We start from the raw sequence: 57671 nt of genomic DNA on the forward strand, positions 1-57671 counted from the left end.
GATTTGTATAGCTTGTAAAGGTGATAACAATCTTGATGAAATAAAATAAACAATAAGACATGATAAAATTAAAATCACAATAGATGTTATAATTTGATCAAATACATCTTCAATAACTAATTTATCTAAATCATCTTGTTTTTGAATTGCACACGCTACATAGTTAACATGAGCATTTGAATTATTAATATTTGCACAAACTCCAAATCTTTTTTCTCTACTATTTATCCCAGTATATTCAAAAGTCTTATAATCACCTACTACTTTATGGTGATTTTTAATCTCATCGATGTTTGGGTATGATTTTAATATTAAAGACTTATCGTTAGATGCAAAAGGTATTGAACTAGTATTGTCAAAAACAAATACACTTCCTGGTAATTTTTCAAATGTTTTTTGTAGAGATGTTAAAAGTAAATCAACACCCAAAACAGCTATAAGTTTTCCATTTTTTTCAATAGGTACAGAATAAGTAAAACTAGGGAATTTTGTTACTGAATCTTCGTACACATCACTTACAAAAACACCTTTATTTTTTAATGCTCCCTTGTACCAATCTCGCGTAGTTGCATTATATTGAGGATCATCATAATAACTTATACCACCACCTCTTTTTCTAAAAGGTATTCCTTTTTTATCTGATTCTGCATCACTAACAAGCATGGTTCCATCAGGAAAACCAAGATATACTGCTAAAGTATTTGAACCATCTTTAAATACTTTCAAATCCTTAGCAAAATATTCCCCTAATTTATCAAAATTTTCCGTCTGGTGTTTTGGTAATGAATCTATATATTTTTTTATAGATAATAGAATTTCAACATAACTTTCAATATAAGTTTCCACTTGAGCAGTAGTTACTAATAAATAATCTTTATTTGCATTTTTACTATTTATAATAAGATTTTCCCTACTTGAATAAAAAGCCATTGCCGTTACTATAAACAAAGCTAAAGCAACTATAATCCCTGTAGTATAAGAAAGTTTATTCTTTACACTAATAAAACTATTTTTAAAAAGCATTTATTTTCCTTGAATTTTATTATCATTATATTAATAATTTTATCAAAAAATTATAATAATAATTTTAAAAATTCATAAAAAACAAAATATTTTTAAAAATGTAAAATAAAGTGATAAATATAGAAGTTTTTTAGAAAAATAGCAGTGAAGTCTCACTTCACTGCTATAAAATTATAGTTTACTTTCGTTTTTGCTTAAATAATCAGCAACACCTTTAGGGTCAGCTTTCATACCTTCATCACCTTTGTTCCAGCCAGCTGGGCAAACTTCACCATGTTCATTAGTAAATAACATAGTATCAACCATTCTAATCATCTCATCAATGTTTCTTCCAAGTGGTAAGTCATTAATCACTGCATGACGAATTGTTCCATCAGCATCAAGTAAGAAAGAGCCTCTTAAAGCAACTGCCTCTTCAAATAAAACATCAAAATTTCTAGCAATTTGTTTAGTTAAGTCAGCTACTAAAGGAAATTTAACTTGACCTATACCACCTTGATTTACTAGCATATTTTTCCATGCAAAGTGAGAGAACTCATTATCACAAGATACGCCGATTACTTCAATACCTCTATCTTTAAAATCTTGATATCTTTTATCAAAAGCAATAATTTCAGATGGGCAAACAAAAGTAAAGTCTTTTGGATAGAAAAATACTACCGCGCCTTTTGGTCCTATATTTTTATAAAGATTAAAATCTTCAACTATTTGGTTATTTCCTAATACAGCTGGTGCTGTAAAGTCAATAGCTTTTTTAGTAACTATCATTTTTTATCTCCTAATTAATAAATTTTATTTGTAACAAAATAATATCATTTGTAAATTTAAAAATTTATTAATTGTGTAAAATTATCCATAATTTAATTTTATTATCAAAATTAATAGATTTTAAGAATAAAATTAACACAATTTTGATAATCTTGCATTTAACATTTAATATTAAGGAGTAAAAAATGGCAGTTAAAATTACTGATATCTGTATAGCATGTGGTTCTTGTATAGATGAATGCCCAGTAAGTGCGATCGTAGATGATGCAAATAATCCTGAGGGCGAAGACAGATATTATGTTTATGCAGATAAATGTGTTGAATGTGTAGGACACAATGATCAACCAGCCTGTGCAAGTGCTTGCCCAACTGATGGTTGTATTGTATGGAGTGATGTAGTAGGTGGTCAACCAAGTCGTGATAACATCGGTAGTGATTTAAGAGACGGTTCAACTCCAGTATTTGCTTAATAAATTTAATGTAAGTATCTTGATTTCAAGTTACTTACAAACCCTTCTATAAACTCTAAACTTTTATATAAATTTAAAGCATTTTTTGATATAATTAGCTCTTTTATAAATATAAAACTTATTTAAATTAAGGGGACGATTTTGGAAAAAACACTTTCTATTATTAAACCTGATGCAGTAAAAAAAGGTGTTATTGGTCAAATTTTAACACGCTTTGAAAACAATGGTCTAAGAATAGCAGCAACAAAAAAAATACAGCTTTCAGAAAAAGAAGCGCAAGAATTTTATGCTGTACACAAAGACAGACCTTTTTTTAAAGATTTAGTTGAATTTATGATCAGTGGTCCGGTTGTGGTTTCTGTTTTAGAAGGCGAAAATGCAGTGTTAAAAAACAGAGAATTAATGGGTGCTACAAATCCAAAAGAAGCAGCTCCTGGTACTATTAGAGCAGATTTTGCAGATAGTATTGATGCAAATGCGGTTCATGGAAGTGATAGCTTAGAAAATGCAAAAATTGAAATAGAATTTTTCTTTTCAAAAACTGAAATTTTATAATGAAAATTGCCTTTGCAAAACTTAGCTCTGTGGCTTATCCTTTTAAGCTAGATCTTGATAATATAGTTTTTGAAGGAACTATTACAAAAGTTAATCCAAAATTAGCAAAAATAAAAGCTAATTTCAAAGGATTTACTTATAGAAACTGTGATCGATGTGGCGATGAAATGGAGCTTGAAATCGATCAAAATATAGAGCTTTTTGCAAGCGATGGAATTTTTAAAGATGAAAATAATACTTTAAGTGATACTATGGAGTTTTTTGACTCTCATATAGATTTAATAGAACTTGCCACAAGTGAGTTACAATCTTATTTAAGTGATTATTTTTATTGTAATAAATGTTTAAATCAATAAAGGAGTAAAAAATGGCAGTACCTAAGAGAAGAGTGAGTAAAACTCGTGCAGCAAAACGCAGAACTCATTATAAAGTTACCTTACCTATGCCTATAAAAGACAAAGATGGTAGCTATAAAATGCCTCACCGTGTAAATCCAGTAACTAAGGAATATTAATAACGATGACAAGCATTGCTATTGATGCAATGGGTGGTGATTTTGGGGAAAAACCTATCATAGAAGGTGTGATTCAAGCTCTAAAAGAGCGTGAATTTAAAGCTATCTTGGTAGGGGATCCTCAAAAACTAAAAACCTTGATTCCTCAAGAATTAAACTCATACATAGAATACGAAGAAGCTTTTGATGTGTTTGCTATGGATGAAAATTCCACAGATGCACTAAAAAGAAAAGATAGTACTATTTACAAAGCCATTGATTTAGTAAGAAATCAAAAAGCAAAAGCTGTTGTTTCTGCTGGGCATAGTGGAGCTACTATGAGTTTAGCTACACTAAGGCTTGGAAGATTAGCAAATATTGCTAGACCTGCAATTGCTACTTTAATGCCAAATATCCATTCAAGAACACTTGTACTAGATGTTGGAGCAAATGTTGATTGTAAAAGTGAGCATTTATTTCAATTTGCTATTATGGGCGAAGCCTATGCTAAAGAGATTTTAAAAATTGCTAAACCTAGAGTTGCTTTACTATCAAATGGCGAAGAAGAATGTAAGGGAAATGAGCTTACCAAAGAAACTCATCAACTCTTAAAACAACTTCCAAATTTTGTCGGAAATGCCGAAGGTAGAGATATCTTTAATGGTACTATAGATGTATTAGTATGTGATGGATTTAATGGGAATATTTTGCTTAAAACAGGAGAAGGTGTAGCAAGTGTTATCACAAAGCTTCTAAAACAAGAAATTCAAAAATCTTTTTTAGCAAAACTAGGCTATCTTTTAGCAAAACCAGCTTTTAATGAACTAAAAACTCATATTGACTATGAAGAATACGGTGGAGCTCCGCTTTTGGGTGTAAAAGAATGTGTCATTATAAGTCATGGAAAAAGTGGTCCAAAAGCTATAAAAAATGCTATTTTTCAAGCATTAAATTTTACACAATCAAATATAAATCAAACTATAGAAAAAGAACTTTCTAATTATGAAATCAACTAAAGCTTCCTTAAAAAGTATAGCTTCTTATATCCCTACAAAAACTCTGAGTAATTTTGACTTAGAAAAAATGGTTCAAACTAGTAATGAATGGATATTAAGAAGAACTGGTATAGAACAAAGACACATAGCAAATGATGATGAGAATACAAGCGATCTTGGTACTAAAGCAGCTATTAAAGCCATACAAAGAGCTAATTTAAATCCTCAAGATATAGATGCGATCATCGTAGCTACTTTAAGCCCTGATTATTTTACCATGCCATCAACTGCATGTAAAATCGCTCATAATTTGGGCTTAAAAAATATCACCGCTTTTGATATTTCTGCCGCATGCTCAGGATTTATTTATCTTTTAGAGCTTGCAAAATCTATGGTTGAAAGTGGTACTAAAAAAAATGTATTAATCATAGGAGCTGAAAAAATTAGTTCTATTATGGATTATACTGATAGAAGTATTTGCGTGCTATTTGGTGATGGAGCTGGGGCTGGGGTTGTGTCATTAGATGATAATTTTCCTATTATAGATACTCATACTGCAAGTGATGGGGAATTTGGAGATTTATTAATGACTCAAAGAGCTCAAAAAAGTAGTATCTGCTCTCCACTTTCCATGCAAATGAAAGGAAATGAAGTATTTAAAATCGCTGTGAATACTCTAAGTAATGATGTTGTTGAAATTCTTACCAAAAATGATATAAAAAGCGAAGAAATTGATCTTTTTATACCTCATCAAGCTAATTTAAGAATTATCAAGGCCGTACAAGAAAAATTAAACTTCAAAGACGAACAATGCGTAGTTACTGTCCAAAAATATGGCAATACCTCAGCTGCTTCAATTCCTATGGCAATGAATGATGCTTATGAACAAGGTCGTTTAAAACAAGGCTCACTAATATTGCTTGATGCTTTTGGCGGAGGCTTTACTTGGGGTTCAGCATTGCTTCGTTTTGGTGGAGAAAATAACAAATAAGTAAAAACTTATTTGTTATTAAAAGCTCCAATTTGATCTAATACTGACTTTCTAGTTTGATTATCTGAAGAATCTACGCGGATATAAAATTCAACTCTATTGTTTATTTCATCTTCTTTGTTTGCACTCAAAGGATAATTTTCACCAAAACTAACCACTATAAGTTGAGCTGGATTAATTCCTCTAGCAATCAAATAATCAGCCACAACTTGAGCTCTTTTACTTGCTAAATCAAAATTTCTTTTAGGATCTTTATCACTTGCATCAGTATAACCTCTAAGTTCTATTTGAGCTTGTTTTGGCATTCTTTTTAAAACTTCGCTAATACGTTTTAGAAAATCTTGCACATCAGCTGAATCAATTTGTGTACTACCCCTAGCAAATTCAACCCTTGCAGGCAAATTTAAAACTATATTATTTTCTCTTTGATCTAATGCTGCTTTTAATTTTTCTATATTTTCTTGTTGGGTGATACTTAATTTTTTAAGCTTTTCAAGCTCTTCAACATTTGCATTAGATGGTGCACTGTATTTATTATGCACTTCACTTTCTTTTTCTAAAGGATTTGAAGCAGTAAATTCAAAAATTTTAACAAATTCAGTTTTTAAAGCCTCAGTTTTAGCGGGGTTACTTTCAGAAATCGCCCAAAGAGCAATAAAAAGCGCCAAAAGCAAACTTAAAAAGTCTGCATAAGGCACAGCCCATTTTTCACCTGCTGGACATTCTGGACATTTATGTTTTTTTCCCATTTTTTAACTCTTACTTATCAAATTGAGAAATTCTAGGCTCACCTTGTCCAAGGTAATTAAACAATTTAGCCTCTAAATCTCTAGGGTTAGCTCCCTCTGCAATACTTACTATAGCATGTGAGATCACTATCCTTTCTTTAATGAGCTCATGAGCATTAGCTTTGATTTTATGACCCCAAGGTCCAAATAAAGCATAAGCACCAAAAATTCCAGTTACCGTTGCAGTAAATGCTCCTGCAATACCTGCTGCCATAGCTTGAGGATCATCTAAAAGTTGTAAAGCAAGCATAAGTCCCATAACTGCACCAACAAGTCCCATAGTAGGGCAAGTCTCACCAAAACGGATCCAGTATTCTGCCGTTTCTTTGTAATATTCTTCCATTTCCTCTATTTGGATTTCCATACTTTCTTTAATCTCTTCTACGCTCTTACCATCAACCATCATCATCATGGTTTCTTTTAAAAACTCATTATCAATTTCATTAGTTTTTGACTCTAAAGCCAAAAGCCCATCTCTTCTTGCTATGATAGAGTATTCTACAAGTTCAGCTATCCTTTGACTTAAATTTACCCCTGCACCTTTAAAGGCAAGTTTTAATTCTTTATAAGCTGCTTTAACAAATTTTTTATGAGTTGCTGTCATCGCACAAAAAGCCGCAGTTGGAACCACGATCAAAAATGAACTTAAATGCAAAACATGTAAAGGGTTACCACCCTCTAAAATATCCCCCACAGAAATACTAACAACAGCTAATACCATCCCAAGTATGGTTGAAAGATCCATTAATTATTCTCCTTATTTTAATGCGCCCCAATTTTTGGCAATACTTGATGAAGTTTTTAATTTAACTTTTAATTTTACAATATTTTCCATAATATTACTAGCATTTTTTGCAAATTCCTCACAAAGTTCATCTTTTACTTCAAAAATAAGCTCATCATGAATTTGTAAAATCAAGCGTTTGTTCTCATCTAAATCTTTTGCAATTTCTATCATTGCAAGTTTTATTATATCGGCAGCAGAGCCTTGAAGTGTAGAGTTAATGCTCTCTCTTTCATACATTGCCACATACATAGGCTTTGCATTTTCAAAGTCAAAATAACGCTTACGACCTAGCAAAGTCTTTATAAAACCATTTTGCTTAGCTTCATTTTTTACCTTTTCAAAATAAGTTTTAATGCTAGTAAAATTCTCAAAATATTTTTCAATATATTCTTTAGCTAACTTTGCTTCTATTTTTAAGTTTTGACTCAAAGTCTTATAACCCATACCATAAATAAGACCAAAATTTATACTTTTAGCAATACTTCTTGTCTCATAATCACTACGATTAAAAATCATAATAGCAGTTTTTGCATGAATATCCTCATCGTTTGAAAATGCTTCTAATAATTTCTCATCTTCACTAAAATGCGCTAGCATTCTAAGCTCAATTTGTGAATAATCAAGCGAGATAAAACTAAATCCTTCTTTTGCTACAAAACAAGATTTATAATCTTTAGCATATTGACCATGTGCAGGGATATTTTGCAAATTTGGATCTTTTGATGAAAGACGTCCCGTGGCTGTTCCTGTTTGTAAAAAGCTTGAATAAATTCTTGAGTTTTCATCTTTTTTAGCTAATTTCAACAAAGGTTCACAATAAGTAGAAACTAATTTAGCAAGCTCTCTATAAGCTAAAATTTCTCTCACAATCGGATGTTCATCTAAAATAGCATTTAAAACCTTTTCATCGGTAGAATACCCTGTTTTGCTTTTTTTACCACTTGGTAGCTTTAGTTTTTCAAATAAAATATCCCCTACTTGTTTAGGAGAATTAATATTAAATTTTTCACCTGCTAAATCATATATTTTTTCACTAAGTATTTTTATATCTTGATTAAAACTTTGCATTAAGCTTTCAAGCTTTTGAATATCAAGTTTAATGCCATTATTTTCCATCATAATAAGCACTTTGATAAATTCAAACTCACTTTTTTGCGCAAGCTCAAACAAAGGCTTTTCTAAATTTTTTAAAAAATACAAATAAAATCTTAAAGTAACATAAGCATCCTCGGCTGCATATTTACAAGCTTTTTCTACATCCACTCCTGCAAAGCTTTCTCCTTTTTTTACCAAGTCTTCAAAATGCAAAGTCTCATAATCAAACAATCTTTTTGCTAAATCATCCATATTTACACGCAAACTTGGCTCTTTAAGCCATGCAAGTATCATAGTATCAGCATAATTTTTTGGAGGAAGTAAATTAAAATTGTTTTTTATAATCTCAAAATCATATTTAAGATTATGACCTATAACCGTGCTTTGATAGATTTTTTCTATACCCTTTTTAGCCACTTGCATAGAAATTTGCTTACAAACACCTAAATAATCATGTGCAAGTGGTACATAAAAGGCTTCACTTTCATGAAAACAAAAACTAAACCCTACTATCTTAGCTTCTTTAGTATCTAAGCCCGTAGTTTCGGTGTCAAAAGCAACAATGCTTTGATCATCAATTTTTTCTAAAATGTCAAATAATTCTTTCTCATCTAAGATTAATCTTGCATTAAATCCTAAATTTTTATCTTTATTAGTAGGATTAGTGCGTAGTTTTTTTAATAAAGCATTTAATTCATAATACTCTAAAATATCCATAATCTTAAGCAAGGGCTCATCTTTTGGATACTCACAATTCAAAAGCATATCTTTTACATCTAAATTTTCATACAAAGAAGCAAGTTTTTTACTCAAAAAGGCATTTTCTTTGCCCTCAAGCAACAAATTACGACTTCTTTCATTACGCACTAGTGTTAAGTTTTCATAAATTCCCTCAATACTTTCAAACTCATCAAGTAAATTCTTAGCTCCCTTAGCACCAATTCCTTTTACACCTGGGATATTATCTGAGCTATCTCCACATAGAGCTAAAAAATCTCTTATTTGGCTAGGTTTTACCCCATATTTTTCTAAACACCCTGCTTCATTATAATCATTTTTTGAAATAGGACTATAAATACTAACTTTATCATCTTTTATAAGTTGATACAAATCTTTATCTTGAGTAATAATTCTTATAAAAATATCCTTATTTTCACACTCTTTAACCAAAGATGCGATGATATCATCAGCCTCATATCCTTCGCAAGAAAAACTTGAAAAACCCATTTTTTCTATCATTTGAATGCAAATTGGAATTTGAGCTAATAAATCAGGTGGAGGTGGAGTGCGGTTGATTTTATAATTTGGATCAATTTCACTTCTAAAAGTTTTTCCTTTACTATCAAGAGCAAAAATAATCATATCACTAGGATGATCATTTTTCAAACTATAAATAAAATTAGCAAAACCGCTTATCATATTACTAGCTTCGCCTTTTGAATTTTTCAAACCCTTTAAAGCATAAAAAAGCCTAAAGAAAAAGCCAAAAGTATCAATTATGGTTAAAGTTTTCATTTTTTTCCTATATTAAAAAATAATAATAATTATCGCCCAAAATTATTTAAAAGTCGGTAAAAAGTATTAAATTTCCATTTTAAGCATTTTAGATAAAATTATCATTTTGAAATTTCAAATAAAGGTTTAATCTTGCAAACAAAATCAATCGCGGATGAAAATTTTCAAACTCCACAAGGAAAAAAGGCTTTTAAAAAGGCTGTGTTTTCATGTTGGCTAGGAACTGCCATGGAATATGCAGATTTTGCACTTTATGGCTTAGCTGCAGCTACTGTTTTTTCAGAAGTTTTCTTTCCTGAGCAAACTCCTGTTATAGCATTATTGCTTAGTTTTGTTACTTATGGTATAGGTTTTATTGCTAGACCTATTGGAGCTTTATTTTTTGGATATTTAGGAGATAAATACGGAAGAAAAAATGTATTGATGAGTACCATTGCATTAATGGGCATTTCAACTACTTTAATTGGTTTTATACCAAGTTATGCAGTAATTGGAATTTGGGCTCCTATATGTTTGGTTATTTTGCGTTTTATGCAAGGCTTTGGCGCAGGCGCTGAGCTTTCAGGTGGAACTGTCATGCTTGGAGAATATGCTCCTAGTAAACATAGAGGTTTAATCTCTTCTATCATCGCTCTTGGATCAAATAGTGGAACCTTACTTGCAGCTTTTGTGTGGCTTTTAGTTACAAGCATGGATGATGCTAGTTTTAAAGAATGGGGATGGAGAATTCCTTTTATAGGAAGTATCTTCATAGCACTTTTTGCTGTTTATATGCGTTTAAATGTAAAAGAAACTCCTGTTTTTGAAAAGCAAAAAGAATTAATGCTAAAAATTCGTCATGAAAATGAAGCACATATGAAAAAAGATGAAAGAACTTTTTGGCAAAAAAGTCGTGCATTTTGGACTATGGTGGGCATAAGGATAGGAGAAAATGGACCATCTTATCTTGCACAAGGCTTTATAGTAGGTTATGTAACTAAAATTTTACTTCTTGATAAATCAGTAGCCACAACTGCTGTTGTTATAGCTTCTTTGGTGGGATTTTTGGTTATACCTTTAGCAGGATATTTAAGTGATAAATTTGGAAGACGCATTGCCTATAGAACCTTTTGCTTGCTTTTAATGCTTTATGCCTTCCCTGCTTTTATGTTGCTTGATAGTAAAAATGAAATTATTGTAATTTTAACTATCATCGTAGGTATGTCTTTAGCTTCTTTAGGGATTTTTGGTGTGCAAGCTGCGTGGGGTGTGGAGCTTTTTGGGGCAAAAAATCGCTATACCAAAATGGCACTAGCAAAAGAATTTGGCTCTATACTTTCAGGAGGAACCGCTCCTATGATAGCTTCAGCTTTGCTTGCTTATTATGGCACTTGGTGGCCAATAGCCTTGTATTTTGTTATCACCGCAGGAATTGGTTTTATCACAACTTTCTTTGCGCCAGAAACTAGAGGCAGAGATTTAAATTTAATAGAAGATGCGATATGATACGCCTTATTTTAGACACTGATATAGGCAATGGAATAGCAGGGGCTAATACCGATGATGGTTTAGCCCTTGGGCTTATTTTAGCCTCTAAAGAAATCAAACTTGAAATGATTAGCACTTTAAGTGGTAATGTACAAGCTTTAACCGCTTATAGCGTTGCTAAAGATTTATTAAATAAGCTTAATCTAGATATACCTTTGTATCTAGGTGCTCATGAAGCTTTATGTGAAGATAGTCATTTTTGGAGACAAAGACTAGATAAAAGCATAGAAGAGTTTAAGCTTACTCATCTTTGGGATCATATAAAACCTATAAAAATCTTAGAAAACATAAGCCCAAATGCTTGTATGAAAATGGGTGAGCTTGTTATGCAAAACCCAGGTGAAATTTCAATTTGCGCTATAGGACCTTTAACAAATATAGCCATAGCTATGAAACTTTTTAAAGACTTTGATAAAAATGTAAAAGAAATTTTTATCATGGGTGGAAGTTTTGATATGCCTTATCATATCAAAGATACAAATTTTGGTTTTGATCCTGAAGCTGCTAGTATAGTTTTAAACTCAAGAGCTAAAATCACACTTGTTCCTTACAATGCAACAATGCAAACTATGCTCACACATGAAGATTTAAATACTTTAGAAAATCAAAATCCACTTTGTGATTTTTTAATACAGACTTTAAGAGTTTGGATTGATTATGCAAGCAAAACAAGAGGTACAAATGGCACATGGATACATGATGCATTAACTATTGCTTATATGCTTGATCCTAATTTAGCAAATTTTGATGAGTATTTAGTAGATGTCATTTGTGATAGTACTTTTGCTAGAGGAAGTACGATAAGGTGTTTTAAAGATGCTAAAATGCCTATGAAAGATCATGAATTAAAAAATACCATAAAAGTTTTAAAAGATATTGATAATGCTAGACTTTTAAATCTTTTAAAATCAAGATTTTTAAATGGAATTTGCTATGAAAATTACAAAAGCATAACGGCTTAATTTACCCAAGGCTATAAAAATACTTGCTTTTAAAAAAGAATACTTAGCAAATCCAAGCCCTAGCGCAAAAAGATCTCCCACTATGGGTAAAAAAGTAAAAAAAGCATACAAAGAGCCAAATTTTTTAAAATTTGCATTGATTTTTTCTAATTTACGTAAAGAGTTTTTAAAATATTTTTCTAAAATTTGACTCTCTCCAAAATAAGCTAACGCATAAGTACTTAAACTACCCAAAGTATTCCCCAAACTTGCTACAAATAAAACCATATAAGCATTAAAATCTAATTTTACAAAAGCAAGCACAAAAGCTTCACTTGCCATAGGCAAAAGCGTGCTAGAGAGAAAACATACTACAAAAAGTCCTATATAGCTTATGTCATTATATAAAAAATCAAACATTACAAATTTTCTTAGTATTTATTTTCCAAATTATCATTTTAAAGAATTTTTAATAATAATTATCTTAGAATGTAAAATCATTTGGCAATTTTTTAAAAGGAAAAACTATGGAAAGGAAAAAATTTTCTAAACTAATTTTAGAATACTCATTTAACAAAGCTTCTTTTTCTTGGCGTTAAGCCTACTACTACATTTTCAATCATTTTTTATTTTACATTTTTAGTTTTAGTTGATCATTTTTGATTTTATATTATTAATCATTTTAAGGAAATACTATGAAAAAATATTATGGAAAATTTGGTGGGCAATTTGTACCAAATGAAGTAAAAATAGCATTAGATGAAGTAGAAAAAGCTTTTTTAAAACTCAAAAAAGATAAAGATTTTAACACAGAATTAAAAGAACTCTTAGTTAATTATGTAGGAAGACCTACACCTTTATACCATGCTAAAAATTTAAGCAAGCTTTATAATCATGAAATTTATTTAAAAAGAGAAGACTTAACTCACACAGGAGCTCATAAGATCAACAATGCCATAGCTCAAGCCTTAATGGCAAAGAAAATGAATAAGAAAAAAATTATTGCAGAAACCGGAGCAGGACAACACGGGCTTGCAACCGCTACTGCAGCAGCACTTTTAGGACTTGAATGTGAGATATTTATGGGAGCTATTGATGTAAAAAGACAAGCCTTAAATGTCTATAAAATGGAGCTTTTAGGAGCAAAAGTTCACGCAGTAGAAAGTGGAAGTAAAACTTTAAGTGATGCGGTAGATGAGGCTTTAAATTTTTGGGTTAAAAATACTAAAGAAGTATTTTATGTAGTAGGAAGTGCAGTGGGGCCTTATCCTTATCCGCAAATTGTTACGCATTTTCAAAGTATTATAGGTAAAGAATGCAAAATGCAACTTAGAAAATTAAATAAAAAAGTAGATTACATCATAGCAGCAGCTGGAGGTGGTAGCAATGCTGCTGGAATTTTTCATGCATTTTTAAAAGATGAAAAAGTTAAGCTCATAGGTGTTGAAGCAGCAGGTTTAGGAAAAGATACACCTTATCATGCAGCTACACTTACTAAAGGTAAAGAGGGTATTATCCATGGTATGAAAACTAAGGTTTTACAAGATGATAAAGGCAATATTGCTCATACTTTTAGCATCTCTGCTGGGCTTGATTACCCTGGCATAGGTCCTTTGCACGCATATTTACAAGAAAGTAAAAGAGCAAGTTATCATGCTATTAGTGATGATGAGTGCATTAATGCTTTAAAATTATTATGCAAAGAAGAAGGTATTATACCTGCTATTGAAAGCTCACATGCATTAGCTTATCTAGAAAAACTTTGCCCTACTTTAAAGAAAAAAAGTGTGATAGTTGTAAATCTTTCAGGAAGAGGCGATAAAGATATGCAAAGTATTTATGGGTATAAAAAAGGTGAAATTTATGGTTGAAGGATAACTTCAGCCAATTTATTTTTTTGTGCTTTTTAGCTCTAAATTTAGATAATACCCCGTATAAGAACCACTTTTTTCATGATTCTTAGCAAGCTCTTCAACGCTACCTTTAGCTATAACCTTACCACCTTTAACTCCACCTTCAGGTCCCATATCGATGATATAATCAGCATTTTTAATCACATCTAAATTATGTTCTATCACAAACACACTATTTCCAAGATCGACTAAATGTTGCAAAACCAAAATAAGCTTATTAACATCTTCAAAATGAAGTCCCGTTGTAGGCTCATCTAAAATATAAAGAGTTTTTCCTGTATCACTTCTGCTTAATTCTTTGGCTAGCTTAATACGCTGAGCCTCCCCACCACTTAAAGTAGTTGCATTTTGTCCCAAGGTAAGATAATCAAGCCCAACTTTTACCAAAGTATCAAGCTTTTGTTTTATCTTTGGCACAGAAGTAAAAAACTCACTTGCTTCAATAATACTCATATTTAAAACATCAGCTATGCTTTTACCTTTATATTTGATCTCTAAAGTTGCATCATTGTATCTTTTGCCATTACAAACATCACAAGTTACCGTCACATCGGGCAAAAAGTGCATTTCTATTTTAATTTCACCATCTCCACTACACTTTTCACATCTTCCACCTTTAACATTAAAAGAAAAACGTCCTGCTTTATAACCTCGTATTTTAGCTTCTTTAGTAGCTGCAAAAAGATTACGAATTTCATCCATAGCGCCTGTATAAGTAGCAGGATTTGAACGCGGGGTACGACCTATAGGACTTTGATCAAGATAAATCACCTTATCAAGTTTTTCTAAACCTTCTATTTTAGCCCCGCTTAGTTTTTTAACTTTTTTAGCACGGTTAAGCTCTTCTTTTGCAAATGGAAGCAAAGTTTGTAAAATTAATGAGCTTTTACCACTTCCTGAAACGCCTGTAATTGCCACAAGGTTACGTAATGGAAAATCTACACTTAAATTTTGAATATTATTAATACTCACATCTTTTAAACTAATAAAATCTTTTTGTTCTCTATTTTTTTGATGAGCAATTTGCTTTTTGCCACTCATATAAAGGGCGGTTTGGCTTTTGCTTTTTAACAATTCTTTATAAGTTCCACTAAATACAACCTCACCACCAAATTTACCAGCATTTGGACCAATATCTACGATAAAATCTGCTTCTTCTATAGTCATTTTATCATGCTCAACTACGATTAAAGTATTACCCTTTTGCTGAAGATTTCTTAAAGTTTTAATGAGTTTTGCTGTATCTCGTTCATGTAAACCAATACTAGGCTCGTCTAAAACATACATCACTCCACTTAAACCACTACCAATTTGAGATGCTATACGAATTCTTTGAGCCTCACCCCCGCTAATGGTTCTTGCATCACGCCCTAAAGATAAATACCCAAGTCCTACATCATAAAGAAAAAACAATCTTTCATTAATTTCTTTAAAAATAGGTTTAGCTATCAATCTTTCTTGCTCACTTAAATACGCAAAATTAGCTTCTTTTGAAAAAAATGCAGTGGTATTTTCTATACTCATATCTAAAATTTCACCCAAATTTTTCTCAGCTACTTTTACAGCTAAACTCTCAGCTCTTAAACGATGACCATTGCAATCTTTGCAAGTTTTTTCGCTCATATACTCGCTTAAATCTTTTTCATCTTTTAGCATTTCATAGGCATATTTAACCGCACCTTCAAATTTGCGATTTAAGCGATGTCTTTTCCATAAAAAGTTAATTTCCTTAACATTACCATAAAGCACTAGGCGCTTTTCTTCTTCACTTAACTCATTATATGGAATTTTTACCCTTATAGCATTTTGCTCGCAAAAGGCCATTAAAAACTTATAGTAATAACTTTTATTAAACCCATATAATAGCTTTATAGCTCCTGCTTCTAAGCTTAATTCTTCATTGATAAGCTTTTTCATATCTAGCGTATATCTTATACCAAGACCATCGCAACTTGGACAAGTGCCTTTTGGAGAATTAAAAGAAAAACTCAAAGGTTCAAGCAAAGGAAAAGAAATTTTACAATCAAAACAAGCATTATGCTCACTATAATGAAAATGCCTAGGTATATTTAATTCTTCATTATTTAAAACTTCAATTTCCACTTCACCAAAGCTCTCACTAAGACCTTTTTCTATATCGCTTGCAAGTCTTGCTAGCATATCATCTTGCACTTGGAGTCTATCTATTACAAGTTTTATTGTATGTTTTTTGGTTTTAGCAAGCTCAATATCCTCATCAAGACGCGTTAAAACCCCATCAATTTGTGCTCTAACATAGCCTTTTGCGACTAAATTTTCCAAAAGATCTGCAAAAGTTCCTTTTTTTTCTTTAATCAACGGCGCATAAATGATGATTTTAGCTCCTTTTGGAAGCTTTAAGATTTCACCTACAATATCTGCTGCACTCATAGATGAGATTTTTTGGCCACATTGATGACAATGTTGTGAGCCAATCCTTGCATATAAAAGTCTTAAATAATCATAAATTTCAGTAATAGTTCCAACGGTTGATCGAGGATTTTTAGAAGTTGTTTTTTGATCAATAGCAATAGCAGGAGTTAAACCTTCTATTTTATCAACATTTGGTTTACCCACTTTATCTAAAAACTGCCTTGCATAAGCACTTAAACTTTCAATATAGCGACGTTGTCCTTCTGCATAAAGCGTGCCAAAAGCTAAAGTTGATTTACCGCTTCCACTAAGTCCTGTAAAAACTATGAGTTTATTTTTAGGAATTTCTAGGTTGATATTTTTAAGATTATTCTCTTTAGCACCTATGATACTTATTTTGTCATTATTCATAAAAATCCTCTTTTTACCTAATCAAGCATGTTTTTTAGCAAAATTTTTCATAAATTCACTTAATTTTTGAACCTTTTCAATGTTGATAGAATTATAAATACTAGCGCGAATTCCACCTAAAATTTTATGCCCTTTAAGACCTATCATACCATTTTCTTCAGCTTCTTTTACAAAAACTGGCTCTAAGTTTTTATCACAAGCTATGTTAAAACTAACATTCATTAGCGATCTATCTTCTTTTTTGGCATGACCTTTATAAAAACCATTACTCTCATCAATCACATCGTATAAAATTTTAGCCTTTTGTATGTTTTGCTCATTGATTTTATCTAAGCCGCCTTGATTTAAAAGCCATTTCATTTCAAGATTAAACATATATATAGCAAAGGTTGCAGGTGTATTAAATAAAGAACTATTTTCAGCATAAACACTGTATTTTAGCATACTAGGTATATTTTTGTTTTTACTACGCTCTATCATATCTTTGCGGATAAATGCACAAGCAAGTCCTGAAATTCCTGCATTTTTTTGCACTCCACCAAAAAGCATAGCAACATTAGAAAAATCTATCTTTTTAGAGAAAAAATCACTAGAAGCATCAATTATCAAAGGGCTTTTAGTTTTTGGATAGTTTTTATATTGGGTTCCATAAATGGTATTATTAGAGCATATATAAGCATAATCTGCATTATCACTAAATTCAAATTGTGGGATATGATCAAACTCACTTTCTTGGCTACTTGCTACTATTTTTGTATTTACTCCTAAAATTTCAGCCTCTTTAATAGCCTTTTTAGTCCAAACTCCCGTATTAGCAAATTCACAAACTCCACCCATATATAAATTCATAGGTATCATAGCAAATTGCAAACTAGCTCCACCTTGCATTAAAAGCACTTCATAATCATCATTTACACCATAAAGCTCTTTTGCTATTTTAATAGCTTCAAAATGCACTTCTTCAAAAACCTTTCCACGATGAGAAACTTCCATAATAGAAAAGCCTTTACCATGATAATCAAACAAATGCTCCTGTGCCTCTTTTAAAACCTCATCAGGCAGATTTGAAGGACCTGCGCTAAAATTCATTACTCTCATTTTGTCTCCTTTTTATAGTATTTGAGCTTCTTTACTCTCATTTATTGAGCAAAGTTTTATAATATCTCCTTTTTTTAGTTTTTCAAGAGAGATATTTTTGCCATCTTTTTGTAAATTTATCAAATTTTTACTTTTATCAAAGAAATTTTTATGCTGAGTTAAAAGCTCTTCAAAATTATTAAGTTTGTTTTCATAGTTTAATAATTTTAAATTTAAAACGCTCTTTAGTTGACTTTGTAAAAAATCAAGCTTTTGTTTTCTAAGAAAAAAAGCATTTTCTAAAGATTTCGCTTTGGCTAAATTTTGTAAATGATCGATTTTATTTTGATAAAACTTAAGATGGTTTAGCATTTGATTTTTAAAACGTATAGCAAGCTCATCAAGTCCTTGTTCTAAGCTGAGTTTATTTGGAAAAATCATATCAATAGCCGCACTTGGAGTTGGTGCTCTTAAATCTGCTACAAAATCACTAATAACATAATCAATCTCATGTCCAATAGCAGAAACAATAGGCGTTTTTAAAGAAAAAATACATCTTGCAAGTTCTTCATCATTAAAACAAAACAAATCTTCTCTACTTCCGCCACCTCTTGCTAAAATAATCGCATCTAAATTAAACTCATCAGCTTTTTTTAAAGCATTTATCAAAGAATTTGGAGCGCTTTGTCCTTGAGTGAGTGCATTAAAAATAGTTATTTTACAAAGATTGTATTCCTTTTGTGAAATTAACTTTAGCATATCTTGCAAGGCAGCTGAAGTAAAAGAAGTGATTATACCTATTTTTTTAGGAAATTTAACAATGCTTTTTTTAGCATTTGTATCAAACAAACCTTCTTTTTCAAGCTTTTCTTTTAGGGCTAAAAATTTAGCTTCTAAATTCCCAAGGCTTGTTTTTTGCATACTTTTAGCGATAAATTGATACCTACCACTTGCTTCATATAAACTCACATAACCTCTAAGATCAAGCATATCGCCAACCTTAGGTTTAGCTTGAACAAATTGATTAAAGCCTTTAAACATCACGCAAGCTATGCTTGATTTTTCATCTTTTAAATCAAAATACCAATGTCCTGAACTATGAATGGTAATTTTAGAAATTTCTCCACTAAGCTCTATATCATCAAGATGAAATTCTAATAAACTTTTAGCTTTTAGATTAAGTTCTGAAACTTTCATTTTTTTCTTGCAATAAACATAGAGCAAACACCAAAGCTAAAGCTTTTATACTCTAACATTTCAAAGTGCACACTCAATTCTTTAATAAATTCTTCTTTGCTTAAAAAATCTTCTATAGAATTTGGTAAATACTCATAAGCACTATAATTTTTACTAATAAATCCACCCACTTTTGGTAAAATATTTTTTAAGTAAAAATCTCTACAAGCAGCTATAAAACCACCCTGCTCTCTTTTGGTAAATTCAAGCACAAGTAAAATCCCATCCTTTTTTAACACTCTTGCAAATTCTTTTATAGCTTCTTTCCTATCTACCACATTGCGTATACCATAACTTATACTTATGATGTCTGCACTTTCATTTTCAAGTGGAAGTTCTTGTGCTTTTGCTTGTACAAAAGTCGCATCAGGAATTTTTTTCCTAGCCACTTCAAGCATGCCCGCACTTGGATCAACCCCTTTTATACTAATGATATTTTTATTTGCTCTTAAGGCTTGATTTTGCCATTCTATAATCATATCGCCCGTACCACAAGCTACATCGATAATATCAAGTTCATTATTAGAAAATTTAAAAACATCCAAACAAGCTTTTTTTCTCCAACTCACATCACTTCCAAAACTTAAAATTCTATTAGCCTTATCATAAGTTGGTGCTATATCATCAAACATTTTAACTATTTTTTCTTGTTTTTGCATGTTTTTCCTAACTATATATTTTTAATTTTTTGATGCTTTTTTCAATTTGTTTTATTATATTTTCATCATAAGAATTTTGATCTAAATGCTTATACTTAAAATAATTTTTCAACTTTTTAATGCTTTTTTCTTTAAACATAGTTGCAAAATAGCATAATAAAAATTTTATTTTTTCTAATTCTTCTTCAAGATTTGTTTGAGATTTTACAATTTTTTTCTTTAAAAAAACTAATTCTTTTCTTAGTTTAAAAGCTATTAAAGACTTTAAAATTTGATTTTTTCCTTGATAAAATTCATAATCATTTTTTAAAATAAAATCCATATCAAGAAAAATATCATTAATTTTTTCATCGCTTAAAATAAAAATATATTTTTCTAGTTCAAACTCATGGTATTTTTTCATATTAATTTGATTTATCAAAAATGAAAATTGTTGTTTTAGCTTATTTTGAATATTTTTTTCAAAAAGAGTATCAAAAACATCAAGACAAAAACAAATTTGCTTAAGGCTTATAAAACATTGTTCCAAGTTTTTTTCACTTGAATTTTTTAAAAAATTTAATCTGTCATTTTTTAAGTTTTTTAAAAGAACGAAAAGTAAAATTTTACCAGCTGAAAAACTTTGAATTTGATTTGGAAAATGCAAGTTAATATCTTTTTGTTTATCTAAAATTTTAATACATCTAGCACTATCAAAAACTTTAGAAAGATCCCCGTATAATGCTAAATTTTTACTATAAAAATTCTCATCATCTGTAATTTCTTTATAATTTTTAAAAAAATGAGGTAAATCAAACCGCTTTGCTTCTTCAACGGTGGAAAAAATCACTTTTAAAATGACCAAATTTTTTAAATTGTTTTTAAATTTATAAAGGAAAAATTGGGTATTATCAAGCTCAAAACTAATTCTTGTTTTTTTTATTATATTGGTTATAGCATTTTTACTTTTTTGATGTTTAAATTCTTTTTTAGATATTTTATGAGTTTTTTTATCTAAAATATCATGTAATTTATAAAATGTAAATTGATAATAATCTTGATTGATTTTTTTATATTTGATATCACAAAAAGGATTTATACGTGTAAAAAATACACGTATTTTATCCTTAGAATAAGCAAGTTTTTCTTCTTTTAAAATTTTGATAAAATCATCGTTTTCAATTAAAAAGCGTCTTTGTACTTCACAAATCATTTTACTTGCAAAATTTACAACCATTCACATAAGCAAACACGCCAAGATAATCAATAATATTACCAATCTTTTTCTCAAGATCTTCTTGGTATTTATTAATCCCACTATCTTCATAGCGCACATCTTCTATGTGATTGCATTTACTACAAATTACATGAATATGTGGATATTCATAAATGTCATAACAAGTTTTTTGATTTGGAGTATTAATTTCTACTACCAAACCTTGTTCTTTTAAGGTATTTAAATTTTTATATACCGTAGCTAATGAGATAGAAGGATATTCTTCTTTAATACTTTCATACAAAGATTCTATATTAGGATGCTCGTGGCGTTTTAAAATTTTTAAAATACAAAGTCTTTGTGGAGTAGCTTTTAAATCACAGTTTTTAAGCATTTGAATAAGTTCCATAGTCTATTCTCCAAATATTTTTACTTATAGTATAACTCTTTTTTTATAAAAAAATGATTATATTAAAAGATATTTTTTATCTTTTAATAAATTTTAATTTTTTGACACAATGAATCAATATCAAGTTCTAAAAATTTTTCCACTTCACTTGTTTTGCCATGGGCTATAAATTGATCTTCAAATTCAAAACTTACTAGTTTTATATGATAAAGATTTTCTTTTTGTAAAAAATTTGCAATCAAACTTCCCACTCCACCTATTTTAGCACTATCTGAAAAAACAAACCAAGTTTTTGTATCTTTTGCCAACTCTTTTAAAAGCTCTTCATCTAAAGGCTTTGCAAAAATCAAATCTATTAAGCTCGCATAATCTAGTCCAAGTTTATCTAAAGCTAATTTTGCCTTAGCCACACCTTGACCAAAACCTAAAAATACTTTATCGCTTTGTACTTTAGATAAAATTTGAGCTTTAGCAAGTTTTATCTCACATGGATTAAAATCATCATTTAATAAAAAATTACCCCTAGGATAGCGAAAAGCAAAAACGCCTTGATGAAAATATGCATATTCCATAATATTTTCCATCATAGCCTCATCTCTTGGAGCTGCTAGAGTAATATTTGGTATAGCACTTAAAAAGCTAACATCAAAAACACCTTGATGAGTTTCTCCATCTTCTCCTACAATTCCTGCTCTATCCATAGCTATAACTACATTTAAATTCATAATAGCACAATCATGAATTACTTGATCATAAGCTCTTTGCATAAAAGTGCTATAAATTGCTATAAAAGGTTTAAAACCTTCTTTTGCCATAGCCGCCATAGAAGTAACTGCATGTTGTTCTGCAATTGCGACATCCCAAAAACGTTCAGGATATTTCTCTATTAATTTATCAAGTCCAGTACCACTTGGCATAGCAGCAGTTACACCCACTATATTTTCATATTTTTGAGCTAAATTCAGTAGGGTATTTGAAAAAATTTCTGTGGCGCTTTTTTTACTTATATTTGCCTTTAAACTCTCCCCGCTACTTCTATCAAAAGCACCTACTCCATGCCATTTAGCATTTTTTCCCTCGGCTAATGCATAACCCTTGCCTTTGATAGTTTGCGCATGCACAACGCAAGGTTTTTTCATAGCTTTTGCTTGATTGAGCGCATTAATAACCTCATTTAAATTATGTCCATCAATGGGACCAATATACTCAAGCCCTAATTCTTCAAACAAAAGTCCAGGTGTAATAAGTCTTAAACCCTCTTCAAAACGCTTTGCCATATAAGAAGCGCCTTGAGGAAAGTACTCTAAAAGATTTTCTATGCGTTTTTTAAATTTTTGATAAAACTGCGTTGCCATTGCCTGAGAAAGGTATTTTGAAATAGCTCCAATTGGCCTTGAAATACTCATTTCATTATCATTTAAAATGATCACACAAGGGTATTCTCTATCACCAAGCTCATTTAAAGCTTCATAAGCCATACCTGCACTTAGCGCTCCATCGCCTATTAATACAACAGGCAAACGATCTTCATCTTTTAATCTTATAGCCTTGCAAGCTCCAACTGCTAAAGATATAGAAGTGCTTGAATGTCCTGCTACAAAATAATCTCCCTCATCAGGCTTTGTATAACCACTTAAACCATTAAACTGTCTTAGAGTATGAAAATTATTTATTTTACCACTTAAAAGCTTGTGTGGATAAGATTGGTGTGAAACATCAAAAATAAAAGGATCTTTTTTTACATCAAAAACATAATGCATGGCTATACTAAGCTCAACTACACCTAAATTTGAACTTAAATGTCCACCATTTTTACTCACTGTGTCTATAATAACTTCACGCAAATTGTTAGCTAAATTTTCTAACTCTTTAATTTGCATATTTTTAATATTTAAGTTATTTAAGTCTATCATTCATTAACCATATTTTTGATTTTTTGCAAACGATTATTAAGGTTTGATTCTATATTGCCTGCATCACTTAATATTAAAATACTCCCCTTATTAATTGCATCATCAAGGCTAAATTTGATATTACTTTGCTCTTGTTCTAAATGTGATTTTACATATTCAAAATCATCAGGGCTAAGTTTTAATTCTATTTTAGTAGCATTTTTAAGCTCATTCATAAGCTCTTTTGCTAAATTTAATGCTATAAGTGAGGAATTTTCCTCAAGTTCTTTTGCAATCACTTCTTTTGCGATAATTACAGCTGTATCGGCTAATTCTTTTTCATTTTTAGATAAAAACTCATTTAAATTTTGCACTGTATTTTCAAGTTTTTCTACACTTTTTAAGTATTTTTCTTTTAAAGCTTCTAATTCACTTTCAAATTTTTTTTGAGCTTGCTCATAACCTTCTTTGGTAAATTTTTCTTTTGCATGTTCTAATTCTGTATTTAAGCGATTGTTAAATTCAGCCTCTTGGCTTTCTATTTGCATTTGTAATTTAATAATATTTCCTGACATTTCATCAGTTTTTTTAAGCAAATCTTCTACAAAATCAGGTTGGATTTGTGGTTGTGGGGCTTGTAGGGTAGTTTCTACTGTTTGATTTTCCACTGCTTGCTGAGTAGTATTTTGAGCCAGAGGAGTTTGATTTATAGTTTGAGTTTCTTCTTGTTTTTGTTCTTCATTAGAGGGCATTTCACTCATAACTTTAAAATGATATCCCTCAACTACATGAGCAGAAATGTTTTCAGGTGAAATTACATTAGTTAATTTAGCCATAATCTTACTCTATCATCTCATCGGCCTCACCCACTTGGATAAGACCTTGTTCTGCAAGTTTTTGCACCACTTCTACAACTTTTCTTTGAGCCTCTTCAACATCTTTTACACGTACAGCACCCAAAAAGCCCATTTCTTCTACAAAAGCTTCAGCAGCACGCGTTGACATATTTGCCATAAATTTTTGTTTTAAATCCTCGCTTGCACCCTTTAAACCTATCATCAAATCACGTTTATCAGCAGCTTTTAAAACTTCTCTAATCGCATTAGTACTAAGCTGAGAAATATCATCAAAAGTAAACATTAAATCTTTAATGGTTGTAGCAAGTTTTTCATCACTTTGCTCAATATAAGAAAGTGTTGTTTTGGATGCTTTTTGACCCAAGCGATTAAGCACTTCAGCAACCGCTCTTGGACCACCCACTTCAACTTTATAAGAAGTAAGACTTTCAAGTTTACTTTCAAGTACAGCAGATACTCTTTTGATAATTGAAGGTGAAATATCCCCAAGATTTGCCATTCTTATTACAACCTCAGCCCTTAACTCATCGCTAAAATATTCCAAAGTTTCAGCAGCTTGAGTAGTATCCATATGAGCTAAAATCAAAGCTATGGTTTGAGGGTGTTCTTTAATGATAAAGTCAGCAAGCTGTTGTGGTTTAATTTGTGAAAGATAAGCAAAATTTTGGTTATTTTCCATACTTTTAGTAAGTTTTTCCAAAATTTTATTGGCAATTTCAGGACCAAAAGTTCTAAATAAAATTTCTTTTGCATATTCCAAACCGCCACTTTTTAGATATTGGTTTGATTGTAATAAAGTATAAAATTCTTCTAAAACTGCAGTAGCAACTGGTTTGTCAACATTTTTTGCTAAAGCGATATAGCGAGAAATTTCAGTGATGACATTAATATCCATATGAGAAAATAAAACTGTCGTTACATCTTCTCCAAGTTGGATTAAAAAAATTGCGACCTTTTCGGGCATAGAAAGGTCATCATAGACCATTTTTTGTTCTTCACTAAGCTTTATCATCAGATATCCTTCTCACCAAATTCAGCTTCATTTTCAACAAGTTTTTGTAACAATAATGCTACTTCTTCACCTTTTTCATTAGCCACTGCTCTTAATTTTTCGAGCAAGACATCGTATTGAAGTGCATCTTCATCAAAATTATCCCCAAAGCCAAGTTGTTCTTCAACTTTCTTACGTGCTGCGTTGAATTTTTCAATAGCATCTTCAGCCTCATCAATGATTTGCCCGTCTTTTCCTTCCATCTCTTCTTCAAGCTTGATATCTGCAAGCATTTTTTGTGAAAATGGCACAATAACTTTTTTATAAAAGATGAAAAGTAAAATCGCAGCAAAGACATACTTAACAGGTGGGATAAATGGCTCAACAAATCTTGAATAGAAAGTTTGAACCTTATTTTCAACTTTAGCTGTTCTATGAAATTCCAAATTATTTACTTCAACCGCATCACCTCTAGCAAGATTAAAACCTATAGCGCCTTTAGTGAGATTTTCAATAGCTTGAATTTCTTTATCGCTCAAAGGAATATATTCATTAGTAATATTTCCCTGATCATCAGTAATTACTTTGTATTTTCCATCTACTACAACGGCCGCAGAAATTCTTTTAACGGTTGCAAATTGCTTAGTGGTATTGGTAATTTTTTTAGAAATTTCATTATTAGTTGTAGTTTGGTTTTTAGTATAAACCTCGCGTGCACCTTTATCATCTAAACCTTCTACAGGACCGATATTTGAAACAGCACCTGGCACACCTTGAATTTCTTTATCTTTATAGCCTTCTCTATGTTCTTCTAAAGTTTGCTCACTACGCACGACTGTGTTTGGATCATATACTTCACTTTGTGATTCTTCTTTAGAAAAATCATAATCAATACTAACCTTTGCCACTACTCTATCATAACCACCCGCAAATGGAGCAATAGAAGCAACAATTTTTTGCTCTAATTCATATTCTTGATCTCTTTTATATTTAATTTGAGCAGCGATTAAATCACTCTCAAAAGCACCCTCATCATCTAAAGGAATACCTTTTTGATCCATGATTTTTACATTTTCAGGAGTAAGTTTTGTCACTGAAGAAGCAATTAAGTTTTTAATCCCCATAATTTGCTTTTTATTAAGCTTTAAGCCTTCTTTTATCGTCAAAGCTACTGAAGCAGTTGGTGGGACTTGTTGTTGAGTAAAAAGTGTATCTTTAGCAAAAGCAATATGCACTGTGGCGCTATGAATAGGCTCTAAACTTTCAATCGTTCTAGCAAGTTCACCTTCTAATGCTCTTTGGTATTTTACCTTTTGCTCAGCTTCTGTTGCGCCAAATTCTTGTTTATCAAAAAGCTCAAAACCTACTTTATTATCTTTTGGCAATAACCCTGCAGAAGCAATAGCCAAACGCTGTTTATACACTTGTTCATTAGGTACTAAAATAGTTCCCTCATCACGCAAAATATAAGGAACCCCGCTTTTTTCAAGTTGCGTTACTATCATCGCTGAATCACTAGTATTAGCATTTTCAAACAATACTGAATATCCAGCCTCACTAGCTACTGTAGAACCACTTCTAAAAAGGGTTAAAAATACTAAAAATCCAACTACAACAACAATAGAAGCAGCAATGATAATACGCTGTCTTAAACTTAAATTTTGATAAAGCTGACCTACTTGGTGCAGTATAGTTTTATAATCCATTTATTTCCTACAAACTAAAAATTTTTAGAAAACTCTTCAAAAAATCTTGAATTTTCATACTCTGTACCTATACTTATACGCACAGCATTTAAACCATAACTTTGTAAATTTCTTATTATTATACCGTTTTTAAGCAATTTTTCAGATAAATCTGTGCTATTTTTTTCATCAAAAAAATAAGTAATAAAATTTGTATAGCTTGGAATGTATCGAATTTTATAATTTTTAGCAAAATCTTCATAAAGTTTCATTTGTGAAAAATTATTTTCCAAAGTTTTTTGCACAAACTCATCATCATCTAACGCAGCAACAGCAGCTTTTAAACTCAAATTAGTCACATTAAAAGGTGCTCGTAATTTATAAAATGCATTGATAATTTCCTTGCAAGCTATACCATAACCCACTCTCATACCACCCAAACCATAAAGCTTAGAAAAGGTTCCTAGATATACTGCATTTTGAAATTTATGGATTAATTCTTTAGGGTTGATATGTTTTTTGCTATCTTTAAACGAAGCAAATTCATTATAAGCTCCATCAATAGCTACCAAACAATCCTCATCAATTTTTTCTAAAAACTCAAAAACCGCACTTGCGTCTAAACACTCACCTAAAGGATTATTGGGTAAGCATAAAAAGATTACTTTAATTTCATTTTTATGCTTTTGATATAACTCATACAACTCATTTAAATCATGGGTTAAACTTGGGGTTTTATAAACCTTAACTCCTAGTTGTTTTGCATAAATTTCATACATAGCAAAGCTAACCCCGCATTGCAAATAAGCCTTAGAATGATCAAGTTTTGCATGTACTATATATTCTATGATTTGATCACTCCCACTACCTATGATGAGATTTTCTTTTAAAATATCATATTTTTGCGCTAGAGCTTGTTTTAATTCACTCATAGTATCATCAGGATATAAATGAGCTAAATGTGCATTATTTATAATGGCTTCTTTAGCTTTTTTGCTTGTACCATAAGGATTTTCATTACTCGCTAGTTTAATAACTTCTTTTAAACCATATTCTTTAGCAATTAAATCCATATCCTTGCCACTTTCATAAGTTTTAATAGCTTCTAAAAAAGGATTAAATTTCATTACTTTCTCCTGATAAATACGATCCAAGCCATTTTATATGCTCAGCTTTTTTTAATACTCTTTGGACATTTTCATCATCAATATGTCCTTCAAAATCTATATAAAAACTATGTACAAATTCTCTTGTTTTTATAGGGCGTGATTCAAGTTTTGTTAAATTTATCCCCTCTTTTTTAAACTCATATAATAAATCACTAAGCCCACCTGGTTTATGTGCAGCAAGTGCTAAAATAGAAGTTTTACAATGAGGCATTTGAGGTATTTTTATATCACTTAAAATCAAAAACCTAGTGCGATTTGCCAAATTATCCTCAATCGTTTCAAATAATATAGGCACATTATAAAGTTTTGCTGCAATCTTAGAGCAAATCGCAGCTGAAGTAACATCTTGCGAAGCTAAATAAGCTGCATGAGCTGTGGATTTGCTTGCTACAAATTCCACTTCGCTTAAATCATGACTTTCTAAAAAATTTCTACATTGATTATAACCTTGTGGATGAGAATATATGCGTTTAATATCTTTTAAATTTTCACTCATACTTACAAAAGAATGATGAATGTCCATATAAATTTCAGCAAAAATTTTTACATCTTCATATTTTCCAAGACAATCAAGCGTCACACCCACTGCACCTGCTGTATTATTTTCTATAGGCACTACTCCATATTTTGCCTCTTTGTGAGCTAATTCTTTAAAAACATCTTCTATATTTGCAAGTGGAGTGTAACGACTCATAGCACCAAAACGCGTTCTTGCTACTTGATGCGTATAGCTTCCCTCAGGGCCTAAATAAGCTATGCTTTGGGGCATTTCTAAATTTCTTGATACAGCAAAAATTTCTTGATAAATTGCTTCGATTGCATTTTGATCTAATAAACCATGATTATAATTTTTAAGTCTATTTATAATAGCTCTTTCACGCTCAGGTCTATAAATACTTCCACCTAAATTTTGCTTAATAACTCCTATATCTTTAACATGAAGCATTCTTTCATTAAGCAAAGCCAAAATTTTATCATCAATGGTATCGATTTTATTGCGTAATTTTTCTATCTCTTTCATTTAAACCTCGATATGTAGTAATCCTTAATACTATCATATACAAAATTAAGTTTAGTTGTATCAAGACCTTGAGTGTTAGAAATTTTACCGCTTAAAACTAAGGCTGTTTGCATGCCAAGCTCATAAGCACCAAGCAAATCGCCTTTAAAATCATCACTAATGATTAAAGTCTTTTCAAAACTTACATTACAATCTTGTTGTTTTAATAAATTTAAAGCACTTTCATAAAAAGCCTTACTAGGTTTTCCTATCACTTTATAATCAAACTCGCATGCATTTTTAAGCATAGACATAATACTTCCAACACCTGGATAAAGCCTTGAGTTTTTCTTATAAATACTACTTTCATGCATTGCTATAGCTTGCACACCATTTTTAAGATACTCTATCATACTAGCAAAATCTTGAAATTTAAAATCATCATAACTTGCTAGTAAAAATGCTTTTGGGTTTTTATAATCAAGCTCATAGCCTAACTCTTGAAGTGAATCTAAAAATTCTTTTGCTCCAAAAGCTGCTATTTTACAAGGCTTTAAATGATCTTTTAAAACACAAAAAGGATCAATATAAACTTTTTCATTAATTTCAAAACCCAAATTTTGCAAATAATTTAAAAAATCTAATTTTTTGGTATTATTAGTAATAATCACATAAGGAATTTTTTCTTTATTTAAAGATTTAATGAGTTCTAAAGCACCATCTATAGGACTTTTATCACAATCTGAAATCAAAGTCCCTTGTACATCTAAAAATAACATTTCAATCCTTTAAAAAATCAAGCTCTAAAGCAATTTGATCCTCATAACTTTCTCTTTTTCTAATCATTCTTACCGTGCCATTTTCACAAGCTAGCTCACATACTCTATTACGAGTATTATAATTACTACTCATGCTAAAACCATACGCACCTGCACTTTTAACTATGATCAAATCTCCTGCTTTTGTTTTAGCTAATTTTCTATCTTTAGCTAAAAAATCTCCACTCTCACAAACCCCACCAACAATATCACAAAGGCTTTCTTCTTTATTTTCGCTCAAAAGCTTAATTTCATGATAAGCACTATATAAACTTGGACGCAATAAATCATTCATCGCCCCATCAACAATCACAAAACGCTTTTTATCATTAAATTTTTCATATAATACTTTAGTAACAAACTCACCTGCATTTGCCACTAGAAATCTACCAGGTTCCATACCTATACACACATCAAGACCTTGTAAACTTGCTAAAATTCCTTGAGCATAATCATATAAATTTGGTTCTTGTTCATCTTTATAACAAACTCCTAAACCCCCGCCTATATCAAAGAATTTAATATTAATTTTTAAAGCCAAAAGTTCTTTTACTAATTTTGCAACAATCGCAGAAGCTTCATGAATACTGCTTATATCAAGAATTTGCGAGCCTATGTGAAAATGCACTCCAACTGGCTCTAAAAATTGTGAGTTTTTAGCATAAAGATACATTTTTTTAGCACTTTCTATATCTACGCCAAATTTATTTTCATGCAAACCTGTAGAAATGTAAGGATGTGTTTTAGCATCTACATTTGGATTTACTCTTATGCTTATACGGGCTGTCTTTTGATTTTCTTTAGCAATTTGTTCTAAAAGAAGCATTTCTTCATAGCTTTCTAAATTTACATAAAGTATGTTTTGCTCTAAAGCATATTTTAACTCATCAGCACTTTTACCTACCCCACTAAAAATAATTTTATAATTTTTAGCCCCTGCTTTTAAAGCTCTATAAATCTCACCCGCGCTAACACAATCAAACCCGCTATCTAAAGAAGCTAAAAGTTTTAAAACACTTAAATTAGAATTTGCTTTAACTGCATAAAAAATTTGTGATTTTCTTGCTTTAAATGCATCTTTTAACATTGTAAAACGCTCTTTGATTTTATCAAAATCATAAATATAAAATGGTGTGTTATATTCTTTTGCTAGTTTTAAATAATCCATAAAAAACCTCACTTGTAGTTATTTGTGTTTAAAATAATAAAAACTTCCTATACTCATTAAAATAAATACTGGTAGCATTATACCAAGCTCTGGAAGTAAAATTTCATTTTCGCTCAATCTTGTTAATAAAAACAACAAACCCCAAACCAAAAGTATGCACACAAAAAATACAAAAGCTAAAAGTGCGAGATTAAAAAATCTTGCTGTTAAAGGGAAATAATAATACACAATAAGCATTAAAAATGGTGCAAAAAATGGTGTAAGAACTAAAGAATACAAGCTTGTTCTAAGTGTATTAGTAGAAATATTTTGTTTTGCAAAAATTACCATACTTTCTAGTGCGTCTAAAATAGAATAAGAAGGATTGCTCTCTACTAAAGAAATTCTTTCTAAAATTTTTGGAGAAAAATCTTCTAAACCTTTAATATTTTTAAATTCTTCTATACTTAAACCCTCTTTTGAAACAATCAAATTTTGTGGTACATTAGTAGCTTTAGCATCATTTAAATCCCAAGAATCTCCATTAAATTTAGCAGTTTTTGCATGGATTATACTTTGAATGTCTAAATTTTTTACATCAAAGATTTTTACATTATATAGGGTTTGAGAACTTGTTTTTTGTATATAAATAAATTTATCATTATATTTAATCAAAACTTCCCCACCCTCTCTATCTACAACGCCACGCTTAAGAATATTACTTTTATATTCATCTGCATAAGCAAAGGAGCTAAAATTAAGTCCTACATAAACACAACAAAAAAACATAGCCCATAAAAAAGGATAAAAAATCACTTGATTTTTACTTAAACCCAAAGCATATAAGCTAACAAATTCATTCGAGCGTATCATATTAAAAATACACAAAACCAAAGCAAGGACTATAGCTAAAGGTAGTATATAAGAAGCTGCTGAGCATGTTAAGAAAAATATATATAAAAGCTCTAAATTTGCACTTTTTGGCAGTCTATTGAAATTTAGCAAAAAATCAATCGCTACAAAGAAAAAAGTCAAAGAAAAAAATAAAATAAAAAATGATTTTAAATACAAAGATGAAATATAGCGAAAAAATATACTCATCGTTTAACTTTTTAAAGAATATTTTGAAGCGATTTTTTCTATATCAGAATTTAAAAGCTCAAGTAAGGCTTTTTTGCTATGTTCTAAAACCTTAGTTAAGCTTTCTTGCTCTTCTTGTTTAAATTTCCCCAAAACATGAGAAATTACATCTTGTCCTTTTCCTACTCCTATGCGTACTCTCTCATAAGCATTACCACAAAGATTATCTATACTTTTAAGTCCATTATGCCCACCACTTGATCCACCTATTTTAAATTTCAAAGCACCTAAATTTAAATCTATATCATCATGGATTACAATAATTCTATCACATTTATAGTATTCACTAACAGCTTTTACGCTTTCTCCGGATAAATTCATATAAGTGGAAGGTTTTAAAAAAAGAGCAGAAGAGCTTTTAAAAAGCTCTCCTTTAAATTTAGCATTTGAAAGCTTTGTTGTTTGCAAGTCTTTCAAAATTAAGTCAATTAGCATAAACCCTACATTATGACGGGTTTGGGCGTATTGTTCTCCTATATTACCAAGTCCTACGACTAAGGTCATTTTATCTTGCTTTTTCTACGCCAACTACAGCTACTCTATCAGCATCAACCATAGTTACACCCTCAGGTACAACTACATCGCGGATTAAAAGTGCATCACCAACATCAAGTTTGGTTACATCTAATTCAAAATAATTTGGTAAGTTTTCAGCTGCACATTTTACTTTTAATCTTCTTTTTGATTGGATTAAAACACCTTTATTTTTAAGACCCATAGCTGTTCCTACGATTTTTACAGGAACCATATATTTAGAAATAACACCTTTTTGTGCTACTTTTAAATCTACGTGTTTTAATTCTGCGGTTACAGGATCTTTTTGATAATCAACTACCACAACATTTAATACTTTGTCTGCTACTTTTACATCAAAAGCTAAAGTAGTTTTTTTGCGTACTTCTTTAATAAATTCATTTACTTTAAAAGCAGCATTGATGTTTTCTAATCCTTTTCCGTAGATGTTTGCGATTAGATAACCATCTCTTTTTAAAGCTTTAGCAGCTTTTCTACCGATACTCTCTCTAACGATACCTTCTAACATCTGTTTCCTTTCTAAAAAAATAAACGCTAATTATAGCTAAATAAGTTTATAAAGATTTTAAAATATCTTCATAAGCTATGCAAAATTGTTCTAAACCATCATCAAGCAAATCTTTACAAGCTTTACTTAAAGCATCTTTTGAAATATTTGCATTCAATTTTTTCTCTATACATTCATCTTTCAAAGGCTCTTTAAACACGATTTGCTTACCTTTAAAAGCCTTAATAGCATCTAGTGGTGCAGTATTAATAGCTTTATCATAGAGTAATTCTTTAATATAATAATCTTTTTCTAAATCATCACCCTTAACACCCGTACTTGCAAATAAAGCTCTAATATTTGCTTCATTTTGTTTAATGATATAATTATAAGCCTTTGTTGCAGTAAGAATTCCTATATAATTTTTATCTAAAACTTGATTATTTAATAATCTATCAAAACGGCTTACAAAAATACTAATAACTGCTCGAGGCTCTTTTTTGGCTGCAATATTATTTTTTCTAAATTCTTTTAAACCTAAATTTAAAGCTTCAAAGCATTTTTTAGTTTGCTCAAAATCAAAAATCAAAGTAGCATTTACACTAATACCATTTTTCATTAATTCTTGCATTACTTCATAAGAAGCTTCTGTTGCAGGAATTTTCATCATCACATTTTCTTTTGCAATTTGCGTGTATAATCTTTTTGCCTCAGCCAAAGATAAGCTAGTATTATCTTTTAATCTCGGGTCAATTTCAATACTAATAAAACCATCATTATTTTCATAATAATTAATAGCTAATTTATCTGCAGCCTTAGCAATATCTTCTACCGCAAGATACTCATATAAGGCTTTTTTATCTTTGAGATTTGATTTTTTGATTTTTTCTTTATAAATAGCTGAGTTTAAAATCGCATTTTTAAAAATAGCAGGATTTGAAGTAGCACCATTGATTGTTCTTGAGTATATTAAATCCAAAAATTCATGATCTAAAAATTCATTTTCTATAAAATCACACCATAGTGAAAATTTTTTCATTGTATTACCTTTATTATTTCTTTTAAATCTTTTTTATCTATACAAATATCTGCATGAGATCTTAAAATTTCTTTGGCGCAAAAAGCTATTTTTAATCCACATTCTTTAAACATAGAAATATCATTAGCTCCATCGCCCACACACATAATTTCTTCTGTTTTTAAATTTAAAAATTTCTTAAGTCTTTGTAGTATAATACCTTTTGAGTTGTTAAACATAATTTCTCCACCAACTTTTCCCGTTAAAACACCGTTTTTACTATGCAAAAAGTTAGCAAAACCAAAATCAAAATGAAGTTTATTTTGTATTAAGTCAATTCCCTCATGAAATCCACCACTAAAAACAATAATTTTTATATTTTTATTTTTTAAATACTCGCATAATTCTTTAGCGCCATTCATCAAAGGTAAATTTTCACAGCACTTTCTTACTTGATCAACTGGCATTCCCTCAAGCAAGGCTACTCTAGCACTTAAGCTTTCAAAAAAATCAAGCTCACCATTCATTGCTTTATCGGTGATACTTTTAACAGCATCACCGACATTATACTCTTGTGCTAAAATGTCGATGGTTTCTCCATCCATTAGCGTAGAGTCAAAGTCAAAGGCACAAAGCTTTATCATTAAAACTCACGCTTTAATAAAGCTTCGGCTTTTAATATAGTTAAAATATTTTCTTCTCTTTTACCTATACCAAAAATCATACCTTTTTCTTTTAGTAAAGTTTCAGGTGGCGGATCAATTCTGCTTCTGTGAATTTTGATAGCCTCTGTTAATCTATCTATCACAAAACCCGCATTACCCGCAGGAGTTTGATTTCCATTTGCTACGCCTTTTAAAACAATATATCTAGTTTGAGGTGTCATTTTAGAACTACCTTGATTAAATCTTTTTGCAAGATCTATCAAAGGCATAACATTACCCCTCATATTAAACACACCTAAAACATAATCAGGTACACTTGGAACCCTAGTATATTCTATAGGTTTAATAATTTCTTGAATATTAAGAATAGGAATAGCATATTCCTCATCTCCTACCACAAAACCAACAAGCTGAATAATATCCTCTTCTTTATCCACATCTGGTTCTGCAATTTGCGCTTGTTGTTTTTGCAAAACCTGGCTTAATTTATCATTCATCTTCTTATCCTAGTTTTAAATTTTTTCTAACTACATTTTCTAAGTACTCTGGAGAGTAAGGCTTAGTAATATACTCAGTCATTCCTACTTCCACACCTCTTAGACGGTCTGATTTACTAGTTCTTGAAGTTACCGCAACAAGTGGAAGGTTTTTGTATTTAGAATATTTTCTAATTTCACCTGCTAAGGTATAACCATCCATTCTTGGCATTTCAATATCAATCAGCACTGCATCAATATCATGCTCACCTGATTTAATTGTATTTAATGCCTCAACGCCGTTAGTTGCTTCTATAATACTCACACCTAGTGGTTCTAGCGATTTTTGCATGATATTTCTATCCATCTTAGAATCATCCACTATAAGTACTGTATAATCGCTTGGTTTTTCTTTCACAACTTTTTTAGCTTGCGCTTCAATTTGTGCTTTAATATCTACTTTGATCTCTTTAGCTATATCCATCATAGCAGCAACATCAATAATCAAAGTAACTCTACCATCACCACGAATCGTCGCTCCTGCTATACCTTGGATGTTTTGTAAATATTCACCCATAGACTTAATAACGATTTCTTCTTGACCTACTAAAGTATCTACTATAATACCAAGCTTACTTTCTGCTACACCTATAACAACTACATAAGTTTGATCAGTATTTTCAAGCACTTGTTTTACACCAAATACATCTGAAAGTCTTACTAAAGATAAAACCTCATCTCTTAAGCGAAGTACGTTTTTACCTTCAATGGTATAAATATCATCAATTGGCACTCTAACCGTCTCAAGAACACTTGCAAGAGGAATAGCATAAAACTCTTCTTGTGTACCTACAAGCAATGATTGAATAATTGCTAAAGTAAGTGGGATTTTAAGCTTCATCACAGTGCCTTTACCAAGTTCACTGTCAATCTCAATCACACCATTTAGTTTTTCAATATTAGTTTTAACAACGTCCATTCCAACACCACGACCTGAAACATTAGTGATTTTAGCAGCAGTTGAAAAACCTGGTTTGAAAATCAATGCAAACGCTTCTTTATCGCTCATTTGATCAGCTTCGCGCTCTGTGATTAAGTTTTTCTCTATAGCTTTTGATTTTAAAGCATCCGCATCAAGCCCTTTACCATCATCAGCAATTTCCACTACAATGTGGTTTCCTTCATTGTATGCTTTAAGATTAACGGTTCCTTTTTCTGGTTTACCATTAGCCACACGTGTTGCTGGATCTTCTATACCATGATCACACGAGTTTCTAATCATATGCATAATAGGATCGCCAATTTCTTCCACAATAGACTTATCAAGTTCAGTTTCTTCCCCTGAAATTTCAAGCTCCATTTGCTTGCCAAGTTCACGGCCCAAATCACGTACAACTCTTGGGAATTTGTTGAAAACTTTTGCAATAGGCTGCATTCTTGTTTTCATAACTGCTAATTGAATATCTGTAGTAACAATGCTAAGTTGCGATACTACTTGGTTTAATTCTTCTAAGAATTTTTCCCCATCATATCTTTCTTCAACATCATCATAAATTTTTAATAAGCGGTTTTTACCAAGAACAAGCTCACCAATTAAGTTCATCAAATGATCAAGTCTTTTTACTTCAACCCTAATGGTTTGATCCATATTTGCACCACTGCTTCCACCACCTGCTGCAGGAACTTTTTTCTCAGCAGTTGCATTTTGCGCTTGAGCAGCTGGTTTACTTGGAGCTGGATTCGCTTCTTGTGTTTTTTTCTTTTCAGCACGTCTTGCTTGGTCTTCAGCTTTTCTTACTTTTAAAAGTCTTTCAATTTCAGCCTCAACCTCATCATCGCTGAGTTTATTTACATCAACTTCAGGTTCTTCGGCCTTTGGCTCTTCTTTTACTTCTTCTTTTGGCTCTTCAGCTTTAGCCGGTGCAACAGACTCTAAACTTTCACCCTCTGAAATAGCGGTTAATCTTGTACAAATTGGAGCTATATCAAGTCCTATTGCTGTATCATTTCCATTATCTCTAATAGAATTTAATAAGGTTTTCATCATATCAATAGACTCTAAAACCACATCCATTACTTCAGGAGTAATTTTAAGCTCATTGTGTCTTGCTTTATTTAAAACATCTTCCATGTGATGAGTAAGTTTTGTTAAAATATCAAAATTTAAAAAGCTTGATGAACCTTTAACAGTATGTGCAACACGGAAAATTCTATTTAATAGTTCTAAGTCTTCAGGATTTGCTTCTAATTCAACCAAATCATGGTCAATTTGCTCAACTAGTTCAAAGGCTTCAACTAAAAAATCCTCAAGTATTTCTTGAATATCTTCCATTTTTACTCCTCACCTTTTTCATGTTTTTTAATAACACGAGAAATTTCAGCAAAGAAATCACTTGCGTTAAATTTAACCAAATACCCCTCACCACCTGCTTCTTTAACACCTTTATCACTCATAAACTCATTTGATAAAGAAGAGTTAAACACGATAGGAATATTTTTAAATCTCTCATCTTCTCTTACTTTAGCTGCAAAGTGGAAACCATCCATTTGAGGCATTTCAACATCACTTACGATGATTTTTAGATGTTTATTTAAATCATCACCATATGCCCCATATAACTCTTGAAGTTTTTGTAAACCTTCAACCCCATCTTTTGCTTCTACAACTTTTAAGCCGATTTTATTAAGTAAATCTTTAACAAGTTTTCTTGCAGTAGAACTATCATCAAGTGCTAAAGCTATACCCTCAATTTTTTGAATCTTATCATCTTCAATATCAGTTTGTGGAGTATAAATTCCAAGCTCTTGCACTATACTTTCTAAATCTAGGATAAGTAAAACCTCATCACCCTCGATTCTAGTTACACCTGTTATTTTACTTTTATCCAAACTACCTGCACTTGTAGCAAAATTAGCTGGCTCGATATTTTTCCAATTAATTCTACGAATTCTTTTTGCCTCATGTACGATAAAACCGATTAATACATTACTAAATTCAGTAATGATAACTCTAGGTTTTATATTTGTCATTTCTGGCTCTTGAATTTGCATCCATTTAGCTAGATTAATCACAGGAATCACCACACCACGAAGATCAAAAATACCTTCAACATACTCAGGCACCCCTGGAATTTCAGTCAAAAAAGGAATTTTTATGATTTCTCTAACCTTAGAAACATTTACACCATAAATTCCCTCATAGACTTTATCTTGGCCTTGCTTAAAGATGCGAAAATCAACAAGCTCCATTTCATTTGAACCTGTTTTAACGACATTCTCATCAAACATTATGCCTCCTTAAGTTCTATTTTGTGAAATCTGATTTCTGGTTCATATTTTACTACAAAAAAACTTTCCTTGTATGCAAAAGTAGGTAAATTTAAATATTTTGTATTCTCAAATTCTAAAAATACATCTTGATGATAATGTCCTTCTATTATAAATTTTACATTGTAGTGTTTTATACGCTCTTTTACTAAAGTAGCAAATTGAGGAATTTTTCTAATAAGTTGTTTTTTATTTTGATTTTTTAAAATTTTTTGAGTAATTTTTTCTTTACTAGTAACATTTAAAAAATTTAAAAAAAGTAGTAAATAATGATTTCTCAAACTTTTTAAGCAAAATTGCAAAAAAGGTTTTAAAAAAATATCCCCATGGGCTAATTTTACTAAGGTTTTATCTTTAAATTCGCAAAGCAAAGGCTGTTGTTTTATGCTAAAAACCTTCACTTTTTTAAAAAATTTAGCCAAATTAAAATCGTGATTACCTTCTAAATAAATGATTTCAATCTCATCAGCAAGCTCTTCAAGTAAGTCTATATAAGCTTTTGCAAAATCATGCGTGGCTTTTACTTCATAAATTAAAAGATCAAAAATATCACCCATTAAAAAAAGCTGTGGAGTTTGAATTTTTTTATCTTTTAAGGCTTGTAAAAAATCCCAAAAACCACGCCTATTTTCATTTTCATGTGCATCAGCAATGAAAACAGCATTTTCTTTTATAATTATTTTTTGCAAAAATTAAAATTCCAAAGCTTTGTATTCTATAGAAATGATTTCAAATTCACTCTCGCCTTTTGGCAAACGCACTTTAAAATCATCACCCTCTTTTTTACCAAGCATTGCTTTTGCAATAGGCGAACTAATGGAAATATAGCCTTTTTCTAAATTTCCCTCATTTACCCCTACTAAAGTATAAGTGCTTTGCTTTTCACTTTCTAAATCTTCCACCACAACAGTTGAGCCAAATTTCACACTATCATGCTCGTAAGAAGATGGATCGATGATTTGTGCTCTTGAGATCAAATCCCCAAGTTCAGCTATCTTTCCCTCTATAAAAGCTTGTTTTTCTCTAGCTGCGTGATATTCTGCATTTTCTTTTAAATCTCCATGACTTCTTGCTATGTCTATTTCTTCTACTACTTTTGGGCGTTCAACTTTTTTTAAATGTTCTAATTCTTTTTCTAATTTCTCATAGCCATATTTACTCATAGGTTCTTTTTGCATGATTTATCCTTATTTGATTTCATAAAGTATTTTAGCTAAATTTTTTGCACTTGCAAATTGCAAATATTCTTTTAAAAAATCTACTTTATCAAAAAATGCCTTATAATCGTATTTAAGATAAGCTTGATATAAATTTTCCACATTCACTTGCTCTTGTAAAAATTCAGGATTAAGCTCGCTTTTTCCTGCAAAATCTAAAAAGATATTTGCAAGGCCTATGTGTTTGAGTTTTACAAAACATCTTGCGATAAATACATCAATAGCTTTAGCCTTATAAGCAAGTACAAAAGGCGTGCCGACCAAAGCTGCTTCAAGCGTAGCTGTGCCACTACAAATAAAAGCAAAATCAGCATTTTTAAGCACTTTTGGGGTATTGCTTTGAATTTCAAAACCATTTATATCCCCATAAAGATCTAATCTTTTTAAATTAAACTCAGGTACACAAAGGATTTTTTTACCTTTAAATTTAGTGCTTAATTCTCTAAAAATAGGCATCAAACGCTTTATTTCACTTTTTCTTGAGCCTGGCAAGAAAGCGATGATTTTTTCATCATCTTTTTTTGAAAATATAAAATTTATATCTTCTTGGTTTTTAAACTCTTTTATCTCGTCTAAAAGTGGATGACCCACATAAGTGCTTTTGCTAAAAAACTCACTATCAAAAGGCAAGATAGAAGCTAGCACATCAAAATGACTTTCTATGATGGGTATGCGACCTTTTTTCCATGCCCAAACTTGAGGTAAAATATAATAAATTCTTTTTGCTCTGGAATTTGCTTTTTTTAAAGCCTTTGCAAAAGGTATATTAAAAGCAGGTGAATCTATACACAAAATCGCATCAATTTTTTGAGTAAGGCTTAAATTTACCAGCTCTTTTATAGCTCTTTTGGCTTTTAAAATGAGTGGCAAAACCTCTATAAAACCCATAGCACTAAACTCATGTGAGCTATAAAGTGGCTTGGAATTTAGACTAAATTCTTCACATAAATTCTCATCATAAATTCCCACTAAATCAAATTCTTTATACTCATTTTTATAAGCTTTTAAAACTTCTTTTAAATGCAAATTTGCTGAAGGCTCTAAGGCGCAAACTAAAAAGGTTTTCATTAACCTACCTTATATCAATTTTAAAGACATTCTAACAAATTTTAACTTAGAGTTTAAACCCGCAAAGCGGGTTTAGTTTAATAAAGCGGAGTTGCTTCAACGATAGCAGGGGCAAAGAAAAATAATTCTTTTAATTCTATAGGTACAGAAGGATTTACGGTACAATCATCTAAACCAAAGCGATTTTCTATAGGTATATATGCATCATAAAAAGTACTCATACATTTTACCCCGCCATGCGTTAAAGACCTAATTTGCACAGCAGAACTTGTAGTAGGCATGATAGAAAAAACCGTTTGCATTTGTCCATCTTGTAAATCTTGCTTGCAAGATTTTGTTCCAAAAGTTTTTTCATCTAAAACAGCCAAACATACATCAGCACCTCTAGGATTTATAAACTGCACATAACCAAAAGGGCGTTGCACAGCATACCTGTCTTTTTCTTTTAACTCATCACTAAGTATTATTTCTTTTAAAAACCAATTTTGCTCTTCTAATATTTCAGAGCTATATCTAAAAGGACTTAGCGAAATTCCTGTTTCTAAAGATCTTATAGCAAACATAGGTGTAAAATCTTCTAATTCATCTAAACTAACCTCAGCCCTTAAAAAGCTCAAAACCATAAAAAATAAAATACCAATTTTTTTCATCATTTACTCCTAAGGTCTTCTAAAATTCACAGGAAAATGATCAGAAGCTAAAAAAGTTCTAAGTCCTGCTACAGCTAAAAGAGCAATGATTGGCGGTGGATTATACAAAGAAGCTGTATTGGAATTTCCTGTGATAGCATAGTCAATAATCCTTCCGCTAGTTTGAGTATTCGTATTTGGAGGGATCACTCGTGTACGCGCTCTTAAATCTGGATCAAGTAAAGAAACCAAAGATCCTGCTTCTCTATTAAAATCACCCAAAATCATCCAATTAATCTCTGGTCTATTTCTAAAAAAACTATCCACAGCACTCACAATAGCTCCACCATCATTACCTCCACTTGCTAAAGCATGTATGCTAAAAAACGCATCATTTCCTATGCGAATTCCTATAATAGGTCTTGAAGCAACAGTTGGAGGTGGTAAAACAAAAACCTCATCAGCTTGCACTCTACTTACTATAGCCATATTTACACGATTTGCTCCAACATCCACTCTTGAATAATATATAAAAACAGAATTTGGACGACTTGATGAGCCCAAATTCCACTCATACTCATGTATAGGAATTCCAATTCCTACAGGTTGAACTTGTCTTGGAGTCATTATAGCTGTACTTGGCAAAACTCCTGCTTCTTGAACAGCCAAAATATCCATAGGATTAGCACCCGTTACAAGCTGTCTTATGCTAATATTCCATTTGCTTTCAGTAGAAGCTGATGAGCCTTGTAAATTCCAAGTACCACTGTTATAATTTTCTAAAGCTCCAAATAATAAATTAAAACCTAAAATTAAAAATATTATCTTTTTCAAAATACCCCTCCTTCAGCATAAGGTGATCTTGTTTGAAAAGCAGGTGCACTTATACTCCATTGTCTATCTAAATTTTTTTCTTTTGATTTCAAACAAGGTGTCAAATAAATACTATAATAGTTAAAATAAAACTCCTCCATTACATTTCCAACCGTTGTTTGTATGCATTGTTGGGTAGCATAATTTTGAATTTGATAAGCACCATTACTCATAGGAAAAAGACTCCAAAATTGCGCAAAATTGCTTTGATCGCAAGGATAATGCACTATACCATTTCCATAAGCATTTAAACATGTTAAAGTTTTTGTATTTTTAATCATAACTTTATTATTTGGAAATTCAATGAGCTGCCAAACTCTTGCATCGCCAAAAGGTTTGCTATCAAATAAATTATAACCCCATATCCAATTACCTGGATTTAACGCCCAAACAGTTAGCGCAGCACCGTTTGGATTCATAATGGTTACAAAATCACTCGCAATGCCTGAATTTTCATACAAAGCATTTGAAGTAAATTTATTATCCGAAGTTAACCTTGGCAAGGGTCCTTTTATGGGATTATCCCCTTTAAAAGTATTTGTAGTAATTACTGGTGGTACAAGCGGTATAGCAGGAAAATACTTACCTTCTATCAAAGCTGGTGTTTTTTGCTTAGCAGGTGGTGTTGGATTTTTACCTATTTTTAAAGGATCAATATCATTTACACCGCCCAAAGAACGTGCCAAAGGATTAAATTGCTCTTTAGAAGAACATCCAATAAAAAAAACTACAAATACACTAAATATCATTATGAATTTAATTTTTTGCATTTTTCCTCCTTGAATTAAATTTAAATATACTATCATAATTATAAATAAATTATAATACAAAACACCACTAATAATTTTTCTTTATTTTAAAAAATATTTTATCACTTGTGTTAAAATCTAAAAAAAGGAAAAAACATGAAAGAAATTTTAATAACAAACGATGATGGCTATGAAAGTGAAGGTTTAAAAAAGCTTATAAAAATGCTAAAAAAGCATTTTAAAGCTAAAATCACCATAGTAGCTCCTGCTAGTGAAAAATCAGCATGCTCACACTCCATAACACTAACCAAACCTTTAAGATTTCACAAGGTTGGTAAAAGATTTTACAAGCTTGATGATGGCACGCCTGCGGATTGCGTTTATCTTGCTTTGCATGCTTTATATAAAAAGCGTTTGCCTGATCTTGTCATAAGTGGGATCAATAAAGGTGCTAATGTAGGCGAGGATATAACTTACTCAGGAACTTGCGCAGGTGCTATGGAAGCTGTGCTTCATGGAATTCCTGCCATTGCTTTATCGCAATTTTACAAAGATAGCCAAAAAGAGCTTGATTATAAACTTGCTTTAAAACTTACTAAAAAAATAGTCAAAAATATCTTTGAAAAAGGCTTTCCTTTAGATAAAAAAGAATTTTTAAATATCAACTTTCCTTCTAGCAAAACAGCCTTTCAAGGCTTAAAAATTTGCAAAGCAGGTAAAAGAATTTATAGTTATGAAGCACACTCAAATACAAATCCAAGAGGTATAGAATACTACTGGCTAGCTGCTGCTAATCTTGATCATGAAAATGAAAAAGACTCAGACATAGCACTTTTAAAACAAGGCTATGCCACAATAACACCTATAATGCTTGATCTAACAGCTTATAATCAAATGAAAAATCTCAAAAAATGGATGAAAAATGGATAGATACACGCGTATAAAATGGCTTGTTAATGAAGAAAATTTTATTAAATTTCAAAATACTAAAGTTTTAGTTTGTGGTTTAGGTGGAGTTGGTGGAATTTGTGTTGATGCGCTTTTTAGAAGTGGCTTTAGCAATCTAACATTAATTGATGCGGATAAATTTGAAACTACCAATCAAAACCGCCAACTTCATAGCGAAAATATAAGCGTAGAAAAAGCTAAGGTTTTTGAACGCATTTACAATGCCAAAGGTATAGTTAGTAAAATCGATGATGAGTTTTTAAAAAGTTTTGATTTGAGCGAGTTTGATTTAATCATTGATGCGATTGATGATATACCTGCTAAGGTTGCTTTGGCTAATTTAGTTGATTTGAAAAAGCAAATTTTTATCTCATCAACCGGTGGAGCTAGAAAGCTTGATCCAACGCGTATTAAAACAACAAGCATATTTAAAACACACGGCGATGCTTTAGCTAAAAAATTCCGTTATGAACTTAGAAAATCAGGCTTTAAAGGAGACTTTGATGTGGTATTTTCAGATGAAGAAGCTCATTGTAAAGATCTTGGCTCATTTATGGGTGTAACAGCCTCTTTTGGACTTGCTTTAGCTTCTTTGGCTTTAAGGAAAGTGCTTGATAAGAAAGCTTGATATAAAAGACTTAGCTTCTTGTATCAAGCTTTTTAAGCAAAGCGTATTCACTCTTTGTAAAAATGATTACACAAAAGAACAAATTCATGCATGGATTAATATAGACCAAAAAGCTTGGAAGGAAAAATTTCAAAATCAACTAGGCTTTGTTTATGAAGAAAAAGGTCAAATCATATCTTTTATAAGTATAAATTTAGAAGAAAAAACTCTCGATCTTTGCTTTACTCATGCAAACTATGCTCATCAAGGTTATGGTAAAGCTTTATTAGAATTTGCTCTTAAAAACTATCCTTATAGTGAAATTTATACTTTTGCTAGCCTTAGTGCTAAAAAATTTCTTTTTAAAAGCAGGATTTAAAATCATCAAAGAAAACATTGCTATAATAGATCAACAAGAATTAAAAAATTTTTAATGAAAAAGGAAATAAATTGAAAAAATTACTTTTACTTTTTAGTCTTTTTTGCTCTTTTGCTTTGGCAAATGAAAATTTAAAAGATCTTTTTAAAGATTACAATGAAAGTGGAGTTTTTATAGCTTATGATGGCAAGGATTATTATAGTAATAATTTTACAAAAGCAAACAAACGCATCCTACCTGCCTCTACTTTTAAAATTTTCAATTCCCTAATCGCACTTAATGAAGGCGTTGTGAAAAATACTAATGAGATTTTTTATCACTACAAAGGTGAAAAAGTATTTTTACCCTCTTGGAAAAATGACGCAAATTTAGCCCTAGCTATGCAAAGATCACAACTACCTGCTTATAAAGAATTAGCTAGAAAAATCGGCTTAGAAAAAATGCAAAAAAACTTAAATAAACTTAATTATGGTAATCAAAAAATAAGTAAAATCGATGAATTTTGGATAGATGATTCTTTACAAATTAGTCTTAAAGAACAAGCAAACTTACTTTTTGAACTAGCAAATCTAAAATTAGATTATCCTAAAAATATACAAAAAGAAATTATAAATATAATAAAACTTAGCGAAAATGAACATTATGAGTTCTTTGCAAAAACAGGCTGGGGTAAAGAAAAATACGGACAAATCGTAGGTTTTATAAAAGATAAAAAAACTCATCAAATTTATGCTTTTGCTTTATGTATGGATATAAGTGATTTTAACAAACTTTATCTAAGAGAAGAATTAGCAAAAAAATATCTATCAAATTTAATAAACTTGACACATAAAAAATAAAGGATGATAAGTCAAGGTATTTTGAAATTCTTTTTCATAGTTTTTTAAAAATGCCTTGCTTATGAAAAATTTTTCACTCAAAGCATTTACCCCGCTTAATTTCAAATGCCTAAAAAGCTCTAAAGTATAATCAAATTTTAACTCTTTTAATTCTTCTTTTGCTTTTATGATCTTAAATTTTTTAGAAAGCTTTTGTGTAATTTGCTCTAAAGTTAAATATTTAAGTGATAAATTGGCACTTTGCTTTATTTGAGTGAAATTTTTTTCTCCAAAAGTAGAAAAAAGCAAAATCCCATTTTTATTTAACATGCTTGCAAAATTTTCTAAAAGCTCATCTATCTTTAGCCACTGCATACAAGCATTTGAAGCTATAAGGTCAAATTTTTTCGTATAAAAATGATGATTTTTAAGCTCATTCATATCAAAAACACCAAATTCATCAAACTTACAAGGATTTTCAAAAGCATAAATGTCATTTAAAAAATAATGCTTAAATTTAATACACTCTTGCAAAGCCTTACTAAAAATCCCTACCCCACAGCCAAATTCAAACACCGCTTTAAAATCGCTCAAATCATTCTCACTAAGCATTTTACAAAGCTCTTTAGCCATGTCTTTTTGCACAGGTGTATTTGCGCTATAAGTGTCTTTTGCTCTTATGAAAGTTTGCAAAGTGCTTCCCAAGTGTGGTATTTAAAAAATATAAAATGTGGCTCATCGACAAACATTGCCTTTTCTTTGAAAAAATTAAAAGCATGCTTTGGTGGAAAGATCTTATCATCTTTACTGATTATGGCTTTATCCCAAGTGAATTTTTCGTTTAAATCTTTAGTGCAAAACTCATATAAGCTTAGAAGTTCTGCTTTTAAATGCTCGTTTTTTTCAAAATAAAATCCATCACTTAAATTCATTCTTTTTTCAAGCAAATTTACTTTAAAATCCTCTAAAGCAAATCTTTTCATAGTAAGTTTAAAAATGGCTTTTTTAATCCCAAATTCATCATCTATAGGTAAATTTGTGCCATTTATGGCTATTTTTTTATCAAATTTTATATCTTTTAAAATTTTACTCGCCACGCAAACTCCCATAGAAAAGCCAACAAGGGTGATTTTTTCAAATTTATTAAGATCAAATTCCCAATCAAAACTCGTATAATCATACACCATTAAAACATTTACATCACTTTTTAAATGCGCAAAATGGCTAAAATGTGAGCAAAACCCTGAAAAAAATAAAATCAACTCACGCGAATTTGCATTTTCATGTAAAAAATGAGTTTTCAAAGTACCTCCAAAACCTTTTCTAAGTCTTTTTTCACTAGCCCAGCATGCAAAGAAAGGCGAATTCTAGCTGTATTTTTAGCTACGGTTGGCTCTTTAATAGCAGGTGCAAAAATACCATTTTCTAAAAGCTTTTGAGAAATTTCACTAGCTAGTGCATTTTGCCCTAAAATAAAAGATATCACATAAGCCTCACCTAAAACTGCACCTTTACTTGCCAAAGCATTTTTAAACCAAGTGCTTAACTCTAAAAGCTCTTTTCTTTGAGCGCTAAATTCATGCAAATGCTTAAAAACATGCAAAGTCCAAGCTACATTGATGGGCGCAATAGCAGTTGAGTATATAAAGGCTCTTGCTTTGTTGATAAAAAAATCTTTTTCATCACTTATCATGCAAGCTCCCATGGAAGCTATGGCCTTACCAAAGGTAAAAACTAAAAAATCCACTTCCTTTTCTAATCCCAAAAATTTCACATAACCCAAACCATCATCATTAAAACACCCTATGCTATGAGCTTCATCGATGTAAATTTTGATATTTTTAAACTCTTTTTTTAAATTTATGAATTCTTTTATAGGTGCAAAATCTCCATCCATACTAAATAGTGCTTCACTTACGATGATGATATTTTCAAATTCTTTATAATGCTTTTGTACTAAGCTTTGCAAATGCTTTATATCATTGTGCTTAAATCTTATAAATTTAGCCCCGCCAAGCCTTAAACCATCGATGATACTTGCATGTACTTGTTTATCTGCTAAAAATAAAGTATTTTTAATACTTGCTAAAGCTTGCAAACAGCTAACATTTAAGGCATAACCATTGTTAAAATACAAGATTTTTCTGCCTAATTTAGCTTCTAAAAAGCTTTCAAATTCATCAAAAATCGCATAGTTTCCACTCAAACTTCTTGAACTTGAACTAGAAAATTCAAATTCTTTCAAATGTATTAAAAAATCTTGCTTTAATGCTTTTTCATTGCTTAAATTTAGATAATCATTGCTTGCTAAATTTAGTAATTTTTGCCCATTATAAACGACATATTTTCCCTCATGTTTTAATGAGCGTAGAATTCTAAAATTATCTTGTTGTTTTAGCTCATCTAAAATTTGTGCAATTTGCATTATTGTTTAAACCTTGCATAGTTTTCACAACCTTTATCATATTTCAAATCACAAGCCTTGCCAAAATACTCTAAAGCTTTAGAAATATCTTGTCTAACACCATATCCATTTATATACACAACTCCAAGATTAGAACAACCTGAACCTTCATTTAAACCACAAGATTTTCTATAAAATTCTAAAGCTTTATAATAATCTTTTCTGACACCATTTCCGTTTATATACATAGTTCCAAGATTAGAACAACTCACACCATTATTTAAATTACAAGCTTTTTGGTAAAGTTCCACTGCTTTAAAATTATCTTTTTTTATTCCTTTGCCAAATTCATACATGACACCAAGATTAGAACAAGCTGAACCAATATTTAAATCACATGCTTTTTCATAAAGCTCTATAGCTTTGAAATCATCTTTTTTTACACCAAATCCATTTTCATACATAAAGCTAAGATTATAACACCCAGCACCAATGTTCAAATTACAAGCTTTTTGATATAATTCAACCACCTTAAAACTATTTGTTTTTACACCTTCGCCTACACTATACATAATGCCGAGATTATAACAACCCGTTCCATTATTTAAATCACAAGCTTTTCTAAGATATTTTTCAGCTTTTACATAATCACCATTTTCATAGGCTTTAATTCCTTTTTCAACCAAATCCTCTTGCGAGTATGCAAAATTTAAAAATAAAATCGCCAAGATAATCAATACTTTTTTCATACTTTACCTCTAAATTTAAGATAAAAGCTAATTATATAAAGATTTTCTAAATAATCCTTTTTCATTTTAAAGCATAAATTTGAGTAAAAATTGTAGTATCATTAGTAATAAAAATCAAAGAAGTAAAAATGAATTTAAAAGAACTAGACTTAAAACACATTTGGCACCCTTGCACGCAAATGAGCGATCATGAGTTTTTACCTTTAATACCTATAAAAAAGGCTAAGGGAGTGTATTTGTATGATTTTGATGAAAAATCCTACATAGACTGCATTAGCTCTTGGTGGGTAAATATCTTTGGTCATTGTAATGAATACATCAATGAAAAATTCAAAGATCAACTTCAAAATTTAGAGCATGTCTTGCTTGCTGGTTTTTCACATGAGCCTATCATAAAGCTTTCGCAAAGACTTTGCAAGCTTTTACCTTTTAATAAATGCTTTTTTGCAGATAATGGTAGTTCAGCCATAGAAGTGGCTTTAAAAATGAGCTTTCAATACCACTTAAACAATGGCTCTAAAAAGGATAAATTCCTATCACTTAGCAATTCTTACCACGGAGAAACCCTAGGTGCATTAAGCGTTGGCGATGTAGCACTTTATAAAAAAACCTATGAGCCTTTACTTTTAAAAAGTATCACAACACCTGTGCCAACTAGCAAAGACTATACAAAAGAACTTGAAATTTTAGAAAGTATTTTAAAAAATCATCATCATGAAATTTGTGCTTTTATACTTGAGCCTTTACTTCAATGTGCGGGCAATATGCATATGTATGAGCTTGGGTATTTAGATGAGGCGGTTAAGCTCGCTAAAGATTATGATGTGCAAGTGATATTTGATGAGATAGCCACAGGTTTTGGACGCACAGGAAAGATGTTTGCGCTAGATTATTGCTCACAAAGCATTGATTATATATGTCTTTCTAAAGCTATCACGGGTGGGTATTTACCGCTTTCAGTGGTGCTTACTAAAGATGAAATTTATGAGAAATTTTATGATAGTTATGAGAGCCAAAAGGCCTTTTTACACTCTCACTCTTACACGGGTAATGCCCTAGCTTGTGCAGCGGCTAATGCGACTTTGGATATTTTTGAAAAAGAAAATATCATCGCAAAAAATAAAATCAAAAGTGCTTTTATAAAAACTCAATGGGAGAGTTTAAAAGAATTTGACTTTTTAGGAAATTTTAGAAATTTAGGCATGGTGAGTGCATTTGATATACAAAAAAGCAAATATAAAAGAGCAGGACTTGAAGTCTTTCAAAGAACCTTAGAAAAAGGCTTGCTTTTAAGACCACTTGGCAATACAATCTATTTCATGCCACCATATGTTATAAATGAAGATGAGATTGCTTATGTAGTGCAGTCTTTAAGAGAGATTTTCAAGGATTTTTGAAAGATTTTCACACACTTTATCATCAAATTCTATGATAGGAATTTTAGCGTAATTGCTTATAAAATCCTTGCTAAAGTTATCTTGAGTTTTTAAGATTAAAGCAAGGATTTTAATATCTCTTTGTTTTAGTGCTTCTATGCTTAAAAGCGTGTGATTGATACTTCCTAGATAGTCTTTTGCGACTAAAATCGTAGGGTACTTAAACGCACTCATATAATCAATCATTGTTTTTTCATCATCAAGGGGCGAAAAAAGCCCACCAGCTAGTTCGATGATGAGTTTGTCACTTTGTGGAATTTGTATATCAAAGGCTTTATAGCTTAAATTTTCTAAAATCCTGCCTTTGTGCGGGGAAGCAGGGGTTTGCAAAAACACGCCTTCTTTGAAAATCTTAGTTTTTGGACTAAACTCAGCTACTACCTCACTATCTTTTGGTGTGCCTGCTTGGATAAGCTTAAAATAATCAAAACCTAATTCCTTGCAAATTCTAGCACTTAGATAAGTTTTGCCAACATCTGTGTCTATACCACTAATGTATATTTTCATTTTAAACCTATGAAAGTATTTTTAAACCCACAGTACAAGCAATGATAAGAGCAATTAAAAAAAGCTTTAAAAAGCTTTTGCTTTCTTTATAAAAAAGCACCCCTATGATAACCCCGCCTGCAGTTCCAGCTCCTGTCCATATAGAATAAGCCACACTCATAGCAATGCTTTGCATACTAAGGCTTAAAAACCCAAACGAAAAACCAAAACACACTATCAAAGCTAAAAGATAAAGCTTATTTTTAGTGCTTACAAGTTGCTTCATGATAATCACACCAAAAATTTCAAAAGCAGTCGCTAAAAACAAAAAGAACCATTCCATTATTTAGCTTCCTTGCTAATGATTTTAAGGCCTATGATACTTAAAAGTAAAATAGCTATTAAAGTAAGCTTGGTGATAGAACTTGGCTCATTGAAAATAAACATCTCATTAAGCACCACCCCAACCGTGCCAATACCTACAAAAACACTATAAGCAATGCTTACTTCAAGTCTTTCACAAGCTTTTAAAAAACATGTAAAAGATATGCAAACCCCAATGGCTGTTAAAGCATAATGCCAAATTTCAGTTGAGTATTTTAACCCACTCACCCAAAAACACTCAACCAAACCACCCAAAATAACCATAAACCAACCAAAATTAGAGCTTATTTTTGTTCTTTCTATCATAATCTACCTTTTTTCAAAAGCGCAAATTATAGCTAAAATTACAAAAATAAAACTTTAATCAAAAACTAAACATATAATAATAAAAAATATCATTATTATAAATATTTTTATAATATTAATTTATATTTAATTTTTATTATTATAAAATCAAAAGCTTGTAACAAGGAGATAAAAATGAGTTTTTTAACAAATAGTAAAAAGGCTTTATTAATATTAGCTAGTTTAGCATTTTTAACAAGTAATAATACTTTTGCAAAAGATTTTGAACCTATCATCGTGATACACGGTGGTACAAGTGGCTTAGGACTTACTAAAGAAGAATTTGCTAAAAGGGAAAAGGTAATGAAAGAATCTTTAAAAGCAGGCCAAAGCATACTTGAAAAAGGTGGAAGCTCTATTGATGCAGTTATAGCTGCCATTAAAGTAATGGAAGATAGTCCTGAATTTAACGCTGGAAAAGGTGCTGTTTTTACTTCTGATGGATTTAACGAACTTGATGCATCTATAATGGATGGAAAAAATTTAAGAGCAGGTGCAATTGCTATGGCTAGGACAATTAAAAATCCTATAGAGGCAGCAAGACTTGTTATGGAAAAAACACCTCATACTTTAATAGCGGGCGAGGGTGCTGATAAATTAGCCAAAAAACATGGTTTAGAAATAGTAGGACAAAAATATTTTTTCACAGAGCACAGATACAAACAACTTCAAGAAGCTAAAAAAAGCAAAGAAGTATTACTAGATAGCGATAAAGCAAAGGCTCATCTTGGTGTAAGCACAGAGCCATATTTAGGCACAGTAGGTGCGATAGCTTTAGATAAAAATGGCAATCTTGCAGCAGGCACAAGCACAGGTGGCACTACAAATAAAATGACAGGACGCATTGGAGATTCTCCTATCATAGGGGCAGGAAATTATGCAAATAATGACTCAGTTGCGATTTCTTGCACAGGAACAGGTGATATTTATATAAGAGTGGCTGTGGCTCATGAAGTTGCGTCTTTATATAAATACAAAAAACTTTCAGTACAAAAAGCAGCCGAAGAAACTATCAAACAAGTAGCTAAACTTGGTGGCACGGGTGGAATCATCTCTATAGATAAAAATGGAAAAGTTGGCTATGCTTGGACTAAAGATAAACTTGGAATGTATCATGGACAAGCAAAAATCGGTGAAGAACCAAAAGTATTTTGGCCACTTGGAGAATAATTAGCGTAACTTAACTTTTTTAACGCCTCGAAGTTTAAAAATCTTTGAGGCTCCGCTTTCAAAAAACTTTTCATCTACTATTTTATCCGCATTTTGCATAGCCCAATTTAGATCAAATTTTTTTCCATGAAGATTTGCAGAAGTAGAATAAAGCCAATCAAACTCTTTTAAAAAATTCTCATGAGCACAATCTTTCACGACGCGTATTGCTTTAAAATTAGGATATAAAAAAGTAGTTTTTTTGGATTTTCTAATAGTGTTTTTAAAATGATTTGGCACTCTTGTAAGTTTTTTAAGCTCGCTAAATTTAGCTGTGGTAATCAAACAATCTTGGCTTAAAGGCCTTTTTTTTAAAGTATTAAGGGCTTTTAAGTCCTTGCTTAAAAACCCTGCTGTTGTATCAGTTTGAGCAAGATAAATCATGTTTTTAAGTATTCTTGCAAGCTCTTTACTTCAAGACATGATTTATTTTGTATAGCTTTAATCGCTTTAGCACCTGCATACGCTGCTCTTAGGTTTGTAAAATACGGGGTTTTAAAGCGTAAAATATTTGCTCTAATTTTTTTAGTATCACCTTTAAAGCTATGCTCATCACTTGTATTAATAGCAAGTTGAATTTGAGAATTTTTTAACTTATCCTCTACATTTGGGCGCCCTTCAGAAATTTTATGCACAAACTCACACTCTAAACCTGCTTCTTGTAAAATTTTATAAGTTCCACTTGTAGCAATGATTTTAAATCCTAGCTTAATGTATTCATTAGCTAAATCTACTGCGTATTTTTTATCTTGTTCTCTTAATGATAAAAATACATTGCCACTTTCTGGTAAGAAATTTGAAGAAGCAAGTTGGCTTTTTGCGTAAGAGTTTTCAAAGTCTTTGCTTACACCCATAACTTCGCCGGTTGAGCGCATTTCAGGCCCAAGCTCAAGGTCACTTCCACTAAGTTTGGCAAAAGGAAATACTACTGATTTTACGCTAATATGTTTTGGTTTTTTAGCTCTTAAAATTCCGTTTTTTTCTTCTACCACTTTAAAGGTATCATAAAATTTCAAACTTTCTCTTAAATTTCCTTGCCACATCACACGTGTTGCAACCTTAGCTAAAGGAATTCCTGTGGCTTTGCTCACAAAAGGCACGGTTCTACTAGCTCTTGGATTTACTTCTATCATATAAAGTTTATTATCATAAATAGCAAATTGTATATTTAAAAGTCCTACAACACCTAAATTTAAAGCAATATCTTTTGTTTTTTGCTCAATCATTTCAAGCATAGCTTCATCAATATTTACAGCAGGCAAAGAACAAGCACTATCGCCTGAGTGAATTCCTGCTTCTTCAATATGCTCCATAATACCTGCTACATAAACTTCTTTTCCATCGCTTATCGCATCTACATCAAGCTCAGTTGCATTGTCTAAAAATTGATCGATTAATACCGGAGATTTATCACTCACATCCACTGCTTCTTGCATATAAAGTCTAAGCTCGCTCTCATCATGCACCACACGCATTGCACGACCACCCAAAACATAGCTTGGTCTAACAAGCACAGGATAACCTATCTCATTTGCCTTTATAATCGCTTCTTCTACACTTATGGCTGTGCCATTTTTAGGTTGATTTATGCCTAAATCCTCAATAAATTTAGCAAATTTCTTTCTATCTTCAGCTAAATCTATCACCCTTGCACTTGTTCCTATAATCTTTGCTCCAAAAGCACTAAGGCGTTTTGCAAATTTAAGCGGAGTTTGACCACCAAAATGCACTATCACCCCATCAGGTCTTTCTCTATCAATAACTGCTCTTAAATGCTCAAAATCAATTGGCTCAAAGTATAAAATATCACTTGTATCATAATCTGTTGAAACCGTTTCTGGATTACAATTATACATTATAGTTTTTACACCCATATCTTTTAAAGCAAAAGAAGCATGCACACAAGCATAATCAAACTCAATGCCTTGTCCTATGCGATTTGGTCCACCACCTATAATCATCACTTTTTTATCTTTTTTATCTTTACTTTCTTTTACTTGTGTAGCTTCATTTGCATTAATACTTGAGTATAAATACGGGGTTAGTGCTTCAAATTCGCCTGCACAAGTATCTACTTCGCTATATTGAGCAATGATTTTATGTTTAATTCTTGCATAATAAATATCATTTTGGCTTAGCTCAAGATTATCTTTTTGATTAATCAAGCTAGCGATTTTTTTATCTGAAAAACCTAAGGTTTTGGCTTTTCTTAATAGTTGTTTATTGCTTAAAATATCCATATCTATTTGGTTTTCAAATTCCACTATTTCTTTGATTTGATTTAAAAACCAAGGATCTATTTTGCAAAGCTCAAAAAGCTCTTGTGTGCTAAAACCTTCTCTAAAAGCTTGTGCTATATAAAGCAAGCGTTTTTCATTAGCTTGGCGAATTTTTGCTAAAAGCTCATTTTTATCACATTCTATAGTATCAAACCCACTTAAATTTCTCTCAAGTGAGCAAAGTGCTTTTTGAATGCTTTCCTTAAAAGTTCTCCCTATAGCCATAACCTCACCCACGCTTTTCATAGCAGTGCCAAGCTCTGTGCTTGCATTTGGGAATTTTTCAAAAGTAAAACGAGGAATTTTAGTTACGATATAATCAATTACCGGTTCAAATGAAGCAGGAGTTCCTGTGATATCATTTTTAATCTCATCTAAACTAAATCCAACTGCTAAAAGCGTAGCTACCTTAGCTATAGGATAACCCGTTGCTTTACTAGCTAAGGCTGAAGATCTTGAAACCCTAGGATTCATTTCAATAACTATCATTCTACCATTAGTTGGATTGATAGCAAATTGCACATTTGATCCACCTGTATCTACTCCGATTTCTCTTAAAATAGCAAAAGAGGCATTACGCATTGCTTGGTATTCTTTATCAGTCAAAGTTAAAGCAGGAGCTATAGTAATAGAATCGCCCGTATGAACCCCCATAGGATCAACATTTTCAATAGAGCAAACGATAATACAATTATCATTTTTATCTCTAATGACTTCCATTTCATATTCTTTCCAACCAAGTAAACTTTCTTCGATTAAAATTTCATGGATAGGGCTTAATGCTAAAGCAGTATTTGCAAGTTCTGCAAACTCATCCATATTATATACCACGCCACTTCCTGCACCACCTAAGGTAAAAGAAGCTCTAATCATCAAAGGAAAACCAATCTCATCAACAGCTTTTAAAGCCTCTTCATAATTATACGCATACATAGATTTTGGCAAATCCATGCCAATTTTTTTCATACATTCTTTAAAAACTTGCCTATCTTCGCCCTTTTTAATCGCTTCAGGATTTGCACCTAAAAATTTTACATCTGCAAGCTCGCCACTTTCATAAACTTCCATAGCAACATTTAATGCAACTTGGCCACCCATAGTAGGTAAAATCGCATCGATTTTTTCTTTTTTGATTATACTTAGAATACTTTCTTTGGTGATTGGTTCTATATAAGTTGCATCAGCAAATTCAGGATCTGTCATAATCGTAGCTGGATTAGAATTGATCAAAACCACTCTATAACCTAGCTCTTTTAAGGTTTTTGCTGCTTGAGTTCCTGAGTAATCAAACTCGCAAGCTTGACCTATAACGATAGGCCCACTGCCTATTAATAATATATTTTTTATATCTGTTCTTTTTGGCATGTATTTTCCTAAGCTGAATTTTTAGCCAAATTATAACAAATATAAGTTTTTTAGAAGTTGAAATTAATAAAGAATTTAGCTCTTAAAGAGCTAAATTTTATTGACGCTTACCAAAAGTTATAGCATAAGCTTCATTTCTTACATCAAATAAAGGATCTTGTGGTGGATTAACCCCTTGAGGTACATCTGAAGGAAAATATACATCAAAATTACAATCTTCCTTGCTCAAAGCTTTAATTTTAAAAGTCCCAACTAAACTTTCTTTGTGTTTACCACTCCACAAGGCCGTTGTATCATTAGTAATATCATTTTTATTTGCATATACTAAATACATCTTATACTCAACTGGCTTATTAGTCTTTATACGATTTTGAAAATCTTCTTTTAAAAAATCACTACTTGCACTTTTCATTTGTGCCTCATTTAAATACGCCACACCTTCGCTTGGAACTAATTTCCATCTTGCTGGTAGATAATTTTCTCCATTTGCTTGTTTAAAATAAAAAGTATGGATACTAAAAAATGGAGTATTTGCTACGCTTTTACTGATACCAATTTTATCCGTATATGCAGCAAAATTTCTATAAGAATCAACCTCTTTCATCATCTTGCTTATTTTTTCTTGATCGACTTTACCATTTACAGGAAGTCTCATTTCAAAAAACTGACCAAACTCTTTAGGATTTTTTGCAAAATTTATTTCTGTATTTAGCATAACCATAGTCCAAGAGGCAGAATCTTTAGGATCAGTAATTCTAATAGCCATACCCCTTGTTTTGCTTTTATCATCTTTAAAAGCGCCACCCAAAGAATATCTTACTTGGATTGGTAAGCTTTTTTGTGTTAACAAAGACACATCAATTTCTTTATTGATAGACAAAGCTGGCTCAAAAGTTCCCATAGCACAAAAACCCTTTACATGATTAACTTTTGCTTTTGGATTTTTAGGGTCTGCATTAAGTTGATAAAAAATATCTGCTATTTTTTGCGCATCATATTCTACTTCGTTTGCATAAATAGCACCACTTAAACAACAAATAGCCAAACAACTGCTGATATATTTTTTCATTAAAGCTCCTAGTTTTAAACTTAGAAGCTATTGTAATATTTAATTCTAAATAATAATTTATATTAATTAAAATAAATAATTTTTTACTATAAATTTTCTACCATATAAAAATAGCTTGGTACTTTCATCTTAGCATAGGGTTTAACATAAGCATTTTGATAAGCACCCTCTTCTTCTATTTTAAAAATTTCTCCCACTGGAATTCCTGAAAA

At 31.0% G+C, this 57671-nt stretch carries 59 protein-coding genes and 1 pseudogene (1 of these 60 running past the window's edge); 15 read left to right on the plus strand and 45 right to left on the minus strand.

Features of this window, described 5'->3' with window-relative positions:
- Both L8X30_RS05890 and L8X30_RS05895 read right to left on the minus strand, forming a co-directional pair.
- The coding region (locus L8X30_RS05890; protein ID WP_263679460.1) for a cache domain-containing protein at positions 1–1023 on the minus strand (1023 nt) is incomplete at its 3' end.
- Positions 1024–1194: 171 nt separating this feature from the next.
- Entirely contained in the window at positions 1195–1791 is a 597-nt protein-coding gene (locus tag L8X30_RS05895; protein WP_263679461.1) for a peroxiredoxin, read from the minus strand.
- Positions 1792–1976: 185 nt separating this feature from the next.
- Here L8X30_RS05895 and L8X30_RS05900 point away from each other — a divergent pair, with 185 nt between their 5' ends.
- From L8X30_RS05900 to L8X30_RS05925, 6 genes are all read left to right on the plus strand, one after another.
- A complete protein-coding gene (locus tag L8X30_RS05900) occupies positions 1977–2261 on the plus strand; it encodes a DUF362 domain-containing protein (RefSeq protein WP_173786825.1) in 285 nt (94 codons plus the stop codon).
- Positions 2262–2402: 141 nt separating this feature from the next.
- Positions 2403–2816 (plus strand): nucleoside-diphosphate kinase, encoded by a 414-nt coding sequence (gene ndk, locus L8X30_RS05905; protein ID WP_173786824.1) that lies wholly within the window; start codon positions 2403–2405, stop codon positions 2814–2816.
- Entirely contained in the window at positions 2816–3172 is a 357-nt protein-coding gene (locus tag L8X30_RS05910) for a DUF177 domain-containing protein (RefSeq protein WP_263679462.1), read from the plus strand. The genes ndk and L8X30_RS05910 overlap by 1 nt, the downstream gene beginning before the upstream one ends.
- A gap of 11 nt (positions 3173–3183) precedes the next feature.
- Positions 3184–3330: a 50S ribosomal protein L32 gene (gene rpmF, locus L8X30_RS05915; protein WP_012662034.1), complete on the plus strand. Its 147-nt coding sequence runs from the start codon at positions 3184–3186 to the stop codon at positions 3328–3330.
- 5 nt (positions 3331–3335) lie between these two features.
- Entirely contained in the window at positions 3336–4325 is a 990-nt protein-coding gene (gene plsX / locus L8X30_RS05920; RefSeq protein ID WP_263663938.1) for a phosphate acyltransferase PlsX, read from the plus strand.
- Positions 4312–5295: a beta-ketoacyl-ACP synthase III gene (locus L8X30_RS05925; RefSeq protein ID WP_263679463.1), complete on the plus strand. Its 984-nt coding sequence runs from the start codon at positions 4312–4314 to the stop codon at positions 5293–5295. Before plsX ends, L8X30_RS05925 begins: the two co-directional genes overlap by 14 nt.
- Positions 5296–5303: 8 nt before the next feature.
- Here the strand turns inward: L8X30_RS05925 and motB are convergent, their stop codons facing one another.
- Genes motB through polA form a run of 3 tightly spaced genes read right to left on the minus strand, consistent with a single transcriptional unit; the run spans position 5304 to position 9480 of the window.
- Entirely contained in the window at positions 5304–6044 is a 741-nt protein-coding gene (gene motB, locus L8X30_RS05930; RefSeq protein ID WP_263679464.1) for a flagellar motor protein MotB, read from the minus strand.
- Positions 6045–6054: 10 nt separating this feature from the next.
- Positions 6055–6828, minus strand: coding sequence for a flagellar motor stator protein MotA (gene motA, locus L8X30_RS05935; protein WP_039619177.1), 774 nt, complete (start codon positions 6826–6828; stop codon positions 6055–6057).
- Positions 6829–6840: 12 nt separating this feature from the next.
- Entirely contained in the window at positions 6841–9480 is a 2640-nt protein-coding gene (gene polA, locus L8X30_RS05940) for a DNA polymerase I (protein ID WP_263679465.1), read from the minus strand.
- Positions 9481–9609: 129 nt separating this feature from the next.
- On the opposite strand from polA, the gene L8X30_RS05945 reads away from it, so the two are divergent.
- Positions 9610–10965, plus strand: coding sequence for an MFS transporter (locus L8X30_RS05945; protein ID WP_263679546.1), 1356 nt, complete (start codon positions 9610–9612; stop codon positions 10963–10965).
- Positions 10965–11969, plus strand: coding sequence for a nucleoside hydrolase (locus tag L8X30_RS05950; RefSeq protein WP_263679547.1), 1005 nt, complete (start codon positions 10965–10967; stop codon positions 11967–11969). Before L8X30_RS05945 ends, L8X30_RS05950 begins: the two co-directional genes overlap by 1 nt.
- Here the strand turns inward: L8X30_RS05950 and L8X30_RS05955 are convergent.
- Complete coding sequence (locus L8X30_RS05955; RefSeq protein WP_263679466.1) at positions 11925–12368, minus strand: YqaA family protein; 444 nt, start codon at positions 12366–12368, stop codon at positions 11925–11927. The two genes, L8X30_RS05950 and L8X30_RS05955, sit on opposite strands and share 45 nt — an antisense overlap.
- Positions 12369–12643: 275 nt before the next feature.
- Between L8X30_RS05955 and trpB the strand changes: the two genes are divergently transcribed.
- A complete protein-coding gene (trpB, locus tag L8X30_RS05960; RefSeq protein WP_263679467.1) occupies positions 12644–13819 on the plus strand; it encodes a tryptophan synthase subunit beta in 1176 nt (391 codons plus the stop codon).
- An 18-nt stretch (positions 13820–13837) separates the two neighbouring features.
- On the opposite strand, the gene uvrA is transcribed toward trpB, so the two are convergent.
- The 28 genes from uvrA to L8X30_RS06100 all read right to left on the minus strand — a co-directional run bounded on the left by uvrA (position 13838) and on the right by L8X30_RS06100 (position 43002).
- Complete coding sequence (gene uvrA, locus L8X30_RS05965) at positions 13838–16663, minus strand: excinuclease ABC subunit UvrA (RefSeq protein WP_263679468.1); 2826 nt, start codon at positions 16661–16663, stop codon at positions 13838–13840.
- A gap of 21 nt (positions 16664–16684) precedes the next feature.
- Entirely contained in the window at positions 16685–17761 is a 1077-nt protein-coding gene (serC, locus tag L8X30_RS05970) for a phosphoserine transaminase (RefSeq protein WP_263679469.1), read from the minus strand.
- Between the two features lie 12 nt (positions 17762–17773).
- Positions 17774–18937 (minus strand): exodeoxyribonuclease VII large subunit, encoded by a 1164-nt coding sequence (gene xseA / locus L8X30_RS05975; protein ID WP_263679470.1) that lies wholly within the window; start codon positions 18935–18937, stop codon positions 17774–17776.
- Entirely contained in the window at positions 18934–19635 is a 702-nt protein-coding gene (gene ubiE, locus L8X30_RS05980) for a bifunctional demethylmenaquinone methyltransferase/2-methoxy-6-polyprenyl-1,4-benzoquinol methylase UbiE (protein WP_263679471.1), read from the minus strand. Before ubiE ends, xseA begins: the two co-directional genes overlap by 4 nt.
- A gap of 7 nt (positions 19636–19642) precedes the next feature.
- Positions 19643–20827 carry a hypothetical protein gene (locus L8X30_RS05985; protein WP_263679472.1) on the minus strand — a complete coding sequence of 395 codons (1185 nt, stop codon included), beginning with the start codon at positions 20825–20827 and terminating at the stop codon, positions 19643–19645.
- Between the two features lies 1 nt (position 20828).
- Positions 20829–21239, minus strand: a complete 411-nt coding sequence (perR, locus tag L8X30_RS05990) for a peroxide-responsive transcriptional repressor PerR (RefSeq protein WP_263663926.1) — start codon at positions 21237–21239, stop codon at positions 20829–20831.
- A gap of 83 nt (positions 21240–21322) precedes the next feature.
- On the minus strand, positions 21323–23152 hold the full coding sequence (gene dxs / locus L8X30_RS05995; RefSeq protein WP_263679473.1) for a 1-deoxy-D-xylulose-5-phosphate synthase: 1830 nt from the start codon (positions 23150–23152) through the stop codon (positions 21323–21325).
- Positions 23149–23967 carry a flagellar assembly protein FliH gene (gene fliH / locus L8X30_RS06000; RefSeq protein WP_263679474.1) on the minus strand — a complete coding sequence of 273 codons (819 nt, stop codon included), beginning with the start codon at positions 23965–23967 and terminating at the stop codon, positions 23149–23151. The genes dxs and fliH overlap by 4 nt, the downstream gene beginning before the upstream one ends.
- Positions 23968–23971: 4 nt before the next feature.
- Positions 23972–25000 carry a flagellar motor switch protein FliG gene (gene fliG, locus L8X30_RS06005; RefSeq protein ID WP_012662055.1) on the minus strand — a complete coding sequence of 343 codons (1029 nt, stop codon included), beginning with the start codon at positions 24998–25000 and terminating at the stop codon, positions 23972–23974.
- Positions 25000–26685 (minus strand): flagellar basal-body MS-ring/collar protein FliF, encoded by a 1686-nt coding sequence (fliF, locus tag L8X30_RS06010; RefSeq protein ID WP_257396547.1) that lies wholly within the window; start codon positions 26683–26685, stop codon positions 25000–25002. Before fliF ends, fliG begins: the two co-directional genes overlap by 1 nt.
- Before the next feature lie 14 nt (positions 26686–26699).
- On the minus strand, positions 26700–27791 hold the full coding sequence (gene hisC / locus L8X30_RS06015) for a histidinol-phosphate transaminase (protein ID WP_263679475.1): 1092 nt from the start codon (positions 27789–27791) through the stop codon (positions 26700–26702).
- Positions 27781–28854 (minus strand): prephenate dehydratase, encoded by a 1074-nt coding sequence (gene pheA, locus L8X30_RS06020; protein ID WP_070255253.1) that lies wholly within the window; start codon positions 28852–28854, stop codon positions 27781–27783. The genes hisC and pheA overlap by 11 nt, the downstream gene beginning before the upstream one ends.
- Positions 28851–29612: an HAD-IIA family hydrolase gene (locus tag L8X30_RS06025; RefSeq protein ID WP_263679476.1), complete on the minus strand. Its 762-nt coding sequence runs from the start codon at positions 29610–29612 to the stop codon at positions 28851–28853. Before L8X30_RS06025 ends, pheA begins: the two co-directional genes overlap by 4 nt.
- Before the next feature lies 1 nt (position 29613).
- Positions 29614–30819: a diaminopimelate decarboxylase gene (lysA, locus tag L8X30_RS06030; RefSeq protein WP_263679477.1), complete on the minus strand. Its 1206-nt coding sequence runs from the start codon at positions 30817–30819 to the stop codon at positions 29614–29616.
- Positions 30820–30837: 18 nt separating this feature from the next.
- Positions 30838–31899 (minus strand): LptF/LptG family permease, encoded by a 1062-nt coding sequence (locus L8X30_RS06035; protein ID WP_263679478.1) that lies wholly within the window; start codon positions 31897–31899, stop codon positions 30838–30840.
- A 3-nt stretch (positions 31900–31902) separates the two neighbouring features.
- A complete protein-coding gene (pth, locus tag L8X30_RS06040; RefSeq protein ID WP_263679479.1) occupies positions 31903–32442 on the minus strand; it encodes an aminoacyl-tRNA hydrolase in 540 nt (179 codons plus the stop codon).
- A 1-nt stretch (position 32443) separates the two neighbouring features.
- Positions 32444–32980, minus strand: coding sequence for a 50S ribosomal protein L25/general stress protein Ctc (locus L8X30_RS06045; protein ID WP_133319540.1), 537 nt, complete (start codon positions 32978–32980; stop codon positions 32444–32446).
- Positions 32981–33026: 46 nt separating this feature from the next.
- The gene (locus L8X30_RS06050) at positions 33027–33998 is read right to left on the minus strand and encodes a transaldolase (protein ID WP_263679480.1); all 972 of its coding nucleotides are present in this window, start codon (positions 33996–33998) and stop codon (positions 33027–33029) included.
- Positions 33995–34621 (minus strand): phosphoserine phosphatase SerB, encoded by a 627-nt coding sequence (gene serB / locus L8X30_RS06055; protein ID WP_263679481.1) that lies wholly within the window; start codon positions 34619–34621, stop codon positions 33995–33997. Before serB ends, L8X30_RS06050 begins: the two co-directional genes overlap by 4 nt.
- Complete coding sequence (locus L8X30_RS06060; RefSeq protein ID WP_039668837.1) at positions 34621–35139, minus strand: chemotaxis protein CheW; 519 nt, start codon at positions 35137–35139, stop codon at positions 34621–34623. The genes serB and L8X30_RS06060 overlap by 1 nt, the downstream gene beginning before the upstream one ends.
- Before the next feature lie 4 nt (positions 35140–35143).
- Positions 35144–37450 carry a chemotaxis protein CheW gene (locus L8X30_RS06065; protein ID WP_263679482.1) on the minus strand — a complete coding sequence of 769 codons (2307 nt, stop codon included), beginning with the start codon at positions 37448–37450 and terminating at the stop codon, positions 35144–35146.
- A 2-nt stretch (positions 37451–37452) separates the two neighbouring features.
- Positions 37453–38406, minus strand: a complete 954-nt coding sequence (locus tag L8X30_RS06070) for a chemotaxis protein (RefSeq protein ID WP_263663913.1) — start codon at positions 38404–38406, stop codon at positions 37453–37455.
- The gene (locus L8X30_RS06075; RefSeq protein WP_412175508.1) at positions 38406–39134 is read right to left on the minus strand and encodes a UDP-2,3-diacylglucosamine diphosphatase; all 729 of its coding nucleotides are present in this window, start codon (positions 39132–39134) and stop codon (positions 38406–38408) included. The genes L8X30_RS06070 and L8X30_RS06075 overlap by 1 nt, the downstream gene beginning before the upstream one ends.
- A gap of 3 nt (positions 39135–39137) precedes the next feature.
- Positions 39138–39623, minus strand: a complete 486-nt coding sequence (greA, locus tag L8X30_RS06080; protein WP_039619215.1) for a transcription elongation factor GreA — start codon at positions 39621–39623, stop codon at positions 39138–39140.
- 9 nt (positions 39624–39632) lie between these two features.
- Positions 39633–40730, minus strand: coding sequence for a lipid-A-disaccharide synthase (gene lpxB / locus L8X30_RS06085; protein WP_263679483.1), 1098 nt, complete (start codon positions 40728–40730; stop codon positions 39633–39635).
- A 77-nt stretch (positions 40731–40807) separates the two neighbouring features.
- Entirely contained in the window at positions 40808–41380 is a 573-nt protein-coding gene (locus L8X30_RS06090) for a cytolethal distending toxin subunit A (protein WP_263679484.1), read from the minus strand.
- 9 nt (positions 41381–41389) lie between these two features.
- Positions 41390–42193, minus strand: a complete 804-nt coding sequence (locus L8X30_RS06095) for a cytolethal distending toxin subunit B family protein (protein ID WP_263679485.1) — start codon at positions 42191–42193, stop codon at positions 41390–41392.
- On the minus strand, positions 42190–43002 hold the full coding sequence (locus L8X30_RS06100) for an RICIN domain-containing protein (RefSeq protein WP_263679486.1): 813 nt from the start codon (positions 43000–43002) through the stop codon (positions 42190–42192). Before L8X30_RS06100 ends, L8X30_RS06095 begins: the two co-directional genes overlap by 4 nt.
- A 135-nt stretch (positions 43003–43137) precedes the next feature.
- Between L8X30_RS06100 and surE the strand changes: the two genes are divergently transcribed.
- The 4 genes and pseudogenes from surE to blaOXA all read left to right on the plus strand — a co-directional run bounded on the left by surE (position 43138) and on the right by blaOXA (position 45754).
- A complete protein-coding gene (gene surE / locus L8X30_RS06105; protein ID WP_263679487.1) occupies positions 43138–43911 on the plus strand; it encodes a 5'/3'-nucleotidase SurE in 774 nt (257 codons plus the stop codon).
- A complete protein-coding gene (locus L8X30_RS06110) occupies positions 43904–44557 on the plus strand; it encodes a ThiF family adenylyltransferase (RefSeq protein WP_263679488.1) in 654 nt (217 codons plus the stop codon). Before surE ends, L8X30_RS06110 begins: the two co-directional genes overlap by 8 nt.
- Positions 44541–44990, plus strand: a pseudogene (locus tag L8X30_RS06115) (GNAT family N-acetyltransferase). Before L8X30_RS06110 ends, L8X30_RS06115 begins: the two are co-directional and overlap by 17 nt.
- Positions 44987–45754, plus strand: coding sequence for an OXA-493 family class D beta-lactamase (blaOXA, locus tag L8X30_RS06120; RefSeq protein WP_263679490.1), 768 nt, complete (start codon positions 44987–44989; stop codon positions 45752–45754). The pseudogene L8X30_RS06115 and the gene blaOXA overlap by 4 nt, the downstream one beginning before the upstream one ends.
- Here blaOXA and L8X30_RS06125 read toward each other — a convergent pair.
- Genes L8X30_RS06125 through L8X30_RS06140 form a run of 4 tightly spaced genes read right to left on the minus strand, consistent with a single transcriptional unit; the run spans position 45728 to position 48886 of the window.
- The gene (locus L8X30_RS06125; protein WP_263679491.1) at positions 45728–46426 is read right to left on the minus strand and encodes a methyltransferase domain-containing protein; all 699 of its coding nucleotides are present in this window, start codon (positions 46424–46426) and stop codon (positions 45728–45730) included. The genes blaOXA and L8X30_RS06125 overlap by 27 nt on opposite strands.
- A complete protein-coding gene (locus L8X30_RS06130) occupies positions 46411–47037 on the minus strand; it encodes a pimeloyl-ACP methyl esterase BioG family protein (protein WP_263679492.1) in 627 nt (208 codons plus the stop codon). The genes L8X30_RS06125 and L8X30_RS06130 overlap by 16 nt, the downstream gene beginning before the upstream one ends.
- Positions 47034–48158: an aminotransferase class I/II-fold pyridoxal phosphate-dependent enzyme gene (locus L8X30_RS06135; RefSeq protein ID WP_263679493.1), complete on the minus strand. Its 1125-nt coding sequence runs from the start codon at positions 48156–48158 to the stop codon at positions 47034–47036. Before L8X30_RS06135 ends, L8X30_RS06130 begins: the two co-directional genes overlap by 4 nt.
- Complete coding sequence (locus L8X30_RS06140; RefSeq protein WP_263679494.1) at positions 48158–48886, minus strand: tetratricopeptide repeat protein; 729 nt, start codon at positions 48884–48886, stop codon at positions 48158–48160. The genes L8X30_RS06135 and L8X30_RS06140 overlap by 1 nt, the downstream gene beginning before the upstream one ends.
- 128 nt (positions 48887–49014) lie before the next feature.
- Here L8X30_RS06140 and L8X30_RS06145 point away from each other — a divergent pair, with 128 nt between their 5' ends.
- Positions 49015–50283, plus strand: a complete 1269-nt coding sequence (locus tag L8X30_RS06145) for an adenosylmethionine--8-amino-7-oxononanoate transaminase (protein ID WP_263679495.1) — start codon at positions 49015–49017, stop codon at positions 50281–50283.
- Here L8X30_RS06145 and bioD read toward each other — a convergent pair.
- Genes bioD through L8X30_RS06160 form a run of 3 tightly spaced genes read right to left on the minus strand, consistent with a single transcriptional unit; the run spans position 50257 to position 51498 of the window.
- Positions 50257–50829, minus strand: a complete 573-nt coding sequence (bioD, locus tag L8X30_RS06150; RefSeq protein WP_263679496.1) for a dethiobiotin synthase — start codon at positions 50827–50829, stop codon at positions 50257–50259. The genes L8X30_RS06145 and bioD overlap by 27 nt on opposite strands.
- Before the next feature lie 7 nt (positions 50830–50836).
- A complete protein-coding gene (locus L8X30_RS06155; RefSeq protein WP_039619256.1) occupies positions 50837–51151 on the minus strand; it encodes a DMT family transporter in 315 nt (104 codons plus the stop codon).
- Positions 51151–51498 (minus strand): DMT family transporter, encoded by a 348-nt coding sequence (locus L8X30_RS06160; protein ID WP_087699708.1) that lies wholly within the window; start codon positions 51496–51498, stop codon positions 51151–51153. The genes L8X30_RS06155 and L8X30_RS06160 overlap by 1 nt, the downstream gene beginning before the upstream one ends.
- Before the next feature lie 174 nt (positions 51499–51672).
- On the opposite strand from L8X30_RS06160, the gene L8X30_RS06165 reads away from it, so the two are divergent.
- A complete protein-coding gene (locus L8X30_RS06165) occupies positions 51673–52707 on the plus strand; it encodes an isoaspartyl peptidase/L-asparaginase family protein (protein WP_263679497.1) in 1035 nt (344 codons plus the stop codon).
- On the opposite strand, the gene L8X30_RS06170 is transcribed toward L8X30_RS06165, so the two are convergent.
- From L8X30_RS06170 to mreC, 4 genes are all read right to left on the minus strand, one after another.
- Complete coding sequence (locus L8X30_RS06170) at positions 52708–53130, minus strand: Sua5 YciO YrdC YwlC family protein (protein WP_087689870.1); 423 nt, start codon at positions 53128–53130, stop codon at positions 52708–52710.
- Positions 53127–56390, minus strand: a complete 3264-nt coding sequence (gene carB, locus L8X30_RS06175; protein ID WP_263679498.1) for a carbamoyl-phosphate synthase large subunit — start codon at positions 56388–56390, stop codon at positions 53127–53129. Before carB ends, L8X30_RS06170 begins: the two co-directional genes overlap by 4 nt.
- 97 nt (positions 56391–56487) lie before the next feature.
- On the minus strand, positions 56488–57459 hold the full coding sequence (locus L8X30_RS06180; RefSeq protein ID WP_263679499.1) for a catalase: 972 nt from the start codon (positions 57457–57459) through the stop codon (positions 56488–56490).
- An 86-nt stretch (positions 57460–57545) separates the two neighbouring features.
- Positions 57546–57671, minus strand: the final stretch of a protein-coding gene (gene mreC, locus L8X30_RS06185; RefSeq protein WP_263679500.1) for a rod shape-determining protein MreC. Its footprint extends 618 nt past the window's final position; only the last 126 of its 744 coding nucleotides appear in the window; the start codon falls outside the window, past its right edge — the gene reads right to left on this strand; it ends in the stop codon at positions 57546–57548.

The organism is Campylobacter sp. CNRCH_2015_0338h (assembly GCF_025772785.1).
GTDB lineage: Bacteria > Campylobacterota > Campylobacteria > Campylobacterales > Campylobacteraceae > Campylobacter_D.

What these genes read in the sequence shown, in the direction of transcription:
- fliH (WP_263679474.1), bottom strand. Translation starts at nt 23,967, where the DNA reads ATGGCTAAATTAACTAATGTAATTTCACCTGAAAACATTTCTGCTCAT.
- dxs (WP_263679473.1), bottom strand. Translation starts at nt 23,152, where the DNA reads ATGATAGACTTAAATAACTTAAATATTAAAAATATGCAAATTAAAGAG.
- L8X30_RS06170 (WP_087689870.1), bottom strand. Translation starts at nt 53,130, where the DNA reads ATGATTTATCTTGCTCAAACTGATACAACAGCAGGGTTTTTAAGCAAG.
- pth (WP_263679479.1), bottom strand. Translation starts at nt 32,442, where the DNA reads ATGACCTTAGTCGTAGGACTTGGTAATATAGGAGAACAATACGCCCAA.
- ubiE (WP_263679471.1), bottom strand. Translation starts at nt 19,635, where the DNA reads ATGCAAAAACAAGAAAAAATAGTTAAAATGTTTGATGATATAGCACCA.
- L8X30_RS06140 (WP_263679494.1), bottom strand. Translation starts at nt 48,886, where the DNA reads ATGAAAAAAGTATTGATTATCTTGGCGATTTTATTTTTAAATTTTGCA.
- surE (WP_263679487.1), top strand. Translation starts at nt 43,138, where the DNA reads ATGAAAGAAATTTTAATAACAAACGATGATGGCTATGAAAGTGAAGGT.
- L8X30_RS06050 (WP_263679480.1), bottom strand. Translation starts at nt 33,998, where the DNA reads ATGAAAAAATTTTCACTATGGTGTGATTTTATAGAAAATGAATTTTTA.
- L8X30_RS06045 (WP_133319540.1), bottom strand. Translation starts at nt 32,980, where the DNA reads ATGTTAGAAGGTATCGTTAGAGAGAGTATCGGTAGAAAAGCTGCTAAA.
- L8X30_RS05955 (WP_263679466.1), bottom strand. Translation starts at nt 12,368, where the DNA reads ATGTTTGATTTTTTATATAATGACATAAGCTATATAGGACTTTTTGTA.
- motB (WP_263679464.1), bottom strand. Translation starts at nt 6,044, where the DNA reads ATGGGAAAAAAACATAAATGTCCAGAATGTCCAGCAGGTGAAAAATGG.
- L8X30_RS06090 (WP_263679484.1), bottom strand. Translation starts at nt 41,380, where the DNA reads ATGAAAAAAATTGGTATTTTATTTTTTATGGTTTTGAGCTTTTTAAGG.
- fliF (WP_257396547.1), bottom strand. Translation starts at nt 26,685, where the DNA reads ATGGATTATAAAACTATACTGCACCAAGTAGGTCAGCTTTATCAAAAT.
- xseA (WP_263679470.1), bottom strand. Translation starts at nt 18,937, where the DNA reads ATGAAAGTTTCAGAACTTAATCTAAAAGCTAAAAGTTTATTAGAATTT.
- polA (WP_263679465.1), bottom strand. Translation starts at nt 9,480, where the DNA reads ATGAAAACTTTAACCATAATTGATACTTTTGGCTTTTTCTTTAGGCTT.
- L8X30_RS06110 (WP_263679488.1), top strand. Translation starts at nt 43,904, where the DNA reads ATGGATAGATACACGCGTATAAAATGGCTTGTTAATGAAGAAAATTTT.
- bioD (WP_263679496.1), bottom strand. Translation starts at nt 50,829, where the DNA reads ATGAAAATATACATTAGTGGTATAGACACAGATGTTGGCAAAACTTAT.
- motA (WP_039619177.1), bottom strand. Translation starts at nt 6,828, where the DNA reads ATGGATCTTTCAACCATACTTGGGATGGTATTAGCTGTTGTTAGTATT.
- L8X30_RS06070 (WP_263663913.1), bottom strand. Translation starts at nt 38,406, where the DNA reads ATGTTTGATGAGAATGTCGTTAAAACAGGTTCAAATGAAATGGAGCTT.
- rpmF (WP_012662034.1), top strand. Translation starts at nt 3,184, where the DNA reads ATGGCAGTACCTAAGAGAAGAGTGAGTAAAACTCGTGCAGCAAAACGC.
- L8X30_RS06165 (WP_263679497.1), top strand. Translation starts at nt 51,673, where the DNA reads ATGAGTTTTTTAACAAATAGTAAAAAGGCTTTATTAATATTAGCTAGT.
- carB (WP_263679498.1), bottom strand. Translation starts at nt 56,390, where the DNA reads ATGCCAAAAAGAACAGATATAAAAAATATATTATTAATAGGCAGTGGG.
- trpB (WP_263679467.1), top strand. Translation starts at nt 12,644, where the DNA reads ATGAAAAAATATTATGGAAAATTTGGTGGGCAATTTGTACCAAATGAA.
- L8X30_RS05895 (WP_263679461.1), bottom strand. Translation starts at nt 1,791, where the DNA reads ATGATAGTTACTAAAAAAGCTATTGACTTTACAGCACCAGCTGTATTA.
- L8X30_RS06155 (WP_039619256.1), bottom strand. Translation starts at nt 51,151, where the DNA reads ATGGAATGGTTCTTTTTGTTTTTAGCGACTGCTTTTGAAATTTTTGGT.
- L8X30_RS05910 (WP_263679462.1), top strand. Translation starts at nt 2,816, where the DNA reads ATGAAAATTGCCTTTGCAAAACTTAGCTCTGTGGCTTATCCTTTTAAG.
- L8X30_RS05925 (WP_263679463.1), top strand. Translation starts at nt 4,312, where the DNA reads ATGAAATCAACTAAAGCTTCCTTAAAAAGTATAGCTTCTTATATCCCT.
- L8X30_RS05985 (WP_263679472.1), bottom strand. Translation starts at nt 20,827, where the DNA reads ATGATTTGTGAAGTACAAAGACGCTTTTTAATTGAAAACGATGATTTT.
- hisC (WP_263679475.1), bottom strand. Translation starts at nt 27,791, where the DNA reads ATGAAATTTAATCCTTTTTTAGAAGCTATTAAAACTTATGAAAGTGGC.
- plsX (WP_263663938.1), top strand. Translation starts at nt 3,336, where the DNA reads ATGACAAGCATTGCTATTGATGCAATGGGTGGTGATTTTGGGGAAAAA.
- lysA (WP_263679477.1), bottom strand. Translation starts at nt 30,819, where the DNA reads ATGGATTATTTAAAACTAGCAAAAGAATATAACACACCATTTTATATT.
- L8X30_RS06135 (WP_263679493.1), bottom strand. Translation starts at nt 48,158, where the DNA reads ATGCAAATTGCACAAATTTTAGATGAGCTAAAACAACAAGATAATTTT.
- L8X30_RS06180 (WP_263679499.1), bottom strand. Translation starts at nt 57,459, where the DNA reads ATGAAAAAATATATCAGCAGTTGTTTGGCTATTTGTTGTTTAAGTGGT.
- L8X30_RS06145 (WP_263679495.1), top strand. Translation starts at nt 49,015, where the DNA reads ATGAATTTAAAAGAACTAGACTTAAAACACATTTGGCACCCTTGCACG.
- L8X30_RS06060 (WP_039668837.1), bottom strand. Translation starts at nt 35,139, where the DNA reads ATGAATGATAAATTAAGCCAGGTTTTGCAAAAACAACAAGCGCAAATT.
- pheA (WP_070255253.1), bottom strand. Translation starts at nt 28,854, where the DNA reads ATGAAAGAGATAGAAAAATTACGCAATAAAATCGATACCATTGATGAT.
- L8X30_RS06025 (WP_263679476.1), bottom strand. Translation starts at nt 29,612, where the DNA reads ATGTTATTTTTAGATGTACAAGGGACTTTGATTTCAGATTGTGATAAA.
- L8X30_RS05900 (WP_173786825.1), top strand. Translation starts at nt 1,977, where the DNA reads ATGGCAGTTAAAATTACTGATATCTGTATAGCATGTGGTTCTTGTATA.
- fliG (WP_012662055.1), bottom strand. Translation starts at nt 25,000, where the DNA reads ATGATAAAGCTTAGTGAAGAACAAAAAATGGTCTATGATGACCTTTCT.
- L8X30_RS06035 (WP_263679478.1), bottom strand. Translation starts at nt 31,899, where the DNA reads ATGAGTATATTTTTTCGCTATATTTCATCTTTGTATTTAAAATCATTT.
- serC (WP_263679469.1), bottom strand. Translation starts at nt 17,761, where the DNA reads ATGAGAGTAATGAATTTTAGCGCAGGTCCTTCAAATCTGCCTGATGAG.
- greA (WP_039619215.1), bottom strand. Translation starts at nt 39,623, where the DNA reads ATGCAAAAAGAACCTATGAGTAAATATGGCTATGAGAAATTAGAAAAA.
- serB (WP_263679481.1), bottom strand. Translation starts at nt 34,621, where the DNA reads ATGATAAAGCTTTGTGCCTTTGACTTTGACTCTACGCTAATGGATGGA.
- uvrA (WP_263679468.1), bottom strand. Translation starts at nt 16,663, where the DNA reads ATGAATAATGACAAAATAAGTATCATAGGTGCTAAAGAGAATAATCTT.
- perR (WP_263663926.1), bottom strand. Translation starts at nt 21,239, where the DNA reads ATGGAACTTATTCAAATGCTTAAAAACTGTGATTTAAAAGCTACTCCA.
- L8X30_RS06160 (WP_087699708.1), bottom strand. Translation starts at nt 51,498, where the DNA reads ATGATAGAAAGAACAAAAATAAGCTCTAATTTTGGTTGGTTTATGGTT.
- lpxB (WP_263679483.1), bottom strand. Translation starts at nt 40,730, where the DNA reads ATGAAAACCTTTTTAGTTTGCGCCTTAGAGCCTTCAGCAAATTTGCAT.
- L8X30_RS06065 (WP_263679482.1), bottom strand. Translation starts at nt 37,450, where the DNA reads ATGGAAGATATTCAAGAAATACTTGAGGATTTTTTAGTTGAAGCCTTT.
- L8X30_RS06100 (WP_263679486.1), bottom strand. Translation starts at nt 43,002, where the DNA reads ATGCAAAAAATTAAATTCATAATGATATTTAGTGTATTTGTAGTTTTT.